At 54.5% G+C, this 55,639-nt stretch carries 58 protein-coding genes (1 of these 58 cut by a window edge); 24 read left to right on the top strand and 34 right to left on the bottom strand.

The features are described 5' to 3' along the window. Positions 1-1,245: the 3' portion of a YidR family protein gene (locus GEAM_RS18110; protein ID WP_034794291.1), read on the top strand. The gene continues 36 nt to the left of window position 1, outside the view; only the last 1,245 of its 1,281 coding nucleotides appear in the window; its start codon lies beyond the left edge, outside the window; its stop codon occupies positions 1,243-1,245. Between the two features lie 91 nt (positions 1,246-1,336). On the opposite strand, the gene GEAM_RS18105 is transcribed toward GEAM_RS18110, so the two are convergent. Then, entirely contained in the window at positions 1,337-1,705 is a 369-nt protein-coding gene (locus GEAM_RS18105) for a YceK/YidQ family lipoprotein (protein WP_172468496.1), read from the bottom strand. A gap of 481 nt (positions 1,706-2,186) precedes the next feature. Here GEAM_RS18105 and ibpA point away from each other — a divergent pair, with 481 nt between their 5' ends. Together ibpA and ibpB are read left to right on the top strand one after the other, a co-directional pair. Continuing rightward, positions 2,187-2,597, top strand: coding sequence for a small heat shock chaperone IbpA (gene ibpA, locus GEAM_RS18095; protein WP_034794281.1), 411 nt, complete (start codon positions 2,187-2,189; stop codon positions 2,595-2,597). Between the two features lie 122 nt (positions 2,598-2,719). After that, positions 2,720-3,157 (top strand): small heat shock chaperone IbpB, encoded by a 438-nt coding sequence (gene ibpB / locus GEAM_RS18090; protein WP_034794280.1) that lies wholly within the window; start codon positions 2,720-2,722, stop codon positions 3,155-3,157. Positions 3,158-3,234: 77 nt separating this feature from the next. On the opposite strand, the gene GEAM_RS18085 is transcribed toward ibpB, so the two are convergent. From GEAM_RS18085 to GEAM_RS18045, 9 genes are all read right to left on the bottom strand, one after another. Then, entirely contained in the window at positions 3,235-4,485 is a 1,251-nt protein-coding gene (locus GEAM_RS18085; RefSeq protein ID WP_034794279.1) for a valine--pyruvate transaminase, read from the bottom strand. A gap of 157 nt (positions 4,486-4,642) precedes the next feature. Beyond that, entirely contained in the window at positions 4,643-5,620 is a 978-nt protein-coding gene (gene ghrB / locus GEAM_RS18080; RefSeq protein ID WP_034794278.1) for a glyoxylate/hydroxypyruvate reductase GhrB, read from the bottom strand. 88 nt (positions 5,621-5,708) lie between these two features. Continuing rightward, positions 5,709-6,977, bottom strand: coding sequence for an MFS transporter (locus GEAM_RS18075; protein ID WP_034794277.1), 1,269 nt, complete (start codon positions 6,975-6,977; stop codon positions 5,709-5,711). An 82-nt stretch (positions 6,978-7,059) separates the two neighbouring features. Further along, entirely contained in the window at positions 7,060-8,016 is a 957-nt protein-coding gene (locus tag GEAM_RS18070; protein ID WP_034794276.1) for a sugar kinase, read from the bottom strand. A 16-nt stretch (positions 8,017-8,032) separates the two neighbouring features. Beyond that, the gene (locus tag GEAM_RS18065; RefSeq protein WP_034794275.1) at positions 8,033-8,782 is read right to left on the bottom strand and encodes a sugar phosphate isomerase/epimerase family protein; all 750 of its coding nucleotides are present in this window, start codon (positions 8,780-8,782) and stop codon (positions 8,033-8,035) included. Between the two features lie 233 nt (positions 8,783-9,015). Beyond that, the gene (locus GEAM_RS18060; protein WP_034794274.1) at positions 9,016-10,050 is read right to left on the bottom strand and encodes a LacI family DNA-binding transcriptional regulator; all 1,035 of its coding nucleotides are present in this window, start codon (positions 10,048-10,050) and stop codon (positions 9,016-9,018) included. Between the two features lie 85 nt (positions 10,051-10,135). Beyond that, a complete protein-coding gene (locus GEAM_RS18055; RefSeq protein ID WP_034794272.1) occupies positions 10,136-10,798 on the bottom strand; it encodes an OmpA family lipoprotein in 663 nt (220 codons plus the stop codon). A gap of 239 nt (positions 10,799-11,037) precedes the next feature. After that, positions 11,038-11,481: an N-acetyltransferase gene (locus GEAM_RS18050; RefSeq protein ID WP_034794270.1), complete on the bottom strand. Its 444-nt coding sequence runs from the start codon at positions 11,479-11,481 to the stop codon at positions 11,038-11,040. Then, complete coding sequence (locus GEAM_RS18045; protein WP_034794268.1) at positions 11,478-12,044, bottom strand: DNA-3-methyladenine glycosylase I; 567 nt, start codon at positions 12,042-12,044, stop codon at positions 11,478-11,480. Before GEAM_RS18045 ends, GEAM_RS18050 begins: the two co-directional genes overlap by 4 nt. A 208-nt stretch (positions 12,045-12,252) precedes the next feature. On the opposite strand from GEAM_RS18045, the gene GEAM_RS18040 reads away from it, so the two are divergent. From GEAM_RS18040 to GEAM_RS18010, 7 genes are all read left to right on the top strand, one after another. Then, on the top strand, positions 12,253-14,262 hold the full coding sequence (locus GEAM_RS18040) for an autotransporter outer membrane beta-barrel domain-containing protein (protein WP_419471241.1): 2,010 nt from the start codon (positions 12,253-12,255) through the stop codon (positions 14,260-14,262). A 74-nt stretch (positions 14,263-14,336) separates the two neighbouring features. Continuing rightward, positions 14,337-14,585 (top strand): type II toxin-antitoxin system Phd/YefM family antitoxin, encoded by a 249-nt coding sequence (locus GEAM_RS18035; protein ID WP_034794265.1) that lies wholly within the window; start codon positions 14,337-14,339, stop codon positions 14,583-14,585. After that, the gene (locus tag GEAM_RS18030; RefSeq protein ID WP_034794262.1) at positions 14,575-14,859 is read left to right on the top strand and encodes a type II toxin-antitoxin system RelE family toxin; all 285 of its coding nucleotides are present in this window, start codon (positions 14,575-14,577) and stop codon (positions 14,857-14,859) included. The genes GEAM_RS18035 and GEAM_RS18030 overlap by 11 nt, the downstream gene beginning before the upstream one ends. Before the next feature lie 120 nt (positions 14,860-14,979). After that, the gene (gene glyQ, locus GEAM_RS18025) at positions 14,980-15,894 is read left to right on the top strand and encodes a glycine--tRNA ligase subunit alpha (protein ID WP_034794259.1); all 915 of its coding nucleotides are present in this window, start codon (positions 14,980-14,982) and stop codon (positions 15,892-15,894) included. 9 nt (positions 15,895-15,903) lie between these two features. Beyond that, on the top strand, positions 15,904-17,973 hold the full coding sequence (gene glyS / locus GEAM_RS18020; protein WP_034794257.1) for a glycine--tRNA ligase subunit beta: 2,070 nt from the start codon (positions 15,904-15,906) through the stop codon (positions 17,971-17,973). Positions 17,974-18,418: 445 nt separating this feature from the next. Continuing rightward, the gene (locus GEAM_RS18015; protein WP_034794254.1) at positions 18,419-19,141 is read left to right on the top strand and encodes a DUF3053 domain-containing protein; all 723 of its coding nucleotides are present in this window, start codon (positions 18,419-18,421) and stop codon (positions 19,139-19,141) included. A 199-nt stretch (positions 19,142-19,340) separates the two neighbouring features. Continuing rightward, positions 19,341-20,132: a DsbA family protein gene (locus tag GEAM_RS18010; protein ID WP_034794251.1), complete on the top strand. Its 792-nt coding sequence runs from the start codon at positions 19,341-19,343 to the stop codon at positions 20,130-20,132. 110 nt (positions 20,133-20,242) lie between these two features. On the opposite strand, the gene GEAM_RS18005 is transcribed toward GEAM_RS18010, so the two are convergent. The 3 genes from GEAM_RS18005 to GEAM_RS17995 form a co-directional block, all read right to left on the bottom strand. Beyond that, positions 20,243-20,614 carry a lysozyme inhibitor LprI family protein gene (locus GEAM_RS18005; RefSeq protein WP_051899568.1) on the bottom strand — a complete coding sequence of 124 codons (372 nt, stop codon included), beginning with the start codon at positions 20,612-20,614 and terminating at the stop codon, positions 20,243-20,245. A gap of 218 nt (positions 20,615-20,832) precedes the next feature. Beyond that, entirely contained in the window at positions 20,833-21,306 is a 474-nt protein-coding gene (locus tag GEAM_RS18000; protein ID WP_034794247.1) for a lysozyme inhibitor LprI family protein, read from the bottom strand. Next, positions 21,303-23,582: a pesticin C-terminus-like muramidase gene (locus GEAM_RS17995; protein ID WP_034794244.1), complete on the bottom strand. Its 2,280-nt coding sequence runs from the start codon at positions 23,580-23,582 to the stop codon at positions 21,303-21,305. Before GEAM_RS17995 ends, GEAM_RS18000 begins: the two co-directional genes overlap by 4 nt. A 606-nt stretch (positions 23,583-24,188) precedes the next feature. Here GEAM_RS17995 and GEAM_RS17990 point away from each other — a divergent pair. The 3 genes from GEAM_RS17990 to GEAM_RS17980 all read left to right on the top strand — a co-directional run bounded on the left by GEAM_RS17990 (position 24,189) and on the right by GEAM_RS17980 (position 28,026). Beyond that, entirely contained in the window at positions 24,189-26,102 is a 1,914-nt protein-coding gene (locus tag GEAM_RS17990) for a PTS mannitol transporter subunit IICBA (protein ID WP_034794241.1), read from the top strand. 87 nt (positions 26,103-26,189) lie between these two features. Continuing rightward, a complete protein-coding gene (locus tag GEAM_RS17985) occupies positions 26,190-27,338 on the top strand; it encodes a mannitol-1-phosphate 5-dehydrogenase (RefSeq protein WP_034794239.1) in 1,149 nt (382 codons plus the stop codon). A 139-nt stretch (positions 27,339-27,477) separates the two neighbouring features. Continuing rightward, a complete protein-coding gene (locus GEAM_RS17980) occupies positions 27,478-28,026 on the top strand; it encodes an MltR family transcriptional regulator (RefSeq protein ID WP_034794420.1) in 549 nt (182 codons plus the stop codon). A gap of 24 nt (positions 28,027-28,050) precedes the next feature. Here GEAM_RS17980 and GEAM_RS17975 read toward each other — a convergent pair whose 3' ends face one another. Beyond that, the gene (locus GEAM_RS17975; protein WP_034794237.1) at positions 28,051-28,659 is read right to left on the bottom strand and encodes a LysE family translocator; all 609 of its coding nucleotides are present in this window, start codon (positions 28,657-28,659) and stop codon (positions 28,051-28,053) included. Between the two features lie 150 nt (positions 28,660-28,809). Between GEAM_RS17975 and GEAM_RS17970 the strand changes: the two genes are divergently transcribed. Both GEAM_RS17970 and GEAM_RS17965 read left to right on the top strand, forming a co-directional pair. Then, positions 28,810-30,321 carry an aminotransferase-like domain-containing protein gene (locus GEAM_RS17970; protein ID WP_051899572.1) on the top strand — a complete coding sequence of 504 codons (1,512 nt, stop codon included), beginning with the start codon at positions 28,810-28,812 and terminating at the stop codon, positions 30,319-30,321. A gap of 65 nt (positions 30,322-30,386) precedes the next feature. Next, positions 30,387-30,749, top strand: a complete 363-nt coding sequence (locus GEAM_RS17965) for a YibL family ribosome-associated protein (protein ID WP_034794235.1) — start codon at positions 30,387-30,389, stop codon at positions 30,747-30,749. Positions 30,750-30,791: 42 nt separating this feature from the next. On the opposite strand, the gene yiiM is transcribed toward GEAM_RS17965, so the two are convergent. The 4 genes from yiiM to fdhD form a co-directional block, all read right to left on the bottom strand. Next, positions 30,792-31,472 carry a 6-hydroxyaminopurine reductase gene (gene yiiM / locus GEAM_RS17960; protein WP_034794234.1) on the bottom strand — a complete coding sequence of 227 codons (681 nt, stop codon included), beginning with the start codon at positions 31,470-31,472 and terminating at the stop codon, positions 30,792-30,794. Positions 31,473-31,589: 117 nt separating this feature from the next. Further along, on the bottom strand, positions 31,590-33,530 hold the full coding sequence (locus GEAM_RS17955; RefSeq protein ID WP_034794233.1) for a methyl-accepting chemotaxis protein: 1,941 nt from the start codon (positions 33,528-33,530) through the stop codon (positions 31,590-31,592). 212 nt (positions 33,531-33,742) lie between these two features. Beyond that, entirely contained in the window at positions 33,743-34,366 is a 624-nt protein-coding gene (gene sodA, locus GEAM_RS17950) for a superoxide dismutase [Mn] (protein WP_034794232.1), read from the bottom strand. 226 nt (positions 34,367-34,592) lie between these two features. After that, on the bottom strand, positions 34,593-35,438 hold the full coding sequence (fdhD, locus tag GEAM_RS17945; RefSeq protein ID WP_034794231.1) for a formate dehydrogenase accessory sulfurtransferase FdhD: 846 nt from the start codon (positions 35,436-35,438) through the stop codon (positions 34,593-34,595). A 225-nt stretch (positions 35,439-35,663) separates the two neighbouring features. Between fdhD and GEAM_RS17940 the strand changes: the two genes are divergently transcribed. Together GEAM_RS17940 and exaC are read left to right on the top strand one after the other, a co-directional pair. Next, positions 35,664-36,269 (top strand): glutathione S-transferase, encoded by a 606-nt coding sequence (locus GEAM_RS17940; protein WP_034794229.1) that lies wholly within the window; start codon positions 35,664-35,666, stop codon positions 36,267-36,269. Between the two features lie 179 nt (positions 36,270-36,448). Next, positions 36,449-37,987 carry an acetaldehyde dehydrogenase ExaC gene (exaC, locus tag GEAM_RS17935; RefSeq protein WP_034794227.1) on the top strand — a complete coding sequence of 513 codons (1,539 nt, stop codon included), beginning with the start codon at positions 36,449-36,451 and terminating at the stop codon, positions 37,985-37,987. A 38-nt stretch (positions 37,988-38,025) separates the two neighbouring features. Here exaC and GEAM_RS17930 read toward each other — a convergent pair whose 3' ends face one another. Then, positions 38,026-39,264 (bottom strand): MFS transporter, encoded by a 1,239-nt coding sequence (locus GEAM_RS17930; RefSeq protein ID WP_034794225.1) that lies wholly within the window; start codon positions 39,262-39,264, stop codon positions 38,026-38,028. A 247-nt stretch (positions 39,265-39,511) separates the two neighbouring features. Between GEAM_RS17930 and GEAM_RS17925 the strand changes: the two genes are divergently transcribed. Continuing rightward, complete coding sequence (locus tag GEAM_RS17925; protein WP_034794223.1) at positions 39,512-40,507, top strand: acyltransferase; 996 nt, start codon at positions 39,512-39,514, stop codon at positions 40,505-40,507. Here the strand turns inward: GEAM_RS17925 and GEAM_RS17920 are convergent. Together GEAM_RS17920 and GEAM_RS17915 are read right to left on the bottom strand one after the other, a co-directional pair. After that, a complete protein-coding gene (locus tag GEAM_RS17920; RefSeq protein WP_034794219.1) occupies positions 40,504-41,424 on the bottom strand; it encodes a GlxA family transcriptional regulator in 921 nt (306 codons plus the stop codon). The genes GEAM_RS17925 and GEAM_RS17920 overlap by 4 nt on opposite strands. 39 nt (positions 41,425-41,463) lie before the next feature. After that, positions 41,464-42,018, bottom strand: coding sequence for a cysteine hydrolase family protein (locus tag GEAM_RS17915; RefSeq protein ID WP_034794216.1), 555 nt, complete (start codon positions 42,016-42,018; stop codon positions 41,464-41,466). A gap of 296 nt (positions 42,019-42,314) precedes the next feature. Here GEAM_RS17915 and GEAM_RS17910 point away from each other — a divergent pair, with 296 nt between their 5' ends. Then, on the top strand, positions 42,315-42,539 hold the full coding sequence (locus GEAM_RS17910; protein WP_034794212.1) for a hypothetical protein: 225 nt from the start codon (positions 42,315-42,317) through the stop codon (positions 42,537-42,539). 58 nt (positions 42,540-42,597) lie between these two features. Here GEAM_RS17910 and idnD read toward each other — a convergent pair whose 3' ends face one another. Further along, positions 42,598-43,632 carry an L-idonate 5-dehydrogenase gene (idnD, locus tag GEAM_RS17905; protein ID WP_034794209.1) on the bottom strand — a complete coding sequence of 345 codons (1,035 nt, stop codon included), beginning with the start codon at positions 43,630-43,632 and terminating at the stop codon, positions 42,598-42,600. A gap of 149 nt (positions 43,633-43,781) precedes the next feature. Further along, the gene (locus tag GEAM_RS17900) at positions 43,782-44,966 is read right to left on the bottom strand and encodes a benzoate/H(+) symporter BenE family transporter (RefSeq protein ID WP_034794206.1); all 1,185 of its coding nucleotides are present in this window, start codon (positions 44,964-44,966) and stop codon (positions 43,782-43,784) included. Between the two features lie 71 nt (positions 44,967-45,037). Between GEAM_RS17900 and GEAM_RS17895 the strand changes: the two genes are divergently transcribed. Then, complete coding sequence (locus GEAM_RS17895) at positions 45,038-45,490, top strand: GNAT family N-acetyltransferase (RefSeq protein ID WP_034794203.1); 453 nt, start codon at positions 45,038-45,040, stop codon at positions 45,488-45,490. 7 nt (positions 45,491-45,497) lie between these two features. Here the strand turns inward: GEAM_RS17895 and GEAM_RS17890 are convergent, their stop codons facing one another. Together GEAM_RS17890 and GEAM_RS17885 are read right to left on the bottom strand one after the other, a co-directional pair. After that, on the bottom strand, positions 45,498-45,974 hold the full coding sequence (locus GEAM_RS17890; RefSeq protein WP_034794202.1) for a GNAT family N-acetyltransferase: 477 nt from the start codon (positions 45,972-45,974) through the stop codon (positions 45,498-45,500). A gap of 5 nt (positions 45,975-45,979) precedes the next feature. Further along, complete coding sequence (locus tag GEAM_RS17885; RefSeq protein ID WP_244956645.1) at positions 45,980-46,537, bottom strand: hypothetical protein; 558 nt, start codon at positions 46,535-46,537, stop codon at positions 45,980-45,982. 196 nt (positions 46,538-46,733) lie between these two features. Between GEAM_RS17885 and yfcF the strand changes: the two genes are divergently transcribed. Continuing rightward, complete coding sequence (gene yfcF, locus GEAM_RS17880) at positions 46,734-47,366, top strand: glutathione transferase (RefSeq protein WP_034794201.1); 633 nt, start codon at positions 46,734-46,736, stop codon at positions 47,364-47,366. Between the two features lie 52 nt (positions 47,367-47,418). On the opposite strand, the gene GEAM_RS17875 is transcribed toward yfcF, so the two are convergent. The 4 genes from GEAM_RS17875 to bhsA form a co-directional block, all read right to left on the bottom strand. Next, the gene (locus GEAM_RS17875) at positions 47,419-47,865 is read right to left on the bottom strand and encodes a GNAT family N-acetyltransferase (protein ID WP_034794200.1); all 447 of its coding nucleotides are present in this window, start codon (positions 47,863-47,865) and stop codon (positions 47,419-47,421) included. Between the two features lie 14 nt (positions 47,866-47,879). Beyond that, entirely contained in the window at positions 47,880-48,512 is a 633-nt protein-coding gene (locus GEAM_RS17870) for a LysE family translocator (RefSeq protein ID WP_034794199.1), read from the bottom strand. Between the two features lie 4 nt (positions 48,513-48,516). After that, on the bottom strand, positions 48,517-48,972 hold the full coding sequence (locus GEAM_RS17865; RefSeq protein ID WP_034794198.1) for a GNAT family N-acetyltransferase: 456 nt from the start codon (positions 48,970-48,972) through the stop codon (positions 48,517-48,519). A 197-nt stretch (positions 48,973-49,169) separates the two neighbouring features. After that, positions 49,170-49,427 carry a multiple stress resistance protein BhsA gene (bhsA, locus tag GEAM_RS17860; RefSeq protein WP_034794197.1) on the bottom strand — a complete coding sequence of 86 codons (258 nt, stop codon included), beginning with the start codon at positions 49,425-49,427 and terminating at the stop codon, positions 49,170-49,172. Between the two features lie 408 nt (positions 49,428-49,835). Here bhsA and GEAM_RS17855 point away from each other — a divergent pair, with 408 nt between their 5' ends. The 3 genes from GEAM_RS17855 (at position 49,836) to mazF (ending at position 50,838) form a co-directional block, all read left to right on the top strand. Next, positions 49,836-50,084 carry a GlsB/YeaQ/YmgE family stress response membrane protein gene (locus GEAM_RS17855; RefSeq protein WP_034794196.1) on the top strand — a complete coding sequence of 83 codons (249 nt, stop codon included), beginning with the start codon at positions 49,836-49,838 and terminating at the stop codon, positions 50,082-50,084. A 171-nt stretch (positions 50,085-50,255) separates the two neighbouring features. Then, positions 50,256-50,501, top strand: coding sequence for an AbrB/MazE/SpoVT family DNA-binding domain-containing protein (locus GEAM_RS17850; RefSeq protein ID WP_034794194.1), 246 nt, complete (start codon positions 50,256-50,258; stop codon positions 50,499-50,501). A 1-nt stretch (position 50,502) separates the two neighbouring features. After that, positions 50,503-50,838: an endoribonuclease MazF gene (gene mazF / locus GEAM_RS17845; protein WP_034794190.1), complete on the top strand. Its 336-nt coding sequence runs from the start codon at positions 50,503-50,505 to the stop codon at positions 50,836-50,838. A 57-nt stretch (positions 50,839-50,895) separates the two neighbouring features. On the opposite strand, the gene GEAM_RS17840 is transcribed toward mazF, so the two are convergent. The 5 genes from GEAM_RS17840 to urtB all read right to left on the bottom strand — a co-directional run bounded on the left by GEAM_RS17840 (position 50,896) and on the right by urtB (position 55,536). After that, a complete protein-coding gene (locus tag GEAM_RS17840; RefSeq protein WP_034794186.1) occupies positions 50,896-51,294 on the bottom strand; it encodes a DUF2442 domain-containing protein in 399 nt (132 codons plus the stop codon). A gap of 71 nt (positions 51,295-51,365) precedes the next feature. Next, a complete protein-coding gene (urtE, locus tag GEAM_RS17835) occupies positions 51,366-52,064 on the bottom strand; it encodes an urea ABC transporter ATP-binding subunit UrtE (protein ID WP_034794183.1) in 699 nt (232 codons plus the stop codon). Between the two features lie 15 nt (positions 52,065-52,079). Next, positions 52,080-52,877, bottom strand: a complete 798-nt coding sequence (urtD, locus tag GEAM_RS17830) for an urea ABC transporter ATP-binding protein UrtD (RefSeq protein WP_034794412.1) — start codon at positions 52,875-52,877, stop codon at positions 52,080-52,082. Positions 52,878-52,882: 5 nt separating this feature from the next. Then, positions 52,883-53,959 (bottom strand): urea ABC transporter permease subunit UrtC, encoded by a 1,077-nt coding sequence (urtC, locus tag GEAM_RS17825; RefSeq protein ID WP_034794180.1) that lies wholly within the window; start codon positions 53,957-53,959, stop codon positions 52,883-52,885. Further along, positions 53,959-55,536 (bottom strand): urea ABC transporter permease subunit UrtB, encoded by a 1,578-nt coding sequence (urtB, locus tag GEAM_RS17820; protein WP_034794178.1) that lies wholly within the window; start codon positions 55,534-55,536, stop codon positions 53,959-53,961. Before urtB ends, urtC begins: the two co-directional genes overlap by 1 nt. Positions 55,537-55,639 lie beyond the last annotated feature (103 nt).

The raw sequence follows: 55,639 nt of genomic DNA, 5'->3' as shown, positions 1-55,639 counted from the left end.
GGGCATCAGCTGACCAACATTAACGTCTGGACGCCGGACGGCCAGTGGCTGGTCTATGATGTCCGCCCGCACGGTGGCTCATTCACAGGTTCAACCATTGAGCGGGTGAATGTTGAAACCGGCGAAGTGCAGGTGATTTATCAGGCCACGCAGGCGGCGCACGTCGGCGTGGTGACGACCAGCGCGCAGCCGCCGGTGCGTTATGCCTTCATCCACGGGCCAGAAAACCCGGATCCACAGTGGCAATATGATTTTCATCACCGCCGTGGCGTGATTGTCACAGAGCCAGAAGCCGAGGCGGTGACGCTCGATGCTCTTGATATCACGGCACCTTTCACCCCCGGCGCACTGCGCGGCGGTACCCACGTTCACGTCTTCAGCCCCGACGGCAGCCGTCTGAGCTTCACCTACAACGACCACGTGCTGCACGAGCTGGATTTGCGGCTCGATCAGCGTAATGTCGGCGTCGCGCTCTCTTCCTCAGGCGTCGTTTCTCCTAAGCATCACCCGCGTGAATATGACGGCAGCCACTTCAGCGTGCTGGTGAGCCACACCACGCCGGACCCTCAGCCGGGCAGCGATGATATTACCCGCGCTTATGAAGAGGGCTGGATTGGCGCGGAAGGCTATCTCAAGCCGGACGGCAGCCGCCAACGCTGGGCGCTAGCGTTTATCGGCGACACGCTGTCGGCCAGAGGCGAGAAGCTGCCCGAAGTCTTTGTGGTTGATTTGCCTGAAGATGATGCCAGCTATCGGCAGGCCGGAGAGTTGCCGTTACAGGGCACGGCGGCTTCGCTTCCCGCGCCGCCAAAAGGTGTGCGCCAGCGCCGTATCACGTTTACCGACCAGCAGGCTTTCCCCGGCGTCGCCTTGCAGCCGCGCCACTGGCTGCGCTCCTCCCCCGACGGCTCAAAAATCGCCTTTTTGATGAAAGATGAGCAGGGCGTGGTGCAGCTTTGGACGGTTTCGCCGAACGGCGGCCAGCCGCATCAAATCAGCAGAACCGCCAGCGGAATTCAGTCGGCATTTAGCTGGCACCCGAATGGACAGTCATTGGCACTGGTTTGCGATAATAGCGTGATGGTTTTGGACGCAGTGAGTGGTGAGATGCGCCGCCTGACCGAGCGCAGTCAAATCGCGCCTTGTGGCGATGCGGTGGTGTTTTCCCCCGACGGGTCGAAAGTCGCCTATATGCGCCAGTGCGGCGAGTTTGCCCAGCTTTTTGTGGCGCAAAATATAAGCTAAATAAAGAAGAATTAGGTGAACGATAAAAGCAAAAAACCGGCCCTTACAGTGGCCGGTTTTTTCTTAATCAGAACAGATGAGGCGTGGCAGATTAATTCGACGCCCGTTTTTTCTGCTTAGTCGATTCAGTCATTGGCGGCACGTGGTCAATATCGATGCCGTGGCTTATGGCTAAATTCTGCTCTTCGCTGGCTTTAATGCGATCGCGCGTGTTGAGCTTGTCCTGACGGTAATAATCATAAGGCAGCAAAAGGGTATCGAGCAGCGCGCTAAAAGGCAGATCGACAATCAGCAAGGGCGTCATGGCCCAGCTAGTATCTTCGCTTGAAATCATCGATACGTCGGCGCGTGTCCCCGGATAATAACCTTGATGGCCGCCGGTATGGCTCATTACGCTAGAGCACCCGCTAACCGATAAAAATGCGCATCCCGTCACGAGCGGTAATAAAACTGATTTCATCATGTAAAACTCATCTCATGCTGTCGGGCTGAGGATATTTCATCAACGTTGATTTATATCATTCAGCTAAAAGATTTAAAAAAGCAAAGCGCGGCTCTGTGCTAGCCATCCCAATTTATCTTTCTCATCCTTGAACAGGGTTTATAAATGTTGCTGCGATCTGTCCAAATTATTTCGCTGGGTGATTTTTTTTAGCTTTGCTACAAAACTTATTGAGCCAGTTATAGTGTAAGAGATAACTGAGATCCTGCTGCCAGATGTCAATCTTTATAATGTTTACGCATTGTTTAGACATCCACAGCTCCTTGCAGGAGTGCACTGATAAAAACTTTTCTTTCCCTGACTTGAAAATCTTTTTTCCGTCGCCATTTTTATCATACGACGCAGGAAAAGCATACGCCGACAGGGTATGAAGCGTCGCAGGCCTGTCCATTAGGAAGGTCGTTTAACCGACTCGCTGCATAATCAGGAGAAGTAATAAATGCGTAATTTTGATTTATCCCCACTCTACCGTTCCGCTATTGGTTTTGACCGTCTGTTTAATTTGATCGAATCAGGTCAAAGTCAGGGTGGCGGCTACCCTCCTTATAATGTTGAACTGGTTGATGAAAATCACTATCGCATCGCGATAGCCGTGGCCGGTTTTGCCGAGTCTGAGCTGGATATTACCGCTCACGATAATATGTTGCTGGTTAAAGGCGCGCATAAAGATGCAGCCGCAGAGCGTACCTATTTATATCAGGGCATCGCTGAGCGTAATTTCGAGCGCAAATTCCAGTTAGCAGAACATATTCAAATTAAATCTGCCAATTTGGCGAATGGTTTGCTGTATATCGATCTCGAACGCGTGGTGCCTGAGTCTTCAAAACCGCGTCGGATAGACATTCGCTAATTTCTACCGAACCTTAAGTGTTACCCCATTGCTCGCCGTCAGGGAGCAGCAGCGTCACGCCTATGAATGGCGTGGTGCTTGATGAATAAACATTATCTCGCTTCACAGAAGGAGTTTTAATTATGCGTAACTACGATCTTTCCCCATTACTGCGTCAGTGGATTGGTTTCGACAAACTCGCCAGCTCAATGCAGGGCGCTGAACAAGGCTTCCCGCCATATAACATTGAGAAATCAGACGATAATCATTATCGCATCTCACTGGCGCTGGCTGGTTTCCAGCAGAGCGAGCTGAATATTGAAGTCGAAGGCCCGCGGTTGACCGTCAGCGGCACCCCGGCAGAAACCGATAAAAAAGTGGAATATCTGCATCAGGGGCTGGTGATTAAGCCTTTCAGCCTGAGCTTCACGCTGGCCGAACATATGCACGTGTCGGCGGCCGAGTTCGTCAACGGCCTGCTGCACATCAGCTTGGTGCGCGATGTCCCACAGGCGCTGCAACCGCAGAAAATCGCCATCGGCACTGATAAACCAGCGTTAGAGAATCAACCGGCTGAATAACAGCTAATCGTGGTTGAAATGAAAAAGGAGGACATTACGTCCTCCTTTTTTATGCGAATTTTCAGCAAATCAGCCAATTAACCTTCGGCGTGGGCTCGCTCGACTTCTTCCGCCAGAATTTTCACTCCGCGCTCAATTTTCTCAGCGTCCGGCACGTAGTTCATGCGCATACACTGGTGAGTGTGCGGCCACGGGTGCTCAAGGCCGGGGAAGAAGAAGTGCCCCGGCACCATCAGCACGCCGCGCTGTTTCAGGCGCTGATAAAGCGTTTCAGTGCTAATCGGCAAATCTTTGAACCACAGCCAGAGGAAAATCGCCCCTTCGGGTTTATGAATTAAGCAGCGATCTTCCGGCAAATAGCGGCGCAGCGTGGCGATAGTTTCCTGCACGCGCTGGTAGTAAAACGGCTTAATGACCTCTTCGGAGAGGCGCAGCAGATCGCCGCGAGCAATCATTTCATTGGCGATAGCGGGCCCGACGCTGCCCGGCGCGAGGCTGATAATGCCGTTCATATTGCTGATTGCCGTGATGATTTTCTCATCCGCGATAACAATACCGCAGCGCGAACCCGGCAGGCCGAGCTTGGACAAACTCATGCACAGAATGATATTTGGATTCCACAGCGGCGTGGCTTCGCTAAAGATAATGCTCGGGAAAGGCACCCCGTAGGCGTTGTCGATCAGCAATGGCACGTCGTGCTGCTGGGCGAGGGCGTCGAGGCGCTGTAATTCCTGATCGGTTATCACATTGCCGGTTGGGTTGGTCGGGCGTGAAACGCAGATCAAGCCAACTTCTTCGTTAATGTTCAGATGGTCGAAATCAACGTGATACTTAAACTGGCCTTCCGGCAGCAGCTCAATGTTCGGTTTGGCAGAGATAAACAGGCTTTCGTCCAGCCCGGCGTCGGCGTAGCCCAGATACTCCGGGGCCAGCGGGAACAGCACTTTGGACATCGAACCGTCTGCGCGGCGACCGGCGAACAGATTGAAGAGGTAGAAGAATGCGCTCTGGCTGCCATTAGTCAGTGCAATGTTTTTCGCATCTAACTCCCAGCCCAGCTCTTTCTTCAGCAGTGCCGCCAGTGAGTGGCGCAGCACGTCTTTACCCTGCGGGCCGTCGTAGTTACACAGGGCCTCTGTCAACTTGCCTTCGCTTAACATCTCGGTAAACAGCGTCTGGAAATAGTCCTGCATTTCAGGTATTTGCGCAGGATTCCCCCCGCCGAGCATCACAGCGCCCGGCGTGCGCAGACCTTCATTCATATCACCCATCAGACGGCTAATGCCTGTGGAACGGGTAAATTTATCGCCGAAAACAGAAAACGTCATAGTCAAACTTTGTGTTATCAGAATGTGATTACCACCTTAACGCTTGCTTCAAAACAGTGCAATCAGGTGCAGGTTTTTGCATGAATTACTCCCCCCTCGCAGCGCGAAGGGAGAGGTCAGGTGGGGCGGCTTTTACAGCAGAAATTGCGGGAGAAAATTACTTATTGAGAACCTGCGGGTTGACGCAGTTCTCTTTCACGTCGCCGGTCAGGGCGGCAATCAGGTTGTCCACCGCGCAGGCCGCCATGCCGTAGCGTGTTTCATGGGTAGCTGAGCCAATGTGCGGCAGTGCCACGACGTTTGGCAGGCAGAGCAGTGGCGAATCCTTCGGCAGCGGCTCAGTTTCAAACACGTCCATACCGGCGGCGTGAATGGTGCCGTCCTTGAGTGCGGCGATCAGCGCTTTCTCATCAATCACTGGGCCGCGACCGGCGCTGATCAGGATGGCGCTGGACTTCATCTTCGCCAGTTGCTCTTTGCCGATAGTGTGGAAGGTCTGGTCAGTCAGCGGCAGCAGCACGCAGACGAAATCTGACTTAGCAAGCAGCTCGTCCAGCTCGCACTTTTTCGCGCCAAAACGCTCTTCCGCCGCTTTATGCTGGCTGCGGGCGTTATACAGCACCGGCATGTCGAAGCCGAAGTGGGCGCGCTGGGCGAGTGCCATGCCGATGCGGCCCATGCCGATAATACCGATGGTTTTGTGGTGCACGTCAACGCCGAACCAGTCCGCGCCGATGTTGCTGGTCCATTCGCCCGCTTTGACGCGCTCGGCGACGTTGACCACGCGGCGCGCGGTAGACAGCACCAGCGCCATCACGGTGTCGGCCACGGTGTCGGTCAGCACGGTCGGGGTGTGCATCAGCGGGATTTCGCGGCGAGTCAGCTCGTCCACGTCGAAATTGTCGTAACCCACTGAAATGGTGGAAACGCCGCGCAGGCGCGGAGCGTGGTCCAGCAGCTCTTTGTTCACCGCGCCGCCCGAGCCAATCAGCCCTTCGGCCTGTTGCAGGGCATCGAACACCTTGGCGCGGTTTCCTTCATTAATCCCGTCGAATTCGACAATAGAAAAATGTTCTTCCAGACGTTGATGCAGGTCGGCAGGTAGCTTTTTGTATAAAACGATAGACGGCTTCATTACGGACTCCAGAAACTAATGAATGTACCCAACCTATTGAAATGGTTGGGATAGCGATTTAAAGCTAATGACTAAACATAGCACAGGCCTAGGCCGACTGCGGCTTGGCGGCATCACGCTCCGGCTTGACCATCAGCGTCAATATCACGGAAACCAGTAGCGACACGGCCATGAAAATGAAAGAGGCCGCCGGGCTGCCGGTGTTGCCGTTGAGGTAGCCGACAAACCACGAGCCAAAGAAAGAGCCGAGTGCGCCGAGGCTGTTAATCAAGGCCATTGCGCCACCGGCGACGTTTTTCGGCAGCATCTCAGGGATGATGGCGAAGAACGGGCCATAAGGCGCATACATCGCGGCGGCAGCAACCACCAGCAGCGAGTAGGAGATCCAGAAGTTATTTGGCCCAATCGCCCATGACGCGAAGAACGCCAGCGCGCCAATCAGCAGCAGCGGCCAGACGAAAATCTTACGGTTTTGCATCTTATCCGACGCCCATGACACGACGATCATGGCGATAGTCGCCGCCAGATAAGGCACCGAGGAGAGCCAGCCCGCTTCCACCATGCCCATCTGCATGCCGCTGCGCAAAATCGACGGCAGCCACAGCACGAAGCCATAAACCCCGATACTCCACGCGAAATATTGCATGCAGAGTAAAATCACATTGCGCGACTTAAAGGCTTCCGCGTAGTTATGCACGGCCTTGATGCCTTCCTGCTCCTTGGCTAACTGCGCCGCCAGCGCCTGTTTTTCATCCTGCGTCAGCCAGCCCACCTGCTCTGGTTTGTCCTTCACCAAGAACCACCAGCAGAAGGCCCAAATCACCGCCGGAATACCCTCGAAGATAAACATTTCGCGCCAGCCAAAGGCGTGGATCAGGTAGCCGGAGAGCACCGACATCCACAGCACGGTGACTGGGTTACCCAAAATCAGGAAGGTGTTGGCCCGCGAACGCTCGGATTTGGTGAACCAGTTACTGATATACACCAGCATGGCGGGCATAACGGCGGCTTCCACCACCCCGAGGGCGAAACGGATCACCGCCAGCATCGGGATGTTGTTGACCACGCCGGTCAGTGAGGCAAAACCACCCCACAGCAGCAGGCACCAGAAGATCAGCTTTTTGACGCTGCGGCGTTCGGCGTAAATCGTTCCGGGGATTTGGAAGAAGAAATAACCGAGGAAAAATAGCGCGCCGAGCAGGGAAGACATGCCTTTGGTGATGCCAAGGTCGTCGTTGATGCCCGCGGCCGAAGCAAAGCTAAAGTTCGAGCGATCGACATAAGCCAGACTGTAAGTGATAAACACGATTGGCATGATATACCACCATCGTCTGATGGCAATTTTGGCTTCGTTCATGACATTTATCCTCAGTTTCGCGACTGATTAGTATTATTTGATGTTATATAGGGTGCTAACTAAGTGTAGCAAACAGGGTGTTTTAGGCCTGCTCCAGTTGCTCGCGGGTCGGCAATCCTTCGCTATCGCCCACCGCCTGCACCGCCAGACTGCCAATCTTGTTGCCGCGCTTCACGGCTAGCTCAAGGCTCAGTCCTTCCAGCAGGGCGCTAATCAGCCCAACCGCGAAGCCGTCGCCAGCGCCCACGGTGTCCACCACGTTTTCCACTTTGCAGGCCGCAACCTGCGCCTGTTCGCCGCTGGCGCTTTTAAACCACGCGCCGTCCGGGCCGGTTTTAATCACCACGGCTTTCACTCCCTGTTCGAGGTAGAAATCGGCGATGCCCGCCGGCGTCTGTTGGCCAGTCAGCAGTTGGCCTTCGCCAAGGCCGGGCAGCACCCAGTCCGCAGCAAAAGCTAATGCGTTAATTTCTTTACGCATTTGCTGCTCGCTGCTCCACAGCACCGGGCGCAGATTCGGATCAAACGAGATAGTTTTGCCCGCTTTACGCATCTCGCTGGCGGCGAATTTCGACAGCGCCAGTGAAGTATCGGACAGCGCGGCGGCGACGCCCGACAGGTGCAAATGCCGCGCCGCGCCGAAGTAGTCCGGATTGAAATCTGCGACTGACAAATGGCTGGCTGCCGAGCCTTTGCGGAAATACTCAACGCGCGGATCTTTGCCACCCAGCTCTTTGGATTTGAGCTGGAAGCCAGTGGGAAAACGGTTATCCACCGTCACCTGGCCGGCGTTAATCTGCTCTTTTTCCAACTGCTTAAGCACAAACCGACCAAACACGTCGTCGCCCACGCGGCTGGCCCAGCCGACCTTTAACCCGAGGCGAGACAGGCCGATCGCCACGTTCAACTCAGCCCCCGCCACCTGACGGGTAAACTGGCTGACTTCCTCTAAAGGACCGGTTTCACAAGCGACAAACATCGCCATAGCTTCGCCGACGGTGACCACATCCAGCGCGCCGGGTTGCGACAGTTTCGACATCTTATTGCTCCTTGGCTTAGTCGCGGAGTAAATCCACATAGTGGCGCGTTACGGCGGTCAGATCTTCGCCCACCAGTGGGAATTCGATGCCGCGCGGCGCGTCCTGCGGCAGCTTCGCCAGCAGCGGTTTCCAACTGCCATCGCTGTCGTCGAGAGCCACGGCGTGCCACTTGTCACCCCGTTTTTCGGCGGCTTTGACGTGGACATAGCCCACATGGCTTGCCAGACGATCGGCGGCGGCCATCGGGTCTTGCCCGACCCACAGCCAGTTAGCCATGTCGAAAGTCATCGCCAGAGGTAAATGGCGGGATTCGGCGGCGAACATAAACGAGTTCATCAGTGACAAGATGCCGCAATCCGAAGTCTGGTCGTTTTCCACCACCAGTTTCACCGGACTGGCTTCCAGCGTGACTTTCAGCGGTGTCAGGTCTGCGCCAACGTTGAAATGACCCAGTGCCACTTTCAGGCTGCGCGCGCCGAGCGTTTCAGCTTCTTTTAAAAAGGTCGGCAGCGAAGGGTTCACTCTTCCACCCTCGACAAACAGGGATTCCGGCACTGAATAAACCGTAAATAAATTTTTCTGGCGGATCTTTTCGGCCAATTCAGCCAATGAATGGAGGTCGGCGTCATCAAACAGTTCACGACGGATTTCTACGCCATCAGCCCCGGCGTCGGCAACCACCGACAGCAGCTCCGCCTGCCCGCCCAGCGCCTTCACGTTGTCGTTCCCATAGGCCGCCATCACTACCACAATGTCTCTTTTCATCTTAATAGTCCTTGTAAGAAATGGCCCAGTCACATGGGTCAACGTTCAATTTTAGACGGTTAAACGCAGTGCCGATTTTTGTTAAGCACTTGCTGCACCTTTTTAACGCTTTTCTCACAGTAATTGGGACCGGTACCATTCGAAAGTCATAAGGCTGAAAAGTATGATCTCGCTCACGAAAGTATCGGAGCGAAGGATCAGTAAGATGAGGGAGTGAGAAGGGGGATTTCGACTTAGATTTGCGCGGTCGAACCACGCACAATCAGTTCTCCGGCGAAGGCTTGCTCGCGGATAGGTTCTTGGCTGCCTTGGATGCGGGTGACCAGTTGCTCTAGCGCCGCGACGCCCATGTCATAGGTGGGTTGTTTCAGGGTGGTAATGCCCACGCCTGCCAGCTCGGCCCATTCCAGTTCGTCAAAGCCCAACAGGCCGATATCCTGACCCCACACCAGCTCCATTCTGCGCATTGCGCGGGCGACCAGCAGCGTCATGGCGCCGTTGGCGGCCAGCACGGCTTTGCATTTGTGCGGGTGGCGCGAGACGAAATCGTGCAGTAAAGCTTCCAGACCGGCGGTGTCGCTAAGTTCAACCTCGCCCTGTTCGGCAATGCGGTCTGGCTCGCGCTGCATGCGTTTGAGGAAGGTTTGCAGACGATCAAGGCGGGTGTTGACGGTCATCGGCTCGCTGAGGAACAAAATAGCTTCGAAGCCTTGCTCCAGCAGATGTTCAGTGACTTCGGTAGTGGCTTGGGCATTGTTTAGGCCAATGACGTCGCAAGAGAAGTTCTCTACTTTGCGGTCAATCAGCACCATCGGCAGTTGGGCCTGTTGCAGCGTTGAGATTGCCGCTTCGCGCATGCCCACCGCGTTAACCACCATGCCATCGACCCGATAGCTGCTGAGCAGCTGGAGATAGTGCTTTTCTTGGTCGAGCTGATTGTTGGTATTACACACTAGCAACGTCAGGCCCTGCTGGCGGCAGGCGGCTTCGACGCCGCGCATCACTTCGACAGAGTAGGGGTTGGTGATATCCGCCAGAATCAGGCCGATTAAGCGCGTTTGCCCACTCTTCAGGCTGCGCGCCATTTGGCTTGGCTGATAATCCAATAAGGTAATGGCCCGCTCAATCCTTTCTTTCAGATCGTCGGAAAGCAGATTCTTTTCGCCATTCAGATAGCGTGAAACGCTGGTTTTACCGGTTTTAGCCGCACTGGCGACATCACGTATCGTGGCGCGGACGGCGTTGCCCGGCTCCTTTTTTCTGCTCACAACCTTTTCCTCAAAATGCATAACCACAGGAGACTAGCATAAAAAACGGGGCCATTAGGCCCCGTAATTACCAAATCGATACCACTTACTGCAACGGACTGAGGGTAATTTCTACGCGACGGTTCTGCGCTTTGCCCTGTTCGGTGCTGTTGCTGGCGATTGGGTTGTCCGGGCCTGCGCCCTGAGTGCGCACGCGGCTGCCGTCCACCCCTTGGGTGATCAGGGCGCTACCTACGCCGTCAGCACGCTGCTGGGACAGTTTCATGTTCAGCGCGCGAGTGCCGGTGCTGTCGGTGTAGCCGACGACGTTAACGGCAGTTTTCGGATATTCTTTAAGCACCATCGCCACGCCGGTCAGGGTGTTGGCACCCGCCGGTTTCAGGGTGCTGCTGTTCGAGTCGAAGGTGACGTTATTTGGCATGTTCAGCACGATGTTATCGCCCTGACGGGTCACGCTAACGCCGGTGCCGCGCATTTTGTCACGCAGTTTGGATTCCTGCACATCCATGTAATAACCCGCGCCGCCGCCCAGTGCTGCGCCTGCCGCTGCGCCAATCAGAGCGCCTTTGCCGCGGTCATGTTTAGATGATGAAAGCATCCCTACGCCCGCGCCCAGTGCGGCCCCAAGACCTGCGCCGATGCCTGATTTTCCTGCTTCAGATTCGCCGGTATACGGGTTGGTGGTACAGGCTGACAGGCCCATAGTGACGCAAAGTGCGCCCGCGACCACAAGAAGTCTTCTCTTCATCTTAATTTCCTTTAGGGATGTTTTATTTCAAGCCGAATCGTTTTGATTATGACGCGGCAATTCGTCACAAGTTGCACATAAAAAGGTGTCAAAACATAAAGAAATGAAACCGGCTGTCATAGGTATTTCGGCTTTCTGGCGCTCTTTATGCGGAATTTTGCTGCGTTAAGCAGTAGGAGAATTCCGGTTCTCCTTTTTTGTCACTTCTGCGGATTTTTACGGAACTTTTTTTTAACGCGTTACGACGCAAAAGGCTTTTGCCAGCGCAGTACCCAAGTGGGGAGAGACGTCCCGGGATGGACAGTCTCATTGACTACCAAAAACCCCTCTTTGCGGTAAAACGCCACCGCGCGGTGGTTTTGTTGGTAAACCTCAAACAGCAGCAGGGGGAAACTCTCCTTGGCTTGCTGCATCAAACGTTGAGCAACGCCTTGACCATAAAGCGTTTCTTTGATGAACAGCGCGCCAATAAACTGCTTGTTGAGCACGCTGATGAAACCCTCAATCTCGCCCGCCGCGTCGCAAGAAACCCAAGTGACGGCTTTCGGTAAGAACTCCTCGCGCACCATCGCGGCGCTCTCATACCAGTATGACTCCTCTATAAAGGGGTGAGCGGCGAGGGTGCTTTTCAGCCAGAGCAGCATAATGGCTGGCGTGTCGGCGGGTGAGGAGAGGCGGATCATGCCGGGCGATTGTCGGGGTGGCAGAAGCAGTAAGATTGATGATCGTTCACCAGCCCTGCGGCCTGCATAAAAGCGTAGCAAATGGTCGAGCCGATAAACTTAAAACCTTTCTTCTTCAATGCCTTGGACATGCTGTCAGACACGGCGGTTTTGGCCGGAATGCCTTCTGGGCCGAGAGGATTATTGATGACCGGTTGGTTATCGACAAACTGCCAAATAAAGTCAGAGAAGTCCTCGCCGTTGGCTTGCATCGCCAAATAGGCCTGTGCATTGGAGATGATGGCTTTGATTTTACCGCGATGGCGAATGATGCCCGCGTCCAGTACCAGCGTTTCGACATCCTCATCGCTCATTTTTGCGATGCGAACTGGGTCGAAATTGTGAAAACAGCGGCGATAATTCTCGCGTTTACGCAACACGGTTATCCAGGAAAGACCGGCCTGCTGGCCTTCAAGACACAGCATTTCGAACAGTTCGCGGCCATCTTTCACCGGAACGCCCCATTCTTTGTCGTGATACTCCAGATAAATGGGCTCTTTGGATACCCAACTACATCGTGTCATTACGTTAATCCTTATCGTCATGGCGGTGGCTCATAGTCCTACTAATGGAGCTAGTCTGCAACTTGATGAGACTACTCTGCAACTTCCCGCTTTTGCGTTCTCATCCTTGACTACCCGGCATTCTGAACCATAGTCAACACCACAAATTACGCAATCCTTACATACAGATGGGTCTTCGACCTTCTCGTTGATGATGGAAAACATGATGATGAGCCAACACCTGATGGATAAGAATAAAAAACCTCTTTCACGCCTGACCCGATGTGCTCTGGCTACCGCCATTCTGCTTGGCACCAGCGCCTCAGCCCATGCCTATGACCAGCTCTATGTGTTCGGCGACAGCCTGAGCGACACCGGAAATATCGGCCGCTGGACCTTCGACAGCAGCTCCCATCAGCTTTATGACGAAATTCTGGCTGGCAATATCGGCACCACGTTAACGCCTTCTTCCAAAGGCGGGCTGAACTATGCCGAAGGCGGCGGCGTGGCCGTGCCGGGGCTGGATTCCGACTACACCACGCAGGATCAGGTAAAAAACTATTTGGCTTCCACCGGCGGCAAAGCCGATCCGAATGGCTTGTACATCCATTGGATTGGCGGCAATGACTTGGCGGCTGCGGCGCTTAACCCATTAAAAGCCTTGGATATTGCAACTAACAGCGCGACTCAGGCCGCGTCGCAGGTTAATGACTTACTGAAAGCCGGAGCAGGAACCGTGGTGGTGCCGACGGTGCCTAACATCGGCCTGACCCCGGTATTGATGGAAGGCATTATTCAAGTCGGCATGCTGCCAGTGCAGCAGCAGGCGCTGGAAGCAGCCTATAAGTACCTCAACGCGCAAAACACCCCGAGCACCGATGCCCGTACTCAGGCCATCCACGACGCGTTAAAGGCCTCGACTACCGCCGGGCTGGACTCAGAGATCGTGCAGGACTTGATATCGAAGGGGATGATTGCGGCCTATGACGCGCTGCGCGGCGTGGCGGAAGGGCTGACTGAAACCTACAACACCACCGAAGATATCGCGCTGGCGAAAACCGGCGGCAACATCGCGCGCGTGGACATCAACGGCCTGTTCAACGAAGTGATCGCCAACCCGGCGATGTACGGCTTCGCCAATACCGCGGGCACCGCCTGCCCGGTCGGCACCTCGGCGTCAGAATGTACTTCCAACCTGCCGGGCTTCGACAGCAGCAAAGCTTTCCTGTTTGCCGACCACTTCCACCCAACGCCGCAGGCCCACGCGCTGATTGCGCAGTATATGCAGTCGGTGATCAACGGCCCGCTGGAAGTCACTGCCCTGAACCAAGGTTCACTGGCATTAGCGCGCAACACCCAAGGGCTGCTCGACAGCCGCTACCAGCAGCTGCGCACGCAGGATAACAAAGCCGGCACCTTCGGCATGTTCGGCGGCTATGCCGGGCAGCACTTCGACAACAAAGCCAATCCTTCTCTGGGCAATGGCGACAGCACCACCAACTCCGGCAATATCGGGCTGGATTATCAGCTGACCGACAACTGGATGATGGGCCTGATGATTTCCGGCTCCAGCGACAAGCAGGACCCGACCGACAACTTCAGCTATCGCACGCGTGGCTGGATGGCGACGGCCTTCACCGGAGTGAAAATCGCCGAAAACGGCTGGATCAACGGCGATTTCCACTATGGCTCGCTGAACTATGACGACATCAAGCGCAGCATCACCCTCGGCCCAGCAACCCGCACCGAGCAGGGCGACACCGACGGTAAAAATATCGGTGGCCGCGTGACCGCAGGTTGGGATATTCCGGTGTTACCCGTGCTGACTACCGGCCCGGTGGCGCAATACAGCTGGGATTACAGCAGCGTTAACGGCTACGCCGAGAAGGACAACAACAGCACCTCAATGCGCTTTGGCGACCAGACTTCCCACTCGCAGATTGGCGCGCTGGGCTGGCGTCTGAACGCGCAGCTGGGCATCGTCAACCCGTATGCGCAGGTCACCTATGACCGCCAGTTCGGTGATAACAACTACACCGCCACCGGCGCGATTAAATCGACCCGCACGCGCTTTAGCCGCACCACGGAAGATCAGGATAAAGACTGGGTGGATATGACCATCGGCGCTAACGTGCAGTTGACCGACAGCGTCGCCGCCTTCGCCGCCGTTTCCCAGACCACCGGACTGGATTCTGGCGAACAGACCTCTTACAACGCGGGTATCAGTGCAAGGTTCTAAAAGAATCTTTAAAGGTGCTTTTAAAAGCACCTTTAAAGGCTATAATTACGGCATAGTCTGACAGGAGAAAAACTATGCCGTTTGAAATACTCACCTCATCAGCTGCCAGCATTACTGAATTAAAACGTGACCCAATGGGGACGTTTAGCGCAGGAGAAGGCGAATCCGTGGCAATTCTCAATCGCAACGAACCGGCCTTTTACTGTGTCCCGCCTGACCTCTACGCCTATCTCATGAGTTTGGCGGAAGACGTCGAATTGAACCGCATTATGGATAAGCGGCAGGGTGAAGAAAGGATAAGGCTGACTCTGGATGACCTATAAACTCGATTTCTTAAAGTCGGCGCTCAAGGAATGGAAGGCGCTGGCTCCCCCCATCAAAGAGCAATTCAAGAAAAAACTGGCCGAGCGGCTGGAAAACCCGCATGTCCCCTCAGCGCGTTTATCCGGGCCAAAAGCCAATCGATATAAAATTAAACTCAAAAGTCTGGGTTATCGGTTGGTTTATCAGGTGGAAGACCAGCAAATAGTGGTCGTGGTGGTGGCGATAGGCAAGCGGGAAGGCGATGCAGCCTACCGATTAGCCGCCAGTCGATGAGCACAGAGAGGCCGAAACCTAATGCAACCGATCTGTTGTGTCATTCTGGCTGATTATCTTCCGCTCAGCGGGTATACTGTCCGACTCTTTTAAACTCACTGTCTCGCGTGCGAAACCAACATGCAAAAGTTTGATACCAAGACCTTTCAGGGCCTGATCCTGACACTTCAGGATTATTGGGCGCAGCAGGGCTGCACCATTGTTCAACCACTGGATATGGAAGTCGGCGCGGGTACCTCGCACCCGATGACCAGCCTGCGCGCACTCGGCCCAGAGCCTTTTGCGGCAGCCTATGTCCAGCCGTCACGCCGCCCGACTGACGGTCGCTACGGTGAGAACCCAAACCGCTTGCAACACTATTACCAGTTCCAGGTGATGATCAAACCTTCCCCGGACAACATTCAGGAGCTGTACCTCGGCTCGCTGAAAGAGCTGGGTATTGACCCGCTGATCCACGACATCCGCTTCGTCGAAGACAACTGGGAAAACCCAACGCTTGGCGCATGGGGTCTGGGTTGGGAAGTGTGGCTGAACGGCATGGAAGTGACGCAGTTCACTTACTTCCAGCAGGTTGGCGGTCTGGAATGTAAGCCTGTTACCGGCGAAATCACTTACGGTCTGGAACGTCTGGCGATGTATATCCAGGGCGTAGACAGCGTTTACGACTTGGTCTGGAGCGACGGCCCGCTGGGTAAAACCACCTACGGCGACGTGTTCCACCAGAACGAAGTTGAGCAATCGACTTATAACTTCGAATACGCCGACGTTGATTTCCTGTTCACCTGTTTCGAGCAGCATGAGAAAGAAGCGCAAACCCTGTTGGCTCTTGAGAAGCCGCTGGCACTGCCTGCTTACGAACGCATTCTGAAAGCGGCGCATTGCTTTAACCTGCTGGACGCGCGTAAAGCCATCTCCGTGACTGAACGCCAGCGCTACATTCTGCGCATCCGTACCCTCACTAAAGCGGTTGCTGAAGCGTATTACGCTTCCCGCGAAGTGCTGGGCTTCCCGATGTGCAAAAAGAACGAGAAGTGAGAAACAGTGATGACTGAAAAAACTTTTCTGGTGGAAATCGGTACTGAAGAACTGCCACCGAAGGCTCTGCGTAGCCTTGCTGAATCTTTTGCGGCTAACCTGACTGCGGAGCTGGATGCGGCAAATCTGCCACACGGCGAAGTAAAATGGTTCGCGGCACCGCGCCGTCTGGCGCTGAAAGTCTCCAACCTGAGCGCCACTCAGGCCGATCGTGAAGTCGAAAAACGCGGCCCAGCCGTGTCTCAGGCTTTTGATGCCGAAGGTAAACCGAGCAAAGCGGCCGAAGGCTGGGCGCGCGGTTGTGGCATTACTGTCGATCAGGCCGAGCGTCTGGTGACTGACAAAGGTGAATGGCTGGTTTACCGTGCGCACGTCAAAGGCGAGAGCGCGCAACACCTGCTGGCACCGATGGTCGCCAATTCGCTGGCTAAACTGCCAATTCCTAAACTGATGCACTGGGGCGACTCCGACGTGCAGTTTGTGCGTCCGGTTCATACCGTGACCCTGCTGCTGGGCGATGAGCTGATCCCAGGCACCATTCTGGGCATCGAGTCTGCGCGCACTATTCGCGGCCACCGCTTCATGGGCGAAGCTGAATTCACCATCGACAATGCTGACCAGTACCCGCAAATCTTGCTGGAACGCGGCAAAGTGGTTGCCGATTATGAGCAGCGTAAAGCCCTCATCAAGCAAGATGCCGAGAAAGCTGCCAAAGAGATCGGTGGTATTGCTGACCTGAGCGAAAGCCTGCTGGAAGAAGTGGCCTCGCTGGTTGAATGGCCGGTCGTGCTGACCGCCAAGTTCGAAGAGAAATTCCTCAAGGTGCCTGCTGAAGCGCTGGTTTACACCATGAAGGGCGACCAGAAGTATTTCCCGGTGTACGACGCCGCGGGCAAACTGCTGCCGAACTTTATCTTCGTGACCAATATCGAGTCGAAAGACCCGCAGCAGATCATCTCCGGTAACGAGAAAGTGGTTCGTCCACGTCTGGCCGACGCCGAGTTCTTCTTCAATACCGACCTGAAAAAGCGTCTGGAAGACAACTTGCCGCGTCTGGAAACCGTTCTGTTCCAGAAACAGCTCGGCACTTTGCGTGACAAGACCAACCGTATCGAAGCGCTGTCAGGTTGGATCGCCGATAAAATCGGTGCCAACGTTGAGAACGCCAAGCGCGCGGGCCTGCTGTCTAAGTGCGACCTGATGACCAACATGGTGTTCGAGTTCACCGACACTCAGGGCGTGATGGGCATGCACTATGCGCGTCATGACGGCGAAGCTGAAGAAGTGGCCGTGGCGCTGAACGAGCAGTATCAGCCGCGCTTTGCTGGCGACCAACTGCCAGAATCGCTGGTGGCCTGTGCGCTGGCAATCGCTGACAAAATGGACACGCTAGCCGGTATCTTCGGCATCGGTCAACATCCAAAAGGCGATAAAGACCCATTCGCTCTGCGCCGTGCCGCGCTGGGCGTGCTGCGCATTATCGTCGAGAAGAACCTGCCTCTCGACCTGCAAACCCTGACCGAAGAAGCGGTTCGCCTGTACGGCGACAAGCTGACTAACGCCAAGGCTGTGGATGAAGTGGTTGATTTCATGCTCGGTCGTTTCCGCGCGTGGTATCAGGAAGAAGGTCACGCGGTCGACACCATTCAAGCCGTATTGGCGCGTCGTCCGACCAAGCCTGCTGATTTCGACGCCCGTGTGAAAGCCGTGAGTCACTTCCGTACACTGGATGAAGCCGCGACGCTGGCCGCTGCCAACAAACGTGTTTCAAACATTCTTGCGAAGTCTACCGACACCTTGCTGGACCACGTCCACGCTTCCGTGTTGAAAGAAGCGGCAGAGCTGAAGCTGGCGACCCATCTGGTCGTCCTGCGCGACAAACTGGAACCGCTGTTCGCAGCAGGCCAGTATCAGGAAGCGCTGGTTGAGTTAGCCGCGCTGCGTGAAACCGTCGACAGCTTCTTTGATACCGTGATGGTAATGGATGAGAACGAAGCCATCCGCGTGAACCGCCTGACGCTGCTGTCCAAGCTGCGTGAGCTGTTCCTGCAAGTCGCGGATATTTCTCTGCTTCAATAAGCAGGGGATTTTCAGCTTTTAGAAAGCTGAAGGTAAAGTGTTGAGGGGGGGCTGGGTCTGGTGACCTGGCCTCTTTTTTTTTGATTGCAAATTTTAGTTTTAAATTTAAGACATTGCGTTGAAACGCAAACTACCACGCGGTTTTCCACCTCTTGCTCGGCGTCACTTCTGAATGCGGCTTACTGGCTTCTCAACCGAGCCGTTTCAGTTTGTTTTGTTTAGGATTTTGACGTTGGTTTTATCCCTCCCCCTTTTCAGAGGCAGGAGCAGAACAGTTTGCGTGGCGGCCCACGGTTTTGACGTTGAAGTTGAATTTAAACCCTTTTGCCCGCTTTTTTAAAAAGCGTTCTCACCCCAGATGTTCTATTCTATTACACGCATGGAAAGCCCAGATCGGCACGGAACTGGCCGGTAAAAAGAACATTGAAATCAGGAGTCAGGACTCATGGCTGTAGGGATCAGAAGCAGGGCATTCGGGCGTTGGTTAGCGCCGTTTGTGGCATTGCTGGTCGTGTTTCAACTCACGGCATGCGGCGATAAAGAGCCGGAGCAACGCAAAGCTTTTATCGATTATTTGCAAAATACCGTGATGCGCAGCGGGCAGAATCTGCCGTCGCTGAGCGAAGATCAAAAACAGAAGTTCGGCAATTATGCTAACGATTACGGCATCATTCTGTCGTTCTCGCGTCAGTTGAAGTCGTCGGTTGAAGGCGGTCTGGTCCCAGCGGTAAGCGCCATTGGTCAGATTCGTGCCCCGCAGGACTACATGACGCAACGCTCTGCGCTGCAACAGGCGGCGGGTTCGTTAAATCTTCTGAGTGCGCAAATTCGTGACTCGAAGAATAAAGCGGATACCGCGATGGCCGCGTTGAAGCAGCCGGATGATTTGAAAGCGGTTTATGGTCAGGTTTATTCCAATGTCGTGACCGAACCGGCTAACGTTCTGACCCCACTGGTGCCTGCACTCAGCAGCTTCACTCAGGACATTATTGCCGTGGGCGATTACCTGCAACAGCAGGGCAATCAGGTTGCTTTCGCCAATGGCGGCGTGCAATTCCCGACTCAGCAGCAGGCAACGCAGTACAACACCATGATGTCGAATCTGGTGGGCAAACAGCAGACGCTGCTCAGTGCGCAGAAAGTCGCGCAAGGCGATTACAGCCATTAATTTCTGGTAACTCGCTGAATTATTGTTAAATAATCAGGCCACGTGGGAAACCTCGTGGCTTTTTTGTCTCTTGCGCCAGCGTCAGGATCTGTAAATTTATAAAAAATAACAATTTTCCACCTGCAACTGGCTGCGATTTACTCTACTTTTCAGCAATACATTTCTCTGTTTACCGACTTCATCTATTAAGGATCCATCAATGAAACGTCAGACGATGACTTTGCTGGCTGCACTGGTAATGACCCCTACGCTGGCGATGGCGGCTGATGCCACCACCGCGGATTTCACTCCAGCTCAGCAAGAAGCGATTGGCAAGATTGCGGCTGATTACATGGTCGCGCACCCAGAGATTCTGGTGCAGGTCAGCCAGAAGTTGCAGGCGCAGCAGGCTGATCAGCAACAGCAACAGGCTCAGGACGCGGTGCTGGCAAACGCTAAAGCGCTGGTGAATGATCCAGCGACGCCAAGCTATGGCCCGAAAGATGCCAAAGTCGCGTTTGTGGAGTTTTTCGATTACCAATGTCTGTATTGCAGTCGTATGGCGCCACTGGTTGAGCAGACTGTGAAAGCCAACCCAACCGTGCGTTTCGTGTTTAAAGAGTGGCCAATCTTCGGCGATCGCTGGAAAGAGTCAATCACCGCTGCTGAAACCGGCATGGCAGTGTGGAAAGAGAAGGGCTCACAGGCTTACTTCGACTATCACAACAGCCTTTATCGCACTGGCCATGACGAAGGCAAGCTGACCAACGCGGACATCGCCGCTGCGGTGAAAGCAGCCAAAGCCAGCACGCCAAGCGCAGACCAGCTGAAAGCGACCCATGAAGCTCTCGCCTCCAATGACGAATTGGCGCGTACTTTAGGCTTCGGCGGCACGCCGGGCTTCGTGGTGATGCCAACCTCTGGCGCAACCGCTGCAAACACCACTGTACTGCCAGGTGCCGTGTCTGCCGAAGAGTTGCAGGCCGCCATCGTGAAAGCGCAGGGCAAATAACCCGCAGCTAACACCTTCAGGCTCCTCGATCGGGGGGCCTGAGATTTTTTCTCGCCTTGCCTTCTCCTGATACGCCGAAAAAAATTTCACGTACACCCCAAGAATGAATTCTAATTGTTTTCTTTTAGGTATTTTATGCGCTCAATGGTTTTATCAAGAAGACATTGGGTATATATGCTTTGATACCCAGTTCCGGTTTGGGATTCGTATGTTTCATAATCACAACTTGTATCCCTAAATCTGATCCATATTTGTTGGGATTTTTTCAGGAATATATCTTTAGATAAGGCTTGTCCATACAAATCGCCACCTTCTTTTTTATATTTCTGCATTTGGATAGTATACAAGTCATTTAGCTCGTGATCTGCTTGTGTATATTTATTTTTGATATCAAGATAATTCATCTCTTCATCTTTAGATGTTGCATATGTAAAAAAAGTTATCGTTATTAGTACAAATGTCGCTTTCTTTGGAATTATCATTGTAAATACCCCTTCCTTGAGTTAAAAAGTATAACGTTGATATATTTGTTTTAGCTCAGATTTGATGACTGTTCCCATAAGGTTGAACTATCTTAGTTAAGCAGTTATCTGACTTAGCAAAACCACCTTAAAAGATGGTTTTGCTTTTTTCAAAAAACATTGCGAGAATATTAAACTGATCTTAAGTGATTTAGTTCTGCCAACTTAATACTCATCTACTAGTCAGAATGAAGAAACTGGTTTCTGCCTTTACATTCATTATCTGAGAATTGTTTCTCCATAAAGTCACAGTGATTTTTAATGTAGTTATCCCATTCGGGCTGCGCCTCTATTTTTGGGGCTACATCTTTATTGGTCTCTTTGTCGATTATTGCTTTTAGTTCACGATTTCTCTCGTATGTTTGCTGATACAAACATGCATTCTGATTTATCTTATACTCGGCACCGTCATCAGGACTATATTTGCAAATTTCATCCCTAGCTTTGATCCATAGGATCTGAGTTCTCTTTACTTCATCTTTTATCTCAGGGAAAGATGTAACTATGCTTTTATACAAGTAGTTGAGAAGATTATCCTCTGATTGATAATTATTATAAGAGCATTTTTCCAATGCGGCAGTATCCCCACTTGTACAATTTTCGTAGCCTACAGCAGAAAAACTAATTAAAGATAATAGTATTAATTTTTTCATTGAGATAATCCCTCCTCGAATAATTTGGCTTCATCTTCTCTGCGGGTTATTAACCCGTCTAACCCCTTACCAACCCAAAGTCTCTTCATTGAGCGAAACTGATTTGGAATGTCACTCAAATTTCCTGAAATAAAGTCATCATGAATATTCTTCATTTCAATGCGCGAAGCAACATTGGGTTTAACAAAGGATGTACCACGATTGATTACTAGTGAAAGCATGGCTCCTTGACAATGAGGGTGCGTGTTCAAGACTTCCGGATACGTGTCCACGACTATTTGTGCATATTTAGATTTCATTTTCATAGCTAAAGACGTCGCTTCCTCTTTGCTAATTGTTATATCACTAAATGAAGGGATAAAAGCCAAAGCATTATCACCTTTCAGTCCAATACTTTGTTCCAAACGAGTTAGCTGCTCCTCCGTAAAATAGCCAGTAAGCATGGCTCGCATTTTAGCTACGGTTTGCTGTCCTAAATCATAACCATATCCAATTGTGACGCCACTGGCATTACTACCTTGAGGTACATAAGGAGATTTTTGGTAACCTTCAGCTTTTAAAATTAAATCGGCTGATTTTTTAGATATTTTGTAAATACCCAAGCTTGTCTGGAAATCAATTGTATCGCTAAATTTTCTTGTGATTGCATCCAAAAATACCAAAGGATGCATGTGCCACAGAGCCTCTCCGCTTCTAATTTCCGGCACATCTTTCATCCATACCAGTGCGTTGATGTGCGCGTGATTGTACTGCGCGATCGTTGGGTAACGTTTCGACAACTCTGCCAGCCTCGGCCGCCATCGCGCGGAGTCCGCGTCGTGCAACCATTCGCTATGGTGTTTCACCAACAGCCGCTGCACGATGTCACGGCACCAGCTTTCACGACAGTGCAAACCGCGCCATATCTCGTACCCGGAGAGTTTCTGGTCACCGTCTAAGTCCCACTTGCGCAGTCGTTTCTGGTAGTACTCCGTCAGGCTCAGTGAATACATCCCATTCTGCTTCGCCGAATGTACTTCAAGCTTCCCGTAAGCCTCACGGAGCCAGCTTTCCTGAAATCCTTTGGTGACGTCCGTCGGCGGCTCCTCCTGAACCAGCATGACAAAGCCACGTTCAGCCAAATCGTAATGTTCGATTTCCGTCACATCCGACGCAGGGAGCCAGCCGTTTTCTTTCTCAATAAAGTACCAGAGCCGGCCGTCAGCCTCGGTCTTCTTCGCGTCGGTCAGCTTGGTAAATTGGCGGTCACTGGTCTGGCGGGCCGACTCTCCTTCCATCGCCACAAAGCGATTTTCCCGTTCGCGGTACTGCCACAGCGTTTTTCCCGCCTCTGACCTGAGCAGCTTCTCGCCCACACTCAGGCCCGCTTTGTTCTCCACAAAATCGGGAAAGCGGCTGTCTTGGCTAAATATCTCAAGGTGTGAAAACGCACAGGGCGCGACGCCCGGCGACTCATTGTTTCCGGCATGGCCAATCTTCTCACCCGCGGCCACTGCGATAAGGTCATCACCGGCCAGTGTCACAACCTGATTAAACTCGCCCCGGGCTTTCGCCTTTTGCATCCAACCGGGAATAGTTGAGGGCTGGCGTTTCAGGTACTTACCCAGTCCAGACACCCAGCCTGTTTCGCCCACCGCAAGCGACGAGTTTTTACCCGACGGGACGGAAATCACCCGGACAAATACAAAAGGCGAAGCGCGCCGCTTCAGGAAGAAACTGGCCTCCTCCAATATTTCTACCTCGGTGCCGCGAGGCAGGGTACCGCCGCTGTCGACAGGCACGCCGTAGAGGGAGAGATTCTCGCCGGAAGCATTCACCGAATGGCCTGCGGGGATGCCGCCGCGCGCCCAGCGACTCTCCGCGCTGTTCTGTCGGACCTTTAGGCTGCTCGCGGTGACTAAAGCAGGTCTATCACCGCCGTATTTTGACAGCGGAGAGAGCTGCATCCACAGGGTATAGAAGTCTAGCGCGTCCGCGGGTTTGTCAGCGTCGGGTGTGCAGGTCGATTTGATGAGGATGAATGTAGAAGTGAATTTCAACATTTTTGGCCCGCTAGGGGCTCTCAGATAGTCGTCATTCAGCCGGTAGGCCACGATATGGCCGTCGGTCATGCTTCGAAAACCGGACGTTCCGGAAATGCTGTCTTTGAGGTGGATGCCGCCGTGCCAGTGACCTTCTGCTTTCGCCAGCCAGAACGTATCGCCGTTCGTTCCTTGCATTGCTTCCATCAGCGCGTGGGCTGACGCATACCCGTCCACGGGTAGTTCCGTTTTCATCACTCAATCCTTGAGGTCATTTTGTCGTCACTAGCATCATACTCGGCATCATTCCAAACCAAAAAAATATTTAAGGTTTGTAATAGCAAGCCATATAAGAGTGGGGATTGCGCCCATAGCCGCTGTCCTGAGCGTATTCCCACTCCCCCCAACCGTAATTTTCTTTCAACATCCCCCTCGTAAACTGATTCATAGACGGCCTTCGCACGGCTGGATGCTTTTTGAACATAATTTTTGCCGTCGTCGAAAAATAAATTGTGATGAATATCACATTTTAATAACAAAGCGACGAAGGAAAAATGTGATTTTAGTCACGTTTTAAAAGCGATAACGCGTAAAATTTGTTCGTTGTACCTAAGTTTCAGGAGTGTTTTGTGATGAAAGTCACTAAAAAGTGGGGTGTCACGGGGTGGGCTGCGTGATCTTGCTCACGTAATGCGCAGCGTCTACGCGGTGCCATAATCACGTGGTAGAGTCCGCCTCGCAGACAGCAATTCGACGGACGGATTTTTAAAGCAGTGGCACGAAAACCGTATTAACCGTCACCGATAATTAACAGATATCACGCGCTCTTATTGTTAGCGCGTATCAATAGGGGTGCGTTTTATGTTTTCACCAGACGTTAAGGTCGGAGTTCAAAACTTTGGCCGCTTCCTGAGTAACATGGTGATGCCTAACATCGGGGCATTTATTGCCTGGGGTATCATCACGGCGCTGTTCATCCCAACGGGTTGGTTGCCTAACGAAACGTTAGCGAAGCTGGTTGGCCCGATGATCACTTACCTGCTGCCATTGTTGATCGGTTTCACCGGTGGACGTCTGGTTGGCGGCGACCGTGGCGGCGTGGTAGGTGCTATCACCACCATGGGCGTTATCGTCGGTGCAGACATGCCGATGTTCCTCGGCGCGATGATTGCAGGTCCGCTGGGCGGCTGGTGTATCAAGCGCTTTGACCGTCTGGTCGACGGCAAAATCAAAAGCGGCTTCGAGATGCTGGTTAACAACTTCTCGGCCGGTATCATCGGTATGCTGCTGGCGATCCTCGCCTTCTTAGCTATTGGCCCGCTGGTTGAAGCACTGTCCAAAGTATTGGCGGCTGGCGTGCACATCATGGTTATCCATAACCTGCTGCCACTGGCTTCTATCTTTGTTGAACCAGCGAAAATCCTGTTCCTCAACAACGCCATCAACCACGGTATCTTCTCTCCACTGGGTATCCAGCAGGCGACTGAAACCGGTAAATCAATCTTCTTCCTGATCGAAGCTAACCCAGGTCCGGGTATGGGTGTACTGATGGCCTATATGTTCTTCGGTCGTGGCAGCGCTAAACAGTCAGCTGGCGGCGCGGCAATTATCCACTTCTTCGGTGGTATCCACGAAATTTACTTCCCATACGTTCTGATGAACCCGCGCCTGCTGTTGGCGGTAATTCTGGGCGGTATGACTGGCGTGTTCACCCTGACCGTATTGAACGGCGGCCTGGTTTCTCCAGCGTCTCCGGGCTCTATCCTCGCGGTTCTGGCGATGACGCCAAAAGGCACTTACTTCGCTAACATCGCGGCAATCGTGGCGGCGTTCGCGGTCTCCTTCATCGTCTCTGCTTTCCTGCTGAAAACCAGCAAAGTGAAAGAGGGCGACGATCTGGACGAAGCAACGCGCCGCGTTCAAGACATGAAAGCACAGTCTAAAGGCGGCAAAGCTTCTACCGCTGGCGTGGCTGGCGACCTGTCTACCGTGCGTAAAATCATCGTGGCTTGTGACGCAGGTATGGGTTCAAGTGCCATGGGTGCAGGCGTGCTGCGTAAGAAAGTGCAGGATGCTGGCCTGACTAACATCAGCGTCACTAACAGCGCGATTAACAGCCTGCCGGACGATGTTGACTTGGTTATCACCCACCGTGACCTGACCGAACGTGCAATGCGCCAAGTGCCACACGCACAGCACATTTCACTGACCAACTTCCTCGACAGCGGCCTGTACACTGACCTGACTGCCCGTCTGGTTGAAGTGAACAAATCCAGCCAGTACAAAGAGAAAGTGAACACTACGCTGAGCGACAGCTTGGTGAGCGAGCAAGAGAACGAACACCTGTTCCGCCTGAGCGAAAGCAACATCTTCCTCGGCTTGCAGGCGAGCAACAAAGAAGACGCGATCCGCTTCGCCGGTGAGCAACTGGTGAAAGGCGGTTACGTTCAGCAGGAATACGTTGAAGCGATGCTGGCTCGTGAGCAGCTGACCTCGACTTACCTCGGCGAATCTATCGCAGTACCGCACGGGACTATCGAAGCGAAAGACCGCGTGCTGAAAACCGGTATCGTGTTCTGCCAGTACCCGGCGGGCATTCGCTGGGGCGATGACGAAGATGACTCAGCCCGTCTGGTTATTGGTATCGCGGCGCGTAATAATGAGCACATCAACGTGATCACTAAGCTGACCACGGCGCTGGACGAAGATGGCGTGATTGACCGTCTGGCCACCACCACCAGCGTTGAAGAGGTTCTGACCATCCTTCGCGGCTAATCAGCCAACAAGGGAAACGGTCGAGAGTATTACTAAGCGGGTCTTTCGAGACCCGCTTGTTGATTCGGACTCGAAGGAAATATTGTTATGAAAGCACTACATTTTGGCGCGGGCAATATTGGCCGTGGATTTATCGGTAAACTGTTGGCCGATGCACAAGTTGAATTAACCTTCGCTGACGTCAGCCCGGTGCTGCTGGAAGCATTAAACAGCCGTCATGGTTACGACGTGCACGTGGTTGGCGAGAAGGCCAGCGTTGAGCCAGTGAAAAACGTCAACGCGGTCAACAGCGCAGGTCAGGAAGCTATCGACCTGATCGCTAAAGTCGACCTAGTGACCACCGCCGTTGGCCCAACCGTGCTGGAGAAAATCGCGCCGAACGTGGCGAAAGGTCTGGTTCTGCGTCACCAGCAGGGCAATGAGTCTCCGCTGAACATCATCGCTTGTGAAAACATGGTGCGTGGCACCAGCCAGTTCAAACAGCACGTGTTCAACGCGCTGCCAGAAGATGAGAAAGCCTGGGTTGAGGCGCACGTCGGCTTCGTCGACTCAGCTGTTGACCGTATCGTGCCTCCGGCTGCGGCGGGCACCACTGATCCGCTGGAAGTGACGGTTGAAACCTTCAGCGAGTGGATTGTCGATCAGACCCAGTTCAAAGGTCCGCTGCCGACTATCGCCGGTATGGAGCCAACCGATAACCTGATGGCGTTCGTTGAGCGCAAGCTGTTTACCCTGAACACCGGCCACGCGATCACCGCGTATCTCGGCCAGCAGGCAGGTCATGCCACCATCCGTGATGCGATCCTCGACGAGAAAATCCGTCTGGTGGTGCGCGGCGCGATGGAAGAGAGTGGTCAGGTGCTGATCAACCGTTACGGCTTTGACCCACAGAAGCACTTCGCTTACATCGAAAAAATCATCACCCGTTTCGAAAACCCGTACCTGCATGACGACGTGGAGCGCGTTGGCCGCCAGCCATTGCGTAAACTGAGCGCGGGCGACCGTTTAATTAAGCCATTGCTGGGTACACTGGAATATAATCTGCCGCACAATAATTTGGTGATCGGTATCGCCGCTGCCATGCACTACCGCAGTGACGAAGATCAGCAAGCTAAAGAGTGGGCGGAACTGCTGGAAAAAGTCGGTCCAAAAGCGGCGCTGGCACAGGTTTCAGGCCTGCCAGAAGACGGCGAAGTTGTCGCGCAAGCCGTGAGCATCTACGAGAAAAAGCACTAATTTTCAAAAATTAATGCCCAAGTGATGAAGCTACAGCGGTTCGCGCCGTTGTAGCTTCAAACACAACTGGGACTCACGGATGACTATGGACACATCAGAAGCCGTAATTCATGACGCGATTCTTAACGTAAGTAACTCGATGGAAAAAGCACAGGCGTTTGAAAACCGGGTACTGGAAAAACTGAACGCAGGCAAATCTGTGCGCAGCTTCTTGATGACTGCCGTAGAATTACTGGCTGAAGCGCTGGATATTCTGGTGATTCAGGTATTCCGCAAAGACGATTACGCGGTGAAATACGCCGTCGAGCCTTTATTGACCGGCAATGGTCCGCTGGGCGACCTGTCCGTCAGGCTCAAACTGATTTATGCGCTGGGCGTGATCAGCCGCCATGAATATGAAGACGCCGAGCTGCTGATGGCCCTGCGCGAAGAGTTAAATTACGACGGTGAAGACTATCGTTTCACCGACGACGAAATCCTTGGCCCCTTTGGCGAGCTGCACTGCGTAGCCGCGCTTCCCCCGGCGCCAACCTTCCTTAAACCCGGCGAAGCCGACGAATCCTTGATTGCCATGCAGCAGCAGCGCTATCAGCAAATCGTCCGTTCCACCATGGTGCTTTCTATTACCGGGCTGATTGCTCATATCAGCAATCAGCAGCCGTCGCGCCTCTCTCCCGTTCAGCGTTAATCCCTTTGCTACTTTGAGATTTGGCTAGTTAAACGCATGGCGTAACTCGTCAAACATCAGCCAGACGGCGGTGATCGCCATCAGCGCGGCCATGATGCTGTTGAACAGTTTCAACTTCCAGCTGACTCGCAGCGCCTGACGCAGACGGTCGCCCATCACCACCCATATCAGAATGCACGGCAGGTTGATCAGCGCGAAACCAACGCAAATCATCAGCGTGTGGCTTAACAGCGCTCCTTCGCGCGGCGTGAAGAGAATTGCTACGTTGGTCGCCATCAGCCAAGCTTTCGGGTTCACCGCCTGAAACAGCGCGCCGTGGATCATCTTCATCGGTGCTTGCTCGGCCCCTTCTCCCGGCGTGCCCGAGCGATAAATCTTCCACGACAGCCAGAATAGATAGGCGCAGCCCAACACCGCCATCGGCAGGCGGATCACCTGCATCCAACTAAGTAAAATCGCCAGAAGAGAGGTGGTCAGCGCGCATTGGATCACGCAGCCGAGGGTGATGCCGAGCATCATCGGCACGGTGCGGCGCAGGCCGAAATTCACCCCAGAGGCGGCGAGCAAAATATTATTTGGGCCGGGCGTAATCGACATGACGGTGACGTAACTGACAAAAGCGGTGTCCAGCATGGGGCATTCCTCGGAAAAAAATCTGTACCGCCAGAGTAAACAGTCAGCCAATTAGGTAACAGAACCAAAAATAGGATATTGTCATGGTTACAGTTGTACTAAAAATAAACTGTACTCATTCATATTTGCGGAACTGACACCATGGCCGAGATGCTCACCCCTTTGACCGATGCAAACCGCGCGGGCGACACGCGCTACAACCTGTTGGCTGACAATCTGGCCGAGGCGATTCGACGCGGCACCTTGCCCGCCGGCAGCCGTTTGCCTTCGGTGCGGCGCTCGGCGCAGACCTATTCGGTGAGCATTAATACCGTGGTGGCGGCTTATCGCCGATTGGAAGATCGCGGGCTGATTGAAGCGCGGCCCCAGTCGGGGTTTTACGTGCGCACCGCGCTCCCGGCCCTCGAAGTGCAGCATTTGCCTCACGGGCCAGCGGCGGAGCCTGCCGACGACGTGCTGGACCTGATAGACACGGTGTTTGCCGCGCAAATCAACCCGGCCTACACCAATCTCTCGCTGGCTTGCCCGCAGGCCAACGACTTCTACCCCGGCGCCAAACTGGGGCGCATCATGTCTTCGCTGCTGCGCCGCCAGCCGCATTTGATTGGCCAGTACGCGCTGCCGCCGGGGAATCTGGCGCTGCGTCAGCAAATCGCTCGCCGCTCGCTGGCCTTGGGCATGATGCTGGAAGCCTCCGACATCACCCTGACCCACGGCTGCATGGAAGCCCTGCAACTGGCGCTGCGCGTCACCACTCAGCCGGGCGACAGCGTCGGGCTGGAGACGCCGACCTACTTCTATCTCCTGCCGCTGCTGGCGAGCCTTGGGCTGAAAGCAGTGGAAATCCCAACCGATCCGCAAACCGGTTTGTCCCTCGACGCCCTCGAATTGATGCTCAATGAGAAGCGGCTGAACGCGGTGATCGCCATGCCGACGGCGCAAAACCCGATGGGCTTCACCATGCCGCTGGCGGCGAAAAAACGGCTGGCGCGGCTGATGAACGATCACCGCGTGCCGCTGATTGAAGACGGGCTGTATGCCGAAATCCAGTTCAGCGACGCGCTCTCTCCGGCGGTGAAATCCTTCGACAAATACGGCTGGGTACTGTTTTGCACCAGCTTCACCAAGACGCTGGCTCCCGATTTTCGCATTGGCTGGATTGCGGGCGGGCGCTTCGCCGACAAGCTGCGCAAGCTGAAGGCAGTGTCGTCGATGACCGAGTCTTCTTTGCTGTCACAGACGCTGGCGGTGTTCCTCGAGTCCGGCGGCTACGACCATCATCTGCGCAGTCTGCGTCGCCGCTATGAGGCGCAGGTCGACGAAGCGCGAGCGCTGATCGCGCAATATTTCCCACAGGGAACTCGCTCCACGCGCCCGATGGGCGGTTTTGTATTTTGGGTGGACTTCCCAGAAGGCGTGGATACCGTGGCGCTCTTTAAACAGCTGATTGAGGAGAAGATCTGCATGACGCCGGGCACGTTGTACTCGCCGAGCGGGCGCTACAGCAATGGCCTGCGGCTCTCCTGCTGTTATCCGTTTGACGTGCGCTACACCGCCGCTCTGGCGCGTTTAGGGCAGCGCGCCTGTGAAATGAGCGGCCTGCCGCCGGGGCTGGCGCAAACTACCGATGATGCGCGGGCTGATGAAACCCGCACTTCCTGATACACTAGCGGTTATTGTCTTTAGCAACATCGTGCCCGCTGCGGCACCTACGGGTCGAAAATACTATGAAAGAAGTCGAAAAAGCCGAAATCAAACGCCTCAGCGACATGCTGGACGCGCTGAACCACAAAGATGCGACCGTTATCCAGCAGGGTAATGCCGAGCTGATTGCCAAGCATGAAGAAGAGAAAGAGAAGCTGGCCGCTGAAATCGCGCGTCTGAAAGACGTTCGCGTTAAGAAGCTGAGCAAAGAAGCGCAGAAGCTGGAAACGCTGCCATTCAGCCGCGAAATCACCAAGAAAGAGCAAGCCGACATGGGTACGCTGAAGAAAACCGTTCGTGGTATCGTGGTGGTTCACCCGATGACCGCGCTGGGCCGCGAAATGGGCCTGAAAGTGGTGACCGGTTACGCCAAAAAAGCCTTCTAAGCTGCAAACGTCCTCCCTGCATCGCGCGGGGAGGATGTGAAATCATTTACCCGCCGAACCAAACAATCTTCTGCCAAAATCCTCAATCTTGCGATTAATTAGCCTCATCTGCATGGTTTTACTCCAGCTGGCGGACAGCCCCGCTGCGTTCATTAAGCGGCGATACTGCTCTTCGTCGAACGGCATGTTGAAAGCGATGGAGATGGCTTCGGCCACCGACACGTCGCTGTTGCGGGTCATCAATTCGAAAGGTTTATCCCCACTCACGCTGCCGGTGGCGATCACCCGGTACAGCCAGCCGCATTTGCCGGTGTCTTGTAACACCGGCGACATTTGCGGGCAGTGCAGGAAGGTATTGAGCTTGTAGCACGGCGAGCGCGGCTGGGTGACCTGAATCAGCGCGTCGCCCCAGCGGAAAATATCGCCAATAAAGACGTTGGCTTCGGTCAGGCCAAGAGTGGAGAGGTTCTCCCCAAAAGCGGGCGGGTGGAAACGCTCCTCCTGCTCCGGGAAGTGCTGGCGTAGCCACGCGTAGTGCTCGCGCGGGAAGTGGCACAGGGCGCGATCTGGCCCGCCGTGGTAGCTGCTTTCCGCCTGCTCGTCGCCTTCCAGCCCGAGGGCTGTCAGCTGTAAAATTCCGTCCACCTGCCGTTTGCCGATGGCGCTCGGTCTGTCATTCTCATAGGGTTTGACCGCGCCGATATACACGTCCGGGTAATGCATAAAAACCTCCTGTCTAGTCGTTGCCCCTGGTGCTTCAGCATACCCCGCAATTGCCCGGCTAAACAGGTGAAAAAAAATGCGCCCGGCTGGGCGCATTTCACGGGGAGGGCGACAGGCCTAGAAGGTTTCCCAATTATCCTGACTGACTCCCGCCGGTCGCGGCAGCAGCGGCGACTGCAACTGCGACGCGCGCGGAGTCACCGACGCACTCTTACTGTCATTGTCCGACAGACGGAACACCGACACGGCTTCGGTCAACAGGCGCGACTGCTCTTCGAGAGAATCAGCGGCGGCGGCAGACTGTTCGACCAGCGCGGCGTTCTGCTGGGTGGTGCTGTCCATCTCGACAATCGCTTGCGAGATCTGCGTGATGCCGCGGCTCTGCTCGTCAGAGGCCGAGGCAATCTCACCCATAATGTCGCGCACGTTGGTCACCGACTGCACGATGTCCTGCATGGTGCGCCCGGTGCTTTCCACCAATTTAGCCCCGGTATTCACCCGCTCGACCGACTCGGCAATCAGCCCTTCAATCTCTTTGGCGGCCTGCGCGCTGCGCTGGGCCAGAGTGCGCACTTCAGAAGCCACCACCGAGAAGCCGCGCCCTTGCTCGCCAGCGCGGGCGGCTTCCACCGCCGCGTTTAGCGCCAGAATATTGGTCTGGAAGGCAATACCGTTGATAACGGAGGTTATCTCGGCGATGCGCTTGGAGCTGCTGGAGATCTGCTGCATGGTGAGTACCACGTCGCCCACCTGCTTGCCGCCGAGGGTGGCGGTTTGCGAGGCGTCAGACGCCAGTTTGCTGGCGTGGTGGGCGTTTTCGGCATTCTGCTTCACCGTCGAACTGAGCTGCTCCATGCTGGCGGCAGTCTCTTCCACGGCCGCTGCCTGTTCCTCGGTGCGCGAAGATAAATCCGTATTCCCCGCCGCAATTTCGGCCGCCGCGTGGGACACCTGACCCACCCCGGTGCGAATTTCATAAATCATATTGCGCAGGTTCTGGCTCATTCCGGCCACGGCGTTCATCAGCATCCCCAGCTCGTCGCGGCGGGCAGTAGTCTGTGCCGCGGTTAAATCGCCTTTGGCAATCAGCTCGGCGGTTGCCAGCGTGGCGCGCAGCGGATGAGTTAGCTGGCGGGTAATGTGCCAAGAGAACAGCGTGCCGATAATCAGCACCGCCAGCGTAATAATGCCCATCAGCATCATCGCTTTGCGGATATCCGCATGGGTGCTGTCCAGCTCATTTTTGAAGATGTTCGCCACCAATGAGTTCATATCATTGGCTTTTACCGCCATAACCTGCGAAGTCGCCTTCTCGCGCTCGACGGCCGGCAGGTAAGCCAAAACGTGAGTTTTATAGCTCGCCAGCGCGTTCATCAGCGGGGCCAGCGTCTCTTGCTGGTTCGGCAGCAGCAGGGCGTTGAGCTTGGTGGCGTTGGCTTTGGTGTCGTCAATCGCCTGCATCAGGGGCGCTTCTGAGGCCGCCGTCGGGCTAAGCAGCAGGCCGCGCACGTAGTAGCGGATGCTGATAAGCTTCTGAATCACTTCAGAAAGCGACATGCGAATCGACGGATCTACATCTTCTACGCGCAGCTGTTCCTGCAAGCGTTTGAGAATGTCTTCAGTGTCCGACAGGTTCCAGCTTTTGCGCACGGCGTCTTTTTCATCTACTGCGTGTTTGAAAGCCGCCTGCGCCTGTTTGTATTCCTTAATTTTTACCGGCACCTGATCCAGATTGGCCAGGTTTTTCGGCTCCCAGCTCATCTTGCCTTTGGACTCTTGCAGCAACTGCTCAACTTGGCCAATAAGCTGCTGGTTTTTCTGCAGATAAACGGGGTCATAGTTGAGCTGGTACAAAGTGCGATTAAGGCGTGCGTCGTGCAGTAAGGTATTAATTTGGTTGCTGAAATCGACCTTTTCGGCTCGCTGGTCGATGCTTTTAAACTTGATCATGCCGACGGCGGAAATCACCACGGCAATCAGCAAAATAAACCCCAGACCTAACCCGAGCTTGGTGCCGACTTTTAGATTATCAATGCGCTGTACTAAACCGATTCCCATAACTATTTTCCCCCAACGTCCTTGCTTAAAAAGAGATGCCTTTGTGAAGGGTCTATCGGAATGACTTAAGCCAAACTTTAGGGGTAAGCGGCAGGATATTTGAGAAGTGCGAGCGAGGTCTGAAAATCGTGAGAAATGAGTGCAAAATGGGCGTAAAAAAGGCGGGGAAGACCCCGCCTGATGTGCGTTGCTGAACCCCTAGGGGCGCGAAATTACTTCGCTTCAGCCAGACGTTTTGCTGCTTCGTCCCAGTTCACAACGTCCCAGAATGCTTTGATGTAGTCAGGGCGTTTGTTCTGGTATTTCAGGTAGTAAGCGTGTTCCCAAACGTCCAGACCCAGCAGAGGGTAGCCAGATGCGCCAGAGATTGCTTCACCCATCAGCGGGCTGTCTTGGTTAGCAGTAGAAACTACCGCCAGTTTGCCGTCGGTTTTCAGAACCAGCCACGCCCAGCCTGAGCCGAAACGAGTGGTTGCTGCTTTTTCGAAGGTTTCTTTGAAAGCGTCAACGCTACCGAAGTCACGTTCGATTGCCGCTTTCAGGTCGCCCTGCAAAGTGGTACCGGTTTTCAGGCCTTTCCAGAACAGGCTGTGGTTAGCGTGGCCACCTGCGTTGTTACGCAGAGCAACTTTCTTGTCAGCTGGCACTTTGTCAAGGTTGGCAATCAGTTCTTCAACAGACAGTTTTGCCAGTTCTGGCAGGCTTTCCAGCGCAGCGTTAGCGTTGTTAACGTAGGTCTGGTGGTGTTTAGTGTGATGGATTTCCATCGTCTGTTTGTCGAAATGCGGTTCGAGTGCGTCGTATGCGTAAGGCAGTGATGGCAGTGAATAACTCATGTTCATCGTCTCCATAGTGTAGGGCGGCACCGTCATTGTGAGCACCGCGTAATCAGTAGGATCATTATAGTTAATTAAATGATATTGAAAATGATTATCTATGCTCCGCACTTTGTGCGGGTATTCTCTCAGGCCCGTCAGGCGGGGCTTTCGGCCGCCCTTAGAGCAAGTAAAAATAAGCTGGTAATAAACAATCTAACGCTGAATTGAGAGCAATCCGACGCGCTTAGCCTCTCAACCTCTGAGCATGAGTATAGACCGTTGCGCGCCCCGGCTTGCTGAAACCGACCAGCGTCAGGTTGCAGCGTTCGGCGACGTCTACCGCCAGTTGCGTGGCGGCGGAGACAGCAAACAGAATTTCGACGCCGCACATCGCGGCTTTCTGCACCATTTCATAGCTGGCGCGGCTCGAGACCAGCACCGCGCCCTGCTGCCAGTCGGCTTTCTTGGCTCGCACGCCGAGAATTTTATCCAGCGCGACGTGGCGACCGACATCTTCACAGCCGCCGAGCAGCTGGCCCTGCGGGTTAATCCATGCTCCGGCGTGAGTACAACCGGTGAGCTGGCCGATGGTTTGCACCGATTTCAGCTGGCTCAGCGCATTGTCTAACAGCGCTAAATCAAAGGTTTGCGTGAAAGGCAGCGGCTTGAGCGGGCGGAACAGGTCGCCGAGTTGCTCAATGCCGCAGACGCCGCAGCCGGTGCGCCCGGCCATCGCGCGGCGGCGCTCTTTCAAACCGCTGAAGCGTCGGGTTGATAACTCAATGTTAACTTCGATGCCATTGCAGTTGGATGACACATCCATACCGTAAATGTCAGAGACGGATTCGATAATGCCTTCTGATAAAGAAAAGCCGAGAGCAAAGGCGTCGAGATCTTTTGGCGAAGCCATCATCACCACGTGAGAGATGCCGTTGTAGACCAGTGCTACCGGCACTTCTTCGGCGATCCAGTCATCTTCTGGCGCATCCAGATGCCCGCGCTGCATCACCGGCTTGCGGGTCGCCCCGACAATCGCCGTCAGGGTCTGATCGCCTTTTTCGTCAGAATCGCTCTGGCGCAGAACATCCATCGAAGTAACCTTTTAAACGCTACGAAATTTAAACAATATTTTAACGCTTCGCTTCTCTGAGGGGAAAGCCTGATTGCGGCAACCCGAGGCTAACGCGGCAGAAAGGCATTTTTGGTGTAGGACGCGTGAAGGGCAATTCTTAAAAAAGACGCTTTGCGCGGCGAAGCTTGGTAAAGCGAGGCTTGGCTGCTAGCTTTAAAACAGGTCTTAACGTGGGAGAACGTGATGAAGCTTGTCGGCAGCTACACCAGTCCATACGTGCGTAAAATCTCAGTAATGCTGCTGGAGAAGGGCATTGCGTTTGAGTTTGTGAATGACCCTCCGGGAGAGCCGGGTAGCAAAATCACTGACTACAACCCGCTGGGCAAAGTCCCCGCGCTGGTCACTGACGATGGCGAGGTGTTTTATGATTCGCCGATCATCGTGCAGTTTATCGAATTGCAGAATGCGTCTCCGACGCTGTTGCCGTGGCAGCCGCTGGAGGCGTTGCGGGTTAAGCAGATTGAAGCGCTGGCCGATGGCGTGACCGACGCCGCCGTGGCGCTGGTGTTAGAGAGCAAGCGCGATGCTGACAAGCGCAATGAAGAGTGGGTGGTGAAACAGCGCGCCAAGGTGCTGCGCGGCCTCGACACCCTCGAGCAGCATGCCAAAAACTGCACGTTGTTGAATGGTGAAAGCCTCAATGTGGCGGATATCGCCGTCGCCTGCGCGCTGGGTTATATCAACTATCGTCGCGTGGCTCCCGGCTGGTGCGTCGAGCGTCCGAAGCTGGTTTCGCTGGTGGAACGCCTGTTCCAGAGAGAAAGCTTTTCCCGCACCGCGCCGCCATAATTCTGCCTCTTTTCGCTCGATTCACCCCCTTTTGAGCATCTCGTGCGCCTCCGGCTGAAAAGTTGTGAGGCCGCTCGAAGAGTTCCCTTTACATCCCGCCGTCCATCTCCTTACTGCCTACGCTTTATACAGCGTTCTGCGTTTTACTCTCGTTCAAGGCAGCATAAAGGAGATTCATCATGGCTTATGACAAGACCCCGCACGCCGTAAAACCTGAAGAGTATGGTTTCCCGCTGAAACTGAAAAAACGTTATGACAACTTTATCGGCGGCGAGTGGGTAGCGCCGGTGAAGGGCGAATACTATTCCAACCTGACGCCTATTACCGGCGAGGCGCTGTGCGAAGTTGCCAGCTCGAGCAAAGATGATATTGAGCTGGCGCTGGACGCCGCCCATGCCGCCAAAGGGGCGTGGGGCAAGACCTCGGTGCAGGAGCGCGCCAATCTGCTGCTGAAAGTCGCTGATCGCATGGAGCAAAATCTCGAGCTGCTGGCCAATGCGGAGACATGGGATAACGGCAAGCCGATCCGCGAAACCTCGGGGGCCGACGTGCCGCTGGCTATCGACCATTTCCGCTATTTCGCCTCTTGCGTTCGCGCGCAGGAAGGGGGCATCAGTGAAATCGACAGCGAAACCGTGGCTTACCATTTCCACGAGCCCCTGGGCGTGGTGGCGCAGATCATTCCGTGGAACTTCCCCCTGCTGATGGCCTGCTGGAAGATGGCCCCGGCGCTGGCGGCGGGTAACTGCATTGTGATGAAACCCGCCAAGCTGACCCCGCTTTCTGTGTTGCTGCTGATGGATCTGTTGAAAGACATTCTGCCCGCCGGGGTGATTAACGTGGTTAACGGCGCGGGTGGCGAGATTGGCGAATATCTGGCGACCTCCAAACGCATCGCCAAAGTGGCTTTTACCGGCTCCACCGAAGTGGGCCAGCAGATTGCCGGATACGCCGCGCAGAACCTGATCCCGGCCACTCTGGAGCTGGGCGGTAAGTCGCCGAACATCTTCTTTGCTGACGTGATGGATAAAGAGGACAGCTTCTTCGACAAGGCGCTGGAGGGCTTCACGCTGTTCGCCTTCAATCAGGGCGAGGTCTGTACCTGCCCGAGTCGCGCACTGGTGCAAGAGTCGATTTACGAACGCTTTATGGAAAGGGCGATAAAACGTGTGGAAGCCATTCGCACCGGCAACCCGCTGGACGCGGATACTCAGATGGGCGCGCAGGTGTCGGCGGGCCAGATGAAAACCATTCTGGACTATATCGAAATCGGCAAGAAAGAGGGCGCTCAGGTGCTGACCGGCGGCGCGCGCAAGAAACTGGAAGGCTCACTCAATGAAGGTTATTACCTGCAACCGACTATTTTGCTGGGTAAAAACAACATGCGGGTGTTCCAAGAGGAGATCTTCGGGCCGGTGCTGGCGGTTACTACCTTTAAAGATATGGATGAAGCGCTGGCGATTGCCAACGATACGGCTTACGGGCTTGGAGCCGGAGTGTGGAGCCGCGACGGTAGCGTGGCTTATCACATGGGGCGGAACTTGCAGGCCGGGCGCGTTTGGACCAACTGTTACCATGCCTATCCGGCCCACGCGGCCTTCGGCGGCTATAAACAGTCGGGCATCGGGCGCGAAACCCATAAGATGATGCTGGACCATTATCAGCAGACCAAGTGCCTGCTGGTCAGCTATTCCGACAAGCCGATGGGACTGTTTTAAGCATAAAAAGAAGGTCCGCTATTGCGGACCTTTGTCTGCTACACCACGCTATTCGGCGCGACAAACACCTGACGGCGGCGAATAAACACGGTGACCAGCGCTAACCAGCACAGGCCGCTTATCAAGTTGAAAAGATTGAACAATCCGCTTCCCCCCTCGACGTAAGCCACTTTCGCCAGCTCAATGCCCAGCGTGAACACCGCCATGCTGATCATCCCCATTGCGGCGGAAACCGTGCCTTTGCTCATGGTGCTGGAGAACAGTGTCAGGCGATACAGACCGGCGTTGGCGACGCCAATGCCGAAGGCGTAGAAGCTCAGCCCGGCGGTCATCCAGAAGTAGGCGTGGCCTGATAGCAAGGTGGCGGCTGCGGCAATCACCAATCCGACCACCATTGGCCCGGCACCCAGCTTGATTAACTGCTCGACGCTGCGTTTGCCGGTCAGTTTCGCCAACGTGATATTGCCGATGATTAACGCGCCAAAAATCGGCACTTGCAACAGGCCGTACTCGAACGGCGGCAAGCCTTCGCCGCTGATCAGGATCACCGGTGACTGAGCAATCCACGCCAACAATGGCAGGCTGGCGAAGCCAATGGCCAGCGCGCCGCAGAGGAACTGGCGGTTTTTCAGCACCTCTTTATAGTCTTTCCACAGGCTCTTCATGGAGAAGCTTTCGCCAAGGCGCGACGCGGTTTCCGGCATCGATTTCCACAGGCCCCAGAAGGCGATGGCGGCCAGCAAGGCGAATAGCACGAACATGGTTTCCCATGGCGCGAACTGCACCAGCGCGGCACCGGCCAGCGGGCCGAGCAGCGGCGCTATCAGCGCGACGTTAGCCATCATAGCGGTGATTTTAATGCACACCGACTCTTCGAAGGATTCCTGAATCGCCGCGTAGCCCACCGCGCCGATAAAGCACAGGCTGATGCCTTGCAGGAAGCGCATCACCATAAATTGCTCAATGCTTTGCGCAAACAGAATCGCCAGACAGGTTAGGATGAAGAAACCGACCCCGGCCAGCATCACTGGGCGACGTCCACGGCGATCCGACAGCGGCCCGAGCAGCCACTGCAAGAACATGCCGCCAGCTAAATAGGCGGTCATAGATGTCGGAACCCACTCTTCGCCAGCGTTAAAATTCGCCACCACGGCCAGCATGCCGGGTTGGATCATATCGTTGCCGATATAAGTGGCGAACTCAAAAAGCACCAGACAAAGCGGGAACAGAAGCGCCCGCCGATCCAAAAGGGACGCGGTATTTGGAGAGTTATGCATGTTTGTTATTTCACAGACGTAAGGCTAGATCATGGGAAACTAGCAAGAAAATAGGGACTGTCCGGGCGGGTAACGCAGGCGGGGCAGTAATGGCGGCTATTTTGCCGATTTTTTGAACTAAGCGCAATCCTCTTTTTGCGTTAAGCACTTTCTGAGAATACGACTTTTAGCTTGTTAGCCCGAGCAAAGCTAACTAACCTGCTAATAAAGTCAGAAAACGCAGGTTATTGTAGGAAAAAAGAGTTTAATGAATCAGAAAATCAGCTGGATAGACAATTTGCGGGCGGTGGCCTGCATGATGGTGGTGATGATCCACGCCAGCACGGCGCAGGTGGTGAATTTCGCGGCTATCCACAGCGTCGATTGGAGCGTCGCCAACCTGCTCAATTCTGCCTCGCGCGTCTGCGTGCCGCTGTTCTTCATGATTTCTGGCTATCTGTTCTTCGGCGAGAAAAGCGCGGAGAAACGCCATTTCCTGCGCATTGGTTTATGCCTGCTGTTCTACAGCGCGGTGTCGCTTATTTACATCTTAAGTTTCACAAATGTTGGCTTTTGGCCTTCTTTACGTCTTATTCTGCAAAAGCCGGTGTTTTATCACCTCTGGTTCTTCTACGCCATCGTGGTGATTTACCTGCTTTCGCCGCTGATCAAAGTTAAACAGGTGCCGGGGAAATATCTGCTGGTGGCCGGATTGTTGCTGGGCGTGCTGGCTAACCCGCAGCTTCCGGCGCTGCGTATTGACCGAGTGGCGATTTTGCCTCTCAACCTGTATATCGGCGGCAACACCTTCTATTACGTGCTCTATGCGCTGATGGGGCGGGCGATTGGCATGATGGATACGCAGAAGAGCGGCGTCACGCCGGTCGCCTGTGGGCTGTTTATCCTTAGCACATTGGGCGTGGCTTGGGGGACATTCCATCAGTCGCTGATCAACCAGAATTTCGCCGACACCTACTATGTTTATACCGGGCCGCTGGTGTTTATCTCGGCGATGTCGCTGTTCGTTATCGGCAAAAACGCGCTGGCTTCGCGAGTGCTGCCGGGGCTAGGAATTATCTCCCGCCATTCGCTGGCGATTTACGGCTTTCACGCGCTGATCATCATCGGCCTGCGCGGTGCGCGCATTGGCTTTCCGCAGTGGCCGCTGGTCAATATCGCCTTCCTGTTCTTGTGCGGCCTGCTCGGCAGCCTGCTGTTGGCGGTGCTGCTGGCGAAAATTGATCGGCGGAAGTGGGTCAGTTAGTTGGCGCTCGGCCATCTCTCCTGTGCCCGCCGTAACTGCCTGCCGGAGGTAAATCCGGCGGCGAGGGCGGCTTTCTCAACCCCAAAACCCTGTTGCAGTCGCTGCTGGGCGACGGCGATGCGCAGCTGCTCATGGTAATCGCGCACGCTAATCCCAAGGTGTTGGCGGAACAGGCGCGTCAGATGCCGCCCGCTGACGTGAGCCTTCGCGGCAATCTCTTCCAACTGCCACGGGGCTTCTGGCGTGGCGGACATCAGGTTTTGCGCGCGATGCAACGCCGGATGAATGTGATTGCGATAGCGTAGCCACGGCGAAAGCTGTGGGTCATCTCCCGCGCGGCGAAAATAGACCACCATCTCGCGAGCCACGTCCAGCGCGGCCTGTGCGCCTAATCGGTTGGAAATAATGTGCAGCGCCAAGTCTATTCCCGCCGTGATGCCCGCGCTGGTCAGCACAAAACGGTCTTCGACAAAAATACGGTTGTCCTTCACCTGCGCGCTCGGCACCTGCAATTTCAGGCGCGGGATCACGTCGTGGTGAGTGGTGCACTGGTAGCCGTCGAGCAACCCCGCCTGACCCGCCAACAGGCTGCCGGAGCAGATACACACCAGCGTCGCATCTCCTTGTTCAATCGCACTTTTTTGCTGTTTGAGCCAGTCGCGCACTTGCAGCGCGGCGGGCGTGGCGAAGTTCTCCGCCGAATGATTAACGCCCGGAATAATAATGATGCTGCCTGCGGCGAAGCTTGCTGGCAGGGGCTGCAAGCTGCCGACTTTCAGGCCGGTGGAGGTTTCGGCCTCATTGAGCGGACTGATGTAATGCAGGCGAAATTGCCCGGCAAGGCGCAAAGCCTCACCGGGGCCGACTAAATCCAGCGCCATCACGCCCGGAAGCGTGACAAAGTAAACGTCCTGCATGGTTGAACCTCAATGCCAGCGAGCTGCGAGATCCCATCTTCACACAGCTTGGTCAAGCTCCGCCAGTGCGCCATCGACATCAGTGATAGTGGCAAACCGGTCAGCCAGAACCAGCTCGGTGCGGCGCTTAATGTCATCGGTAGAGAAGGTTTGGCCGTTGGCGTGGGTCATCGGGAAGGTCAGCGTCGCTTCAGTGACATAAGTCACGGCATAACCAATATCAGACGCCACGCGGGTGGTGGTTTCGCAGCACTGCTCGGTGCGCGCACCGGCAATAATCAGGTGAGTAATGCCCTGTTCTTGCAGCCATTCGTGCAGGCCGGACTCCAGCAAGGCGTTGTGAACGTGCTTGTGGAAGACCTTGGCTGGTGTATGGCGCAGGAAAGGCATCGGCACGACCAGCCCGGACTCCAGCGAGAACACGCCTTCAGGATTGACGTGGAACACATCAATAACCGGCACGCCGCGCGTTTGGCAGCCGTCGATCAGTCGGTTTAACGCCTGCTGAAATGCAGGTAAATCCTCTTCTTGCCAGAAAGGGCGGTGCTCGAAGGAGCGTTGGACATCAATATTTAATAAGGCGCTGCGGGTCATTTTGGGACTCCATCTACTGGGTGTGAAGCCAGTGTGCGCCTGAAGGCATAGGAGGAACATGCCAAAAACGGACATCATGCTGGCAGTGAGGGACGAACTTTGGCTGGCGGTCTTTAGTTAGGGTTTGAGCAATCTTTGCTCAGGGAGCATTCTAATTATGTTTCGCGAATAATCCTGTAATTTATTGTTTGTAAATAGTTTGTTGGTTTTCTCTCCAAATTGATGATTAAAGTGGAAGGGCAGAACAGGGTTGTTCTGAGATTCACCTACATCAACTTATATATGGAGATCTAAAAATGCGTACATTAGAACAGCATGAAATGGACCAGGTTTCTGGCGCAGGCTTATTTACTGACGCGGGTGTCGTGCTGGATAACAGCGCGATGCGAATTGGTGCTTTGCTGCTCGGCTTCACTCGCCCGACAGGGACCAACACGGTCGCTGATGAGATAGGCAAAGTGGTGGAATCCACCCTTAAGTCGTTAACGAGCCTGTTTGGTAGCGTTTTAAAACGTAAATAATAGATAATTAAGGGAGGGAGCTTTGGCTCTCTCCCTTCTTAACGGGCTTCACCGCGTCTTAGAACACCAACTGCACTTTAGAGGCTTTGGATTTATCCATCGCAAATTCCAGCGCTTCCACCAAATCCCCCTGTGGGAACTCAGCAGACAGCAATGGCATCGGATCGACGGTTTTATTCGCCAGCCACTCGACCGCGGTATTGAACTCCTCGGTGAAGCGGAAGCTGCCGACCCAGTTAATTTCCTTAGCAATCAACATCATCAGTGGGAAGTCGTTCACCGCGCCGCCCATGCCAACCTGCACCAGCGTACCGCGAGCGCGGGTTAATTCCAGACAGCGGCGAATAGACGACGGATGGCCTGAGGCGTCGAAAGAGACGTCAAAATAACCTTTATCAGCTTGATAGGGCGCGAAATCGCCTTTTGCGGCATCGAGAGCAATATTGGCACCCATTTCCTGTGCCAAACTCAGGCAGCGTTCACTCAGGTCGGCGCAAACAATCTCCTTCGCACCTTTGGCTTTGGCGGCGGCGACAATCAGGCTGCCAATCGGACCAACGCCAGAGACAAACACCGTTTTCCCCTTAATATCACCGGCCTGATTGACGGCGTGGATAGCCACGGCCAGCGGCTCGGCGAACACCATCAGGCGGTCGCTGACCTGATTATCGAAGGCGATGCACTGGTCGCTGTCGACGATTTTATACTGGGTGAACGCGCCGTTGATGTGAGGGAAATACATCGCGCTGCCGAAGAATTTCATGGTGGTACACTGATTTTCATCACCAGAAAGGCAGTACTTACAGGCTTTACACGGCTTGCTTGGGTTCAGTGCCACTTTTTGGCCCGGTTTCAGGCGGTCGGTGTCAGATTTCTCTACCACGCCAACCACTTCGTGGCCCAAAACCATGGCTTCGCGCACTTTGAAATCACCAACCTGACCATGCTCGTAGTAATGCAGGTCAGAACCGCAGATGCCGCCACGGGTAACTTTTACTAGCGTGCCTTGTCCCTGATAATCGATCTGCTGCTCGACCACGGAGACATCTTTCTTACCGGTGACCACGCAGGATTGGGTGTCAATCTTCGTCATATTTTTGCTCTTTATTAGGTGCTTTGCCGCTGCGTTTTACAGCAGGAATGCTGCCAGTAAAGAGGGTTTGCTCAGTTGGAAATGTGATCGCCATCACCTTAAGGCGTGTTACTAAATCCTGTTACCCAGAACTTGAACGCCCTCAACATTTACGATGCCTTTTGCTTACTGAAAGTCAGCACCCAATGAGCAATCACGCCGCCAACCAGCCCCCAAAACGCCGAGCCTACGCCCAGCAATGTGACGCCAGAAGCAGTGATCAAGAAAGTGATGATGGCCGCGTCGCGATGGGACTCTTCCACCAGCGCGCGCTGCAAGCTGCCCGCGATGGTCCCCAGCAGCGCCAATCCGGCAATGGTGTGAATCAGCGGCGTCGGCAGCGCGGTGAACAGCAGGCCGATAGAGCCGCCGAACAGCCCAGCCAGCAGGTAAAACACCCCGGCGGATACCGCAGCCATATAGCGTTTTTTGGCATCAGGGTGGATATCTTCCCCCATGCAAATCGCGGCGGTGATGGCGGCGATACAGACGGTGAAGCCGCCGAAAGGCGCGAGCAGCAGGGCGGTCAGCGCGGTCCATGAAATCAGCGGGGAAACCGGCACCTGATAGCCGTGGGCCTTGAGCGTGGCGATGCCCGGCGCGTTTTGCGACGCCATGGTAACCACGAAAAATGGAATGCCGATGCCCAGCAGCGCCGAAAGCGAGAAGTGCGGCGTGACAAACTCGGGCACGGCGAAGCTCAGGCTCTGACCGTGCAGGCTAATGTCTCCCTGCAACCCGGCGACAATCAGCCCGGCGGCCAATGTCAGCACGATGGCGTAGCGCGGCAGGGCGCGTCGAGCCAGCAGATAGACCAGACACATCGTCCCCGCCAGCGCAAAATTGCTTTGCAGCGACGTAAAGGCGTTCAGCCCGAAGCGCAGCAATATGCCAGCCAGCATCGCGGCGGACAGCGCCTGCGGAATGTAATGCATCAGTCTGGCAAAAAGGCCGGTTACGCCGCATAACAGCATCAGGCCGCTGGCAAAAATAAACACCCCAATGGCATCATTCATCGAGGTGCCCGGCAGGCTCGTAACCAGCAGCGCCGCGCCGGGTGTCGACCACGCGGTGACGATTGGCGTGCGATACCACAGGGAGAGGCCGATGGAGGTCAGCCCCATGCCGAGTCCCAGCATGGTCAGCCAGCCACCAATTTGTAACGGGCTAGCCCCCGCCGCTTCCGCCGCCTGAAAGATAATGGCCGCCGAACTGGTATAGCCGACCAGTACCGCCACAAAACCGGCGAGAATGGCGGAAAAGGTCACATCTTTGAGGCTAAAGCGCGGCAACATGGCTGGAAATCCTTGCAATAGACGATTAATTTAAGCGAAAGCACCCACTTATGTTTAACAGAGAGAACGCAATGAGCCAATCTAATGAGGTGAAAATTCGTCCACTGACCCCTGCCGATCGCGCGGAGTGGGAAGTACTGTGGCGCGACTATCTCGACTTCTACCAGTCAGAGCTTGATCCGGCGCAGTTTGATTACACCTTCCAGCGTCTGTCGCAGAACGATTATCCCGACATGTTTGGCTATGTGGCGGAGTATCAGGGGAAGTTGGTGGGCTTGGTCAATTGCATTAATCACGATCACGGCTGGCATATGCGTCAGGTGGTCTATTTGCAGGATTTATTCGTGGATGACAGCGCGCGTAAGCTCGGCATTGGGCAAAAACTGATTGAAGCAGTTTATGACTATGCCGATCAGAACAATAAAGCCAACGTCTACTGGACTACCAAGACCTCCAACCATACCGCGCGCAAACTCTATGATCGGATTGGCACCCAGACTGAGTTCATCAAATACCAGCGTTGAGGGCAGGTTATTCGTCGGCGAGGTTTTTGACCATGGTCAGATTGGTCGGCGCATAGCCCAGCCCGGCATACAACGCCTGCGCGCCGCTGTTGTGATAAAAAACGTTTAGCCCGATGGACTTCAAACCCAGCTCGCGCACTTTTTCTTCGAGTTGTAAGAAAGCGGCGCGGGCGTGGCCCTGACGGCGAAACTCGGGGTACACCGCCACTTCATAAATAAACGCGCTGCGTTCGCCCTGACGTTCGACGTCGGCTAGCCAAATGCAGCCCGCCGTTTCACCATGATCGGTTTTAATTTCAAACAGATAGTTATCTGGAGTAGCGACGCCCTGAGGCAGTAACTCCTCCATCACGCCCTGAGAACGCGCCAGCGCATTGTGCTCCAGCCAGCGCCCAGATTTGACGTTTTCGTTGGCGTAATCTTCCGCCAGCTTCTGTTTGAATTGCGGAAAATAGTCGGCACTCATTGGGCATAACTGGGTCATTAGGTTTATCCTTTTTCCGCTTTTTTCACCGGCGTGACAAAGCATTCGCTGACGTTAGTGCCATTTTTCTCAACGGTGGTAATCACATAGCCCTGATCGTTGACCACGATGGCGCTGTAAGGCAGGTCATCCTGCTTGGTGCTCACCATCTTCTGGAACTCTTGAATCAGGTTGCTTTTCGCCGCGGCCTGCTCGGGTTTATCCATCCCGTTGACGTCAATATAAGCCTGTTTAAAGACGGTACTCATGCCCTTTTGCTTCAGGCGGCTTTCCACCACGGCTTTGACCGTCGCGGTTACGTCATTGCCGAGCAGGTACATGCTGACAATCTCATAGGTCAGCACATCTTTCTGTTTTGCAATCACATAGCCGCTTTCGAAAGACTTCATTTTCTGGTTGTTGGGATAAGTAAACTCATCCAAACAAATGGTCTTGTCGCCAACCTGAAACTGATTAAACCGCGCTTTGATGACTTGCGGAGGCGAGCCGGGCGACGGGGCTGCCTGAACGGCGCTCATCAACATGGGAAGCAATATTGCCAGCACAAATGTCCGTTTTTTCATGGGTTTTCCTGAAAGAGTCACGCCTTACATCACGACATATTTTGCAGTATAGGGAGATGAATCGAGGATGAGAAAGATTAAATATGTGTATGACAAAAACTTGTAACATTCAGGCGCTGAAAGAACCTGCGACACCCCCGACGTTTTGCGCTATGTTTTTAATTATTAATATTTTTCCGCATTCTCAGGAGAGTCGATGAGCCAGTCCGCGCTGAAGTTATATTCTGATGCACAGTTTTTCAGTCCTTATGTGATGTCCGCCTTTGTTGCCCTGACTGAAAAAGGCATTCCTTTTGAGATTGAAACCCTCGATCTGGCAGTCGATGAAAACCTGCATGACTACTACTCGGCGGTGTCGCTGACGCGCCGCGTTCCGACGCTGACCAACGGCACTTTCGTGCTGTCTGAGTCCTCGGCGATTGATGAGTATGTCGAAGAGCTGTTCCCCGCGCCGACCTTCCCGGCGATTTATCCGTCAGATCCGGAAAACCGTGCCAAAGCGCGTGAAGTTCAGGCGTGGCTGCGCAGCGATTTAATGCCGATCCGCCAAGAGCGTTCCACCGAAGTGGTGTTCGCCGGCAAGAAATTCCCTCCTTTGAGCGAAAGCGGGAAAATTGCGGCAGAAAAGCTGTTTAGCGCGGCGGAACGTTTGATCGGTGAACGCGAGAATATGTTTGGCGAGTGGTGTATCGCAGACGTGGATTTAGCCTTGATGATCAACCGATTACATCTGAATGGCGATGCCGTTCCCGAGAAGCTGGCGGCTTATGCCGATGCCCAGTGGCAGCGTCCGGCGGTCAAAGAGTGGCTGGCGCTGTCGGCCAAGTAGAAGCGAAAAAGAGAAGTGGCGCGGCAGGAGCAAAGCCCGCCGCGCAAAGCCATCAGCCCAGACGTTTGGTTAAGTAAAAACGGGTGTGGGTTGATGGAGCTTCATCAGGCGCGCGGATATCCGCGATGTAATCTTCCAGCGCCATTTGCATATGGAAGCCGTGGCGCTCGTAGAACGGACGCGCCTGGAAGCTGAAGGTGTCGACCATGGCGTAGCGGCAGCCGCGCTGAAGCGCTTCTTGCTGGACATCTTGCAGCAGCTTGGTGCCGATGTCCTGACCACGCAGAGACTCATCAACCCATAAGTAAATGATTTTTAGCCAGTTACCCACTGTTTCCGCAATAATACCAGCCTGCTTCTTGCCCTGATCATCTTCGATAAAAATCGCTAAATCCCGGAATGATTGCTCAGGGATGAAGCTTTTATTGTAGCCGCGCAGGCCATCGATAATGTCAGTGATGTCAGCCTCGGTAGGCGTGTCGGTCATGCGCGTTTTCATTACTCTTTCCTTTGTTAACGTTTAGTCGTCGCGAGACGAACTGCAAATGCGATAAATACTGTGCCGGTCAGGCGATCTAAGGTTTTTACTACTCGCGGGCGTTGCAGCCAGCGAGAGAGCGGCCGGGTGGCGGCGATCATGGTCAATGACCACAGGGTGCCAATCACCGCGTGCATGGCCGCCAAGCCGAAAATGTAAGGCGGCACCGAATAGCCGGTAGCGACAAATTGCGGCAGAAACGACACGTAGAACACCCCGACCTTGGGATTAAGCACGTTGCCGAACAAACCTTTGATAAACCAGCTGCCGAAAAGTGGGTTTTTCTTGGCTTTGCCCTGCGCGCTAAACGACATGCTTTCGCGCGGTTTTAGCAGCATTTGCACCCCAAGCCAGCACAGATAGGCTGCGCCAATCCACTTCAACACAGTGAACGCCAGCTCTGATGCCGCCAGCAGCGCACCTAAGCCCAGCGCAACCGCCGCGCCCCACACCAGACAGCCAGTGCTGATACCCAACGCGGCGAGCACGGCTTTCTTGCTGCCTTCGCTGGCGGCGGTGCGCAATACTAACGCGGTATCCAGCCCCGGCGTGAGGGTCAGGATACCGGCGGCAAAGGCGTAAGAAATCAAAGATTCGGTAAGGGTCACGATATTAGCCCTGTGAAGTCGAGAGCGTTTTGCTCAGGAAATAGCGCGTATGGGTGGACTCGCCCTGCGGCGCTCGCGCGTCTTCAATGTAATCTTCCAGCGTCATCTGCACGCTGTAGCCCATGCGTTCGTAGAACGGCCGCGCCTGAAAACTGAAAGTATCCACCAAGGCGTAGCGGCAGCCGCGCGCTTTAGCTTCTTCTTCCGCCTCGCTTATCAGCTGGGTGCCGACATCTTTACCGCGTAGCGACTCATCAACCCACAGCATCTGGATGTACATCCACTTGCCGACGGTTTCTGCCACGATCCCAGCCTGCTTTTTGCCGTTTTCATCTTCGACAAAAATACCCAGCTCGCGAAGTTTAGGGCGATGAATAAAATTGAGATTGAAAGTGCGGAGGGCCGTTTTTATTTCGTCTACTTCATCGGCCGTCGGTGCTGCGGTGAGGCGTGTTTTCATGGCGGTTCCCTTTGCTGAAAAAATGACAGTCCAGAATAGTAATCGGACTTCAGGGATGCAATGGGGAGCGTAAAGAAAGTCTTAAAGTGACGGCGGGAGAGAGGCTGATAAGAATGACAAAAGCCTGTGGAATGCGCCACTGAGACGCTTTCCACAGGCTTCTTGATTTCTGAGGGTATTAACTGACTGGCGACGGCTTATTTGTAGATTTCAGCGTCAGCGTGCAGACGGTTGTTACCCGTTACAGAGATGATGCGGTAAGAAGAGGCGCCAGCATCACTTGCTTGAGCAGCCAGTTTGCTTTCCAGACCACCAATAGTGGTTGGGCCAGAAGCTGAAATCACGCCCAGTTTTTGTTGACCGTCCATCGGCTGAGTCACCTGCTGAGCAGCGAAACTACCGAAAGAAATCAGAGAAAGGGTTGCAGCTACAGCAAAAATTTTGACGTTTTTCATGATGTATATTCCATTCAGGTTATTAGACAGAAAGGTGATTGCCTTTCGATGTGTGAATAATAGGCCTGTAGCTAGCAGATGAAAAACGGATTGATTTGAGAATGTCATTCAAAAAATTAGTTGAAGATTTTACGCTAATTTACAGCCGACTGCGAGAGGTTGACAATGGGGGTTCTGGCGTTGACACCGGTTTAAAAACACAGCACAAACTGACGCTTTATTACCCTTCCTGCTGATTTTGGGCGGGTTTCTGGTTTTCTGCTACGCTTTAAGTGCAGTGCAAGAAAAAGCCGTCTCTGGTGGAATTTCAGCAGGCGATCATGCGAGGAGCAACCTCCTTCGCACTTGTTTAGCCACATTGGCTCAACAATATTCACGGTACGGAAATTTATTTGGAGGAGTCGAAAAATGGGAATTTTATCCTGGATTATCTTTGGTCTGATTGCAGGTATCTTGGCGAAATGGATCATGCCGGGTAAAGATGGTGGCGGGTTCATTCTGACCGTGGTTCTCGGTATCGTCGGCGCCGTAGTGGGTGGTTACATCAGTACGCTGTTTGGCTTTGGCCGCGTGGACGGTTTCAACTTCGGCAGCTTCGTCGTCGCCGTGATCGGTGCGCTGGTGGTGCTGTTTATCTACCGCAAAGTCCGCAGTTGATAACACCAACCTAGATTATTTCTAAAAAAGCCGCGTTGAACGCGGCTTTTTGTTGTCTTGAAATCACCCCTCGAGCTTCTCCCACCCATTATCCTGTATAAACATTGTTGACACTAAGAGGGCTTTGTCTCAAAGTATCATCATTGTTGATACTTCCCATGAGGAAAATTTATGCCGCAGGTCATTGTGAAAAAATGGGGAAATAGCCCCTCTGTGCGCCTACCGGTCGCTATCATGGAAGCAGCCTCTCTCAAAGTCGATGATACTGTCGAGATTGCAGTAGAAGACGGCAAAATCATCATCGTCCCAGTCCGCGCTAAAACCTATTCACTCGATTCCCTTCTGGGTGGAGTGACGGAAAGCAATATGCACGAAGAGGCAGATTTTGGCTCCCCGACAGGCCGAGAGGTGTTGTGACATGGTGAAGCCTTTTATTCCTGACGCCGGAGATATCATCTGGCTGGACTTTGACCCACAAGCCGGTCACGAACAGGCCGGGCATAGGCCAGCCGTCGTTCTGAGTCCTGCTGCATATAATGATCGAGTGGGGTTGCTGCTGTGCTGCCCGATGACCACCAAGATAAAAGGCTACCCTTTCGAGGTGTTAATTGCTGGCACTAGGCAGAGCGCGGTGTTGTCAGATCAGATCAAAAGCTTGGACTGGCGTAAAAGAAATGCTGCCAAAAAAGGAACCGTGAGCCAGCTCGAGCTTGATGAAGTCAGAGCAAAGGTAAAAGCGCTGATTGACGGTTAACCCTAGCTTTAAGCAAAAAGCCGCGTTGAACGCGGCTTTTTTGTGTCTGCGAGTGGTTTAGGTGGCTTTCCGTGGACGCCCGCCTTTTTTGCCATTCTCACGGCTGGACTGTGCCTTTACGGCGGTGCGGATCGCGCCATTGATTGACGCAGCGATCTTTTTCAAATCACTGGCCTCGAACAAGATTTTTGCTAATAAGCCGGGTAGAAAAATATCGACATCGCAGGCTGGAACGCGCAGGGCTTTGCTGAAACCGTCGACTTCCGCCCCCTGAAGCTGCTCAGGGGTGGCGTCATGAAGTTCGTCAATTAAATCAACATTAATCAGGTAACCCACGCCATTGCCATGCATGATCATAAATGCATGTTGCTGAGGCCGATATTCAACGGAAACCGGTCGGGAAGACTCAATGGCAGCCTCTTCCCCGCGTTTTAGCGCGGCTTCAAATTGCGTCATTCATTATCCATAAACCTAGCTGTTAGGTTTTAGAATAGTCTCTTAGTGGCGGCAATGCGAGCAGAATTTGATTAAATCGCCACCAATCCCCGCACGCCTTCGGCTTCCATCTCCTCGCCGCGCCCGCTTTTAATGATGCTGCCGCGGGACATCACCAGATAGCTGTCGGCCAGTTCGGCGGCGAAATCGTAGAACTGCTCGACCAGCAGGATTGCCATATCGCCTTGTGCGGCAAGCTGCTTGATGACCGCGCCGATCTCCTTAATCACCGAGGGTTGAATCCCCTCGGTAGGCTCGTCGAGGATCAATAAGCTCGGTTTACAGGCCAGCGCACGGCCAATTGCCAACTGCTGTTGCTGGCCGCCGGACAGGTCACCGCCGCGTCGATGCTTCATCTCCAGCAACACCGGGAACAGGTGATAGATGTGGTCTGGCACCTGTTTGGCTTGGCTACCGGAAAAGCGCGACAGGCCCATCAGCAGATTTTCCTCTACCGTCAGGCGCGGAAAAATATCGCGACCCTGCGGGACATAGGCGATGCCCGCCTGCACCCGCTGGTGGGGTTTGCGGCCATTAATGGTTTCTCCCTGCCAGTTGATGGTGCCGGACTTAGCCGGGATCAGCCCCATCAGGCATTTCAGCAGTGTGGTTTTACCAACGCCGTTGCGACCCAGCAGGCAGGTGACTTCGCCGATTTTCGCCTCGAAGCTTAACCCACGCAGAATATGGCTTCCGCCGTAAAACTGATTCAGTTCATTGACTTGCAGCATAATGGTTCCTCAGTTTTAGCGTCCCAAATAGACTTCAATAACCTGCTCATTGGCCTGCACCTGTTGCAACGAGCCTTCCGCTAGCACTTGCCCCTGATGCAGCACGGTGACGTGGTCGGCGATGCTCTCCACAAATCCCATGTCGTGCTCAACCACCATCAGCGAGTGCTTGCCCGCCAGCTGCTTGAACAGCTCGGCGGTGTATTCGGTTTCGGCGTCGGTCATCCCGGCGGCGGGCTCGTCGAGCAGCAGCAGGTGCGGCTCTTGCACCAGCAGCATGCCGATTTCCAGAAACTGCTTCTGGCCGTGAGAGAGCAACCCCGCCAGCCGATGACGCTCACCGGCAAGGCGCAGCGTCACCAGCATTTCGTCGATTCTGTCGCGTTGTTCGCTGTTCAGCTTGGCGCGCAGACAGGCCCACACCGACTTATTGGTTTTCTGAGCGATCTCGAGATTTTCGAACACGGTTAGAGCTTCAAACACCGTCGGTTTCTGGAATTTCCGCCCAATGCCTGATTGCGCAATCCGCACCGGATCAAGCTGGGTCAGGTCAGTGGTCTGGTCGTAAAACACCCGGCCACTCTGCGGCTTGGTTTTGCCGGTGATCACGTCCATCAGGGTGGTTTTCCCCGCACCATTCGGGCCAATCACGCAGCGCAGCTCGCCCACGCCGATGCGCAATGACAGGTTGGTCAGCGCCTTAAAGCCGTCGAAGCTGACGTTGATATTTTCCAGCAGCAAAACGGGGTCGGTTTGCTGACGAAAACGGTCAGACGGATAGGATTGCGTGAACAGCTCTTCGTTCATAGTCATTGAATTCATGAGGATTTCCTCTTGCGAAGCAACCCAATCACGCCCTGCGGCAGGAACAGCGTCACCAGAATAAACATGCCGCCGAGGATAAATTGCCAATACTCGGGAATCGCCACGGTGAACCAGCTTTTCGCGCCGTTGACGATCCCCGCGCCGAGAATCGGGCCGATCAGCGTGCCGCGCCCGCCGAGGGCCACCCAGATTGCCGCCTCGATTGAGTTGGTGGGCGACATCTCGCTCGGGTTGATAATGCCGACCTGCGGCACGTACAGCGCCCCGGCGATGCCGCACAGCATGGCGGAGACTGTCCAGACGAACAGCTTGAAGCCTTTCGGGTCATAGCCACAGAAGATCAATCGGTTTTCGGCGTCGCGCACGGCGGTGAGTACCCGGCCATATTTGCTGCGCGCCAGAGCAAAACCCAGCGCCAGACTGGCGACCAGCACGATAACGGTCATCAAAAATAGGCCGATGCGCGTGCCGGTAGCCGTGACCTGAAAGCCGAGCAGGGTAGTGAAACCGGTGAAGCCGTTGTTGCCGCCAAACCCGGTTTCATTGCGAAAGAACAGCAGCATGCCCGCGTAGGTCAACGCCTGCGTCATGATGGAGAAGTAGACGCCTTTGATTTTCGAGCGAAAAGCGAAGTAGCCGAAGACAAATGCCAGCGCGCCCGGCACCAATACAATCAAGCACAGCGCCCAGGCAAAATGCTGGGTTCCGGCCCAAAACCACGGCAACTCGTTCCACGAGAGGAATGACATAAAGTCTGGCAGGCCGCTGCCTGCCGCCTGACGCATCAGGTACATGCCCATGGCGTAGCCGCCGAGGGCGAAGAACAGGCCGTGGCCGAGGGAGAGCAGACCGGCGTAGCCCCACACCAGATCGAGCGCGATCGCGACGATCGCGTAACACAGGATCTTGCCAACCAGCGTCAGCGTGTAGGTGGAGACTGCCAGCGGATTATTGGCGGGCAACAATGCCAGAAAAGGCATGATAATCAGCGCAATAACCACCAGTGCGCCAATCGTCAGGGCGGTTTTCGGCGCTTTTTGTACGCCAGTAACAGTGAGCGGTTGATTCATCAGTCGATCACCCTGCCTTTGAAGGCGAAGAGTCCCTGTGGACGTTTTTGAATAAACAGAATAATCAGCGCGAGGATCAGGATTTTCCCCAGAACCGCGCCGATTTCCGGCTCAAGAATTTTGTTCACAATGCCCAGACCAAAGGCGGCGACCACCGTGCCTGCCAGTTGGCCCACGCCGCCGAGCACCACCACTAAGAATGAGTCGATGATGTAGCCCTGACCCAACTCCGGGCCGACGTTGCTCAGCTGCGACAGCGCCACGCCGCCCAGCCCGGCAATGCCGGAGCCGAGGCCGAAGGCCAGCATATCTACGCGGCCCGTGGGCACACCGCAGCAGGCCGCCATGGCGCGGTTTTGCGTCACGGCGCGCACATTCATTCCTAGACGGGTTTTATTCAGCAGCAGCCACGTCAAAGCCAGAACCAGCAGCACGAAGATAATCACCGCGATGCGGTTATACGGCAGCACCAGATTCGGCAGCAGCTGGATGCCGCCCGACAGCCAGCCGGGGTTGGCGACTTCGACGTTTTGCGCGCCAAAGAGTACCCGCACCGCCTGAATCAAAATCAGGCTGATGCCCCAAGTAGCCAGCAGCGTTTCCAGCGGGCGACCGTACAAATGGCGGATCACCGTGCGCTCCAGCGCCATGCCAATTCCGGCAGTAATAAAGAAGGCCACCGGCAGCGCGACCAGCGGATAGAGCGCCAGCAGGCCCGGGGCGTAGTGCTGGAACAGCGACTGAACCATATAAGTGGAGTAGGAGCCGAGCATCAGCATTTCGCCGTGGGCCATGTTGATCACCCCCAGCAGGCCGTAGGTGATCGCCAGACCCAGCGCCGCCAGCAGCAAAATCGAGCCGAGCGACAGGCCGGTAAACGCCTGACCAATCAGGTCGCCAATCAGCAAACGGTGCTCAACGGCTTTCAGGCTGGCCTGCGCGGCTTTACGCACCTCGGCGTCGGCCTCAGTTTTCGGGTCTGTTAGCGCCTGAAGGCGGCCCTGCGTGTCGGGGTCCCCCGAGGCGCTCAGCAGCTCGACGGCTTTCAGTCGCACCTGCGGGTTAGCGTCGGCGAGCTGCAAATTCGCCAGCGCGATATTTAAGGCGTCATGCACCGCCGAGTCTTTTTCCAGCGCCAGACGATGGGTCAGCAGCGGCAACTGGTCCGCCTGCGCCTCGCGCTGCAACGATTTGGCCGCCTGTAGCCGCACATTGCTGTCAGTGCTGACCAGACGATGCGCCGACAGCGCGTTGGCAATCAAAATGCGTAAACGGTTGTTGAGCCAAACCTTTTTGGTGTCACCCTGCGGCTTGGCATCGCCATCTAGCGGGGTCAGCGCGTCGCCCTGTTGCACAAAGGCGTGTTTGGCGTCGTCGATCACCACGTTTTCCTGCTTCAGCGCTTCCAGCAGCGGCAAACGCTCCGGCTGCGGGTCGGCGGCCCACTGCTGCAACAGAGTGGCTTGCTGGCTGCGATTCGCCGCCGCAAAGTCATTCGCCGCCCCGGCCTGAGCCAAAAACGGCAGGCAACAAAGCAGGAAAAGCAGTGTCCTGAAGTTCATTAAGCTGGTCGTCATCGTGTTTTCCCGTTGCCCAAAGTTATCGCTAGCTTGCTCCCTCTCCTTTTTAAGGAGAGGGCAGGGGTGAGGTTTATCACCTCGGGTTGAAACCACCCCNCNC

The organism is Ewingella americana ATCC 33852, from assembly GCF_000735345.1.
GTDB classification, from domain to species: domain Bacteria; phylum Pseudomonadota; class Gammaproteobacteria; order Enterobacterales; family Enterobacteriaceae; genus Ewingella; species Ewingella americana.
Note: the sequence above shows the minus strand (reverse complement) of the source record. Positions and strands in the feature narration are given on the sequence as shown.

Coding starts and splice junctions, on each gene's coding strand:
- GEAM_RS18105 (WP_172468496.1), bottom strand. CDS start 1,705: ATGAAATCAGTTTTATTACCGCTCGTGACGGGATGCGCATTTTTATCG.
- ibpA (WP_034794281.1), top strand. CDS start 2,187: ATGCGTAATTTTGATTTATCCCCACTCTACCGTTCCGCTATTGGTTTT.
- ibpB (WP_034794280.1), top strand. CDS start 2,720: ATGCGTAACTACGATCTTTCCCCATTACTGCGTCAGTGGATTGGTTTC.
- GEAM_RS18085 (WP_034794279.1), bottom strand. CDS start 4,485: ATGACGTTTTCTGTTTTCGGCGATAAATTTACCCGTTCCACAGGCATT.
- ghrB (WP_034794278.1), bottom strand. CDS start 5,620: ATGAAGCCGTCTATCGTTTTATACAAAAAGCTACCTGCCGACCTGCAT.
- GEAM_RS18075 (WP_034794277.1), bottom strand. CDS start 6,977: ATGAACGAAGCCAAAATTGCCATCAGACGATGGTGGTATATCATGCCA.
- GEAM_RS18070 (WP_034794276.1), bottom strand. CDS start 8,016: ATGTCGAAACTGTCGCAACCCGGCGCGCTGGATGTGGTCACCGTCGGC.
- GEAM_RS18065 (WP_034794275.1), bottom strand. CDS start 8,782: ATGAAAAGAGACATTGTGGTAGTGATGGCGGCCTATGGGAACGACAAC.
- GEAM_RS18055 (WP_034794272.1), bottom strand. CDS start 10,798: ATGAAGAGAAGACTTCTTGTGGTCGCGGGCGCACTTTGCGTCACTATG.
- GEAM_RS18050 (WP_034794270.1), bottom strand. CDS start 11,481: ATGATCCGCCTCTCCTCACCCGCCGACACGCCAGCCATTATGCTGCTC.
- GEAM_RS18045 (WP_034794268.1), bottom strand. CDS start 12,044: ATGACACGATGTAGTTGGGTATCCAAAGAGCCCATTTATCTGGAGTAT.
- GEAM_RS18040 (WP_419471241.1), top strand. CDS start 12,253: ATGAGCCAACACCTGATGGATAAGAATAAAAAACCTCTTTCACGCCTG.
- GEAM_RS18035 (WP_034794265.1), top strand. CDS start 14,337: ATGCCGTTTGAAATACTCACCTCATCAGCTGCCAGCATTACTGAATTA.
- GEAM_RS18030 (WP_034794262.1), top strand. CDS start 14,575: ATGACCTATAAACTCGATTTCTTAAAGTCGGCGCTCAAGGAATGGAAG.
- glyQ (WP_034794259.1), top strand. CDS start 14,980: ATGCAAAAGTTTGATACCAAGACCTTTCAGGGCCTGATCCTGACACTT.
- glyS (WP_034794257.1), top strand. CDS start 15,904: ATGACTGAAAAAACTTTTCTGGTGGAAATCGGTACTGAAGAACTGCCA.
- GEAM_RS18015 (WP_034794254.1), top strand. CDS start 18,419: ATGGCTGTAGGGATCAGAAGCAGGGCATTCGGGCGTTGGTTAGCGCCG.
- GEAM_RS18010 (WP_034794251.1), top strand. CDS start 19,341: ATGAAACGTCAGACGATGACTTTGCTGGCTGCACTGGTAATGACCCCT.
- GEAM_RS18005 (WP_051899568.1), bottom strand. CDS start 20,614: ATGATAATTCCAAAGAAAGCGACATTTGTACTAATAACGATAACTTTT.
- GEAM_RS18000 (WP_034794247.1), bottom strand. CDS start 21,306: ATGAAAAAATTAATACTATTATCTTTAATTAGTTTTTCTGCTGTAGGC.
- GEAM_RS17995 (WP_034794244.1), bottom strand. CDS start 23,582: ATGAAAACGGAACTACCCGTGGACGGGTATGCGTCAGCCCACGCGCTG.
- GEAM_RS17990 (WP_034794241.1), top strand. CDS start 24,189: ATGTTTTCACCAGACGTTAAGGTCGGAGTTCAAAACTTTGGCCGCTTC.
- GEAM_RS17985 (WP_034794239.1), top strand. CDS start 26,190: ATGAAAGCACTACATTTTGGCGCGGGCAATATTGGCCGTGGATTTATC.
- GEAM_RS17980 (WP_034794420.1), top strand. CDS start 27,478: ATGGAAAAAGCACAGGCGTTTGAAAACCGGGTACTGGAAAAACTGAAC.
- GEAM_RS17975 (WP_034794237.1), bottom strand. CDS start 28,659: ATGCTGGACACCGCTTTTGTCAGTTACGTCACCGTCATGTCGATTACG.
- GEAM_RS17970 (WP_051899572.1), top strand. CDS start 28,810: ATGCTCACCCCTTTGACCGATGCAAACCGCGCGGGCGACACGCGCTAC.
- GEAM_RS17965 (WP_034794235.1), top strand. CDS start 30,387: ATGAAAGAAGTCGAAAAAGCCGAAATCAAACGCCTCAGCGACATGCTG.
- yiiM (WP_034794234.1), bottom strand. CDS start 31,472: ATGCATTACCCGGACGTGTATATCGGCGCGGTCAAACCCTATGAGAAT.
- GEAM_RS17955 (WP_034794233.1), bottom strand. CDS start 33,530: ATGGGAATCGGTTTAGTACAGCGCATTGATAATCTAAAAGTCGGCACC.
- sodA (WP_034794232.1), bottom strand. CDS start 34,366: ATGAGTTATTCACTGCCATCACTGCCTTACGCATACGACGCACTCGAA.
- fdhD (WP_034794231.1), bottom strand. CDS start 35,438: ATGGATGTTCTGCGCCAGAGCGATTCTGACGAAAAAGGCGATCAGACC.
- GEAM_RS17940 (WP_034794229.1), top strand. CDS start 35,664: ATGAAGCTTGTCGGCAGCTACACCAGTCCATACGTGCGTAAAATCTCA.
- exaC (WP_034794227.1), top strand. CDS start 36,449: ATGGCTTATGACAAGACCCCGCACGCCGTAAAACCTGAAGAGTATGGT.
- GEAM_RS17930 (WP_034794225.1), bottom strand. CDS start 39,264: ATGCATAACTCTCCAAATACCGCGTCCCTTTTGGATCGGCGGGCGCTT.
- GEAM_RS17925 (WP_034794223.1), top strand. CDS start 39,512: ATGAATCAGAAAATCAGCTGGATAGACAATTTGCGGGCGGTGGCCTGC.
- GEAM_RS17920 (WP_034794219.1), bottom strand. CDS start 41,424: ATGCAGGACGTTTACTTTGTCACGCTTCCGGGCGTGATGGCGCTGGAT.
- GEAM_RS17915 (WP_034794216.1), bottom strand. CDS start 42,018: ATGACCCGCAGCGCCTTATTAAATATTGATGTCCAACGCTCCTTCGAG.
- GEAM_RS17910 (WP_034794212.1), top strand. CDS start 42,315: ATGCGTACATTAGAACAGCATGAAATGGACCAGGTTTCTGGCGCAGGC.
- idnD (WP_034794209.1), bottom strand. CDS start 43,632: ATGACGAAGATTGACACCCAATCCTGCGTGGTCACCGGTAAGAAAGAT.
- GEAM_RS17900 (WP_034794206.1), bottom strand. CDS start 44,966: ATGTTGCCGCGCTTTAGCCTCAAAGATGTGACCTTTTCCGCCATTCTC.
- GEAM_RS17895 (WP_034794203.1), top strand. CDS start 45,038: ATGAGCCAATCTAATGAGGTGAAAATTCGTCCACTGACCCCTGCCGAT.
- GEAM_RS17890 (WP_034794202.1), bottom strand. CDS start 45,974: ATGACCCAGTTATGCCCAATGAGTGCCGACTATTTTCCGCAATTCAAA.
- GEAM_RS17885 (WP_244956645.1), bottom strand. CDS start 46,537: ATGAAAAAACGGACATTTGTGCTGGCAATATTGCTTCCCATGTTGATG.
- yfcF (WP_034794201.1), top strand. CDS start 46,734: ATGAGCCAGTCCGCGCTGAAGTTATATTCTGATGCACAGTTTTTCAGT.
- GEAM_RS17875 (WP_034794200.1), bottom strand. CDS start 47,865: ATGAAAACGCGCATGACCGACACGCCTACCGAGGCTGACATCACTGAC.
- GEAM_RS17865 (WP_034794198.1), bottom strand. CDS start 48,972: ATGAAAACACGCCTCACCGCAGCACCGACGGCCGATGAAGTAGACGAA.
- bhsA (WP_034794197.1), bottom strand. CDS start 49,427: ATGAAAAACGTCAAAATTTTTGCTGTAGCTGCAACCCTTTCTCTGATT.
- GEAM_RS17855 (WP_034794196.1), top strand. CDS start 49,836: ATGGGAATTTTATCCTGGATTATCTTTGGTCTGATTGCAGGTATCTTG.
- GEAM_RS17850 (WP_034794194.1), top strand. CDS start 50,256: ATGCCGCAGGTCATTGTGAAAAAATGGGGAAATAGCCCCTCTGTGCGC.
- mazF (WP_034794190.1), top strand. CDS start 50,503: ATGGTGAAGCCTTTTATTCCTGACGCCGGAGATATCATCTGGCTGGAC.
- GEAM_RS17840 (WP_034794186.1), bottom strand. CDS start 51,294: ATGACGCAATTTGAAGCCGCGCTAAAACGCGGGGAAGAGGCTGCCATT.
- urtE (WP_034794183.1), bottom strand. CDS start 52,064: ATGCTGCAAGTCAATGAACTGAATCAGTTTTACGGCGGAAGCCATATT.
- urtD (WP_034794412.1), bottom strand. CDS start 52,877: ATGACTATGAACGAAGAGCTGTTCACGCAATCCTATCCGTCTGACCGT.
- urtC (WP_034794180.1), bottom strand. CDS start 53,959: ATGAATCAACCGCTCACTGTTACTGGCGTACAAAAAGCGCCGAAAACC.
- urtB (WP_034794178.1), bottom strand. CDS start 55,536: ATGACGACCAGCTTAATGAACTTCAGGACACTGCTTTTCCTGCTTTGT.